We start from the raw sequence: 56,312 nt of genomic DNA on the forward strand, positions 1-56,312 counted from the left end.
AAGTGATGGTGTCACCCAGATTGATCCGCCGGGCCCGCCCGTGGCTGTTGCTCGCTCCTGCTCTGTTCGTCCTCGCCGTGTTGATGGTTTGGCCGTTGGTCCGGGTCGTTGACCTGTCTTTCCAGGAACATGGTCTGCGTGAGTTGAATCGGGGTACCACCCGCTATATCGGTTGGCGCAATTACACCGAGATCCTCGGTGACGGCTATCTGTGGCGTACCGTTCTGCCTAATACGGTTGTCTTCGCGGCGGTATGTGTCGTTCTCACTGTCGTCCTGGGCACTGTGGTGGCGCTCTTCCTGAAGTCTCTGCCGACGGGTCTGCGGTATGTCCTGTGCAGCGCGATCATGGTGGCTTGGGCGGTGCCTGCCATCACTGGGACGTATGTGTGGGTTTTCCTTTTCGATCCGGGTGACGGGTTGGCGACTCATCTGCTCGGCGGCCTGGGTCTGGTGGAGACCGGGCAGGTCAACTGGTTCCTTGATCGGACGTCTTTTTTCGCGATTGCCACTTTGAATGTCGTCCATCATGGTTTCCCGTTCGTGGCGGTGACCGTGTTGGCCGGGTTGCTCGCTGTCCCGGACGAACTGTACGAGGCGGCTCGTATCGACGGTGCCGGGTCGTGGCGGCAGTTCCGGCATGTCACTCTGCCGATGTTGCGTCCTTTGTTCGCTGTGGTGACCATCTTGTCGACCATCTGGGACTTCAAGGTGTTCACGCAGATCTTCCTCATGCCTGGTGGCGGTGGCACGAACCGGGAGGTTTTCAACCTGGGTGTGTGGAGTTACATCACCAGTTTCGGGCAGGGCCGGTACGGGATGGGCGCGGCCGTCGCGGTCCTGCTGACGTTGTTGTTGTTGGCGGTCACTCTCGTCTACTTGCGCACGTTGTTCGCCGAGGAGGAGTGGTGAGGGGTTTCGCCCGGTGGTGCGGTGTGGCCGTTTTGCTCGTTTTCGCGCTTTTTCCCGCTTATTGGATGGTGTCCACCGCTGTCGATCCGCGCGCGGCGACTCGGGGTGGGAGTCTCTTGCCTTCCGGGGTCAGTGCCGAACATTTCACCCGTGTCCTCAGTGGTGCCGGTTTCGGTCGCTACCTGGTGAATTCGGCGTTGGTCGCTGTGGTGACCGTGGCGGTCAGTTCGTTCGTCGCCCTGTTGGCCGCGGTTGCTGTCGCCCGTTTCCGTTTCCGGATGCGCACCACTGTGATGGTGATGATCCTGGTCGCGCAGATGGTGCCTTTGGAGGCTCTGGTCATCCCGCTTTTCTTGCAGGCCCGTAATCTGGCTGCGCTGAATTCTCTGCTGGGTCTGTCGATCGTCTACTTGGCGTTCTCTCTGCCGTTCGCGGTGTGGCAGTTGCGCGGGTTTGTCGCTGCTGTCCCCGTGGAGATCGAGGAGTCCGCTCAGGTCGACGGTTGTTCCTGGTGGCAGAGCTTTTGGCGGGTTCTCGTCCCGATGGTCGCGCCTGGTCTGGTCGCTACCAGCGTCTTCAGTTTCATCACCGCGTGGAATGAGTTCATCTTCGCGTTGACCTTTCTCCAGGATCAACGGAAGTACACCGTGGCGATCGGTTTGCAGAAGTTCTTCGGGGAGAACACCGCTGACTGGGGGCCGATCATGGCTGCGTCGACTCTGCTGGCCGTGCCTGTGGTCGTCTTCTTCATGATCGTGCAAAGACATCTCGTCGCCGGGGTGACTTCCGGCGCGGTGAAGGGATGACCTGATGAGCAGACTCGCCCACGGTGTACTGATGACGGGGTTCTCCGGCACCCGGGTGCCGGACTGGTTGGCGGAGGCTCTGGCCGACGGTCTTGCCGCGGTCTGCTTGTTCGCCCAGAACACTCCTGACCTGGTGACGACCCGCGCTTTGACCGCCGAGTTGCGGGCTGTTCACGACGGGGCTGCTGCGCGTGCCGGGGCGGTGGCGGGTGGTGCGGGTGGGTTGGTGATCGCTGTCGATGAGGAGGGCGGTGATGTGACCCGGTTGCAGGCTGTGCACGGGTCGTCGTTGCCGGGGGCGGCGGCGCTCGGGGCGGTCGACGATCTGGGGTTGACTCGGCGGTGTGGCCGGTTGTTGGGTGAGTTGCTCGCTGAGGTCGGGGTGGATTTGGATCTGGCGCCGTGTGTGGATGTGGCGGCTGAGCCGTTCAATCCGGTGATTGGGACGAGGTCGTTCGGGGCCGATCCGGATGTGGTTTTCCGGCATGGTGCGGCCTTCGCGGAGGGTTTGGCCGTGGCGGGGGTCGCTTCGTGTGCGAAACATTATCCGGGGCATGGGGATACCCGGGTCGACAGTCATGTGGACCTGCCGGTTCTGGAGGCCGGTGAGGATCTTCTGTGGCGTCGGGATCTGGCGCCTTTCCGGGATTTGTTGACGCCGGACGGTGCGGGGTGTGCCGGGGTGGATGCGGTGATGGTGGGTCATCTGGTGGTGCCTTCCAGGGGTGTGGAGCCGGCGTCCTTGTCGTCCTGGGCGGCGGGCAGTATCCGTGAGTTCGGTTTCACCGGGCCGATCGTCACCGATGCTTTGGGGATGTGTGCGCTCAGCGACCGGATGTCCTTGGGGGAGGCGTGTGTGCGTGCTCTGGTGGCTGGTGCTGATCTGTTGTGTCTGGATGCGCCGCAGCGTCGTGATCCGGAGGCGGCGTTCGTGGAGGCGGTCGCTGCGATCGACGAGGCCGTGGCGGGTGGGGTGTTGGATCCGGCGGTGTTGGCCGAGTCGGCTGGGCGTAATGCGACGCTTGTGCGGCGTTCTCGGGGGGTGGGGTCGTCGGGGGTGTTTTCTGCGGAGGCTGTGCGTGGTGCGGAGGAGGCTCTGCGGTCGGTGGGGGCTGTTGCGGCGCGGCAGGCTTTGCGGGTGACCGGGGAGGTGGCCTTGTCGGGGCCGCCGCTGTTGATCGATGTCCGTCGTCGGGTGGATGTTGCTGCTGATCGTCTGTCTTGTCCTTTCGCGGAGGTTTTCCGGCGGTCTTGGGTCGCGGCGGAGGTGTTGATCCCGTTGGATGCTGCTGAGGTCGCGGCTGCTTTGGATGTCGCTCCGGTCGGTCATCATGTGGTCGTGTTGACGGCTCGGGCGTGTGCTGATCCGGCGGAGGGGGAGTTGTTGAAGGCGGTGTTGGCGGCGCGTCCGGACGGGGTGGTCGTTCATACGGGGGTGGGTGAGGCGGCGCCGGCGCCGGCGCGTCTGGTGTGTGCTTTCGGGAGTGGTGCGGCCAATGCGGAGGCTGTGGTGCACGTGTTGACGGCCGGGGGGACCGGTGGGGGTGGCGCGTGAGGGTTCTGGGGGTGATGTCCGGTACGTCCTTGGATGCGATTGATCTGGCGTTGGCGCAGATTTCGGCGGTGGATCTGCCGGTTTCGGGGCGGGGTGAGTCGGGGTACGAGGTGCATCTGCTTCCGGTGGCGGATGAGGAGGTGCCGTGGCCGGCTGGGGTGCGGGCGGAGTTGGTCGCGGCGAGTACGGGTCGGGTGGTTGCGGGTCCGGATCGGTGGTGTCTGTGGCATGCGCAGGTCGGTCGGATCGTGGGGGAGGCGTGTGCGCAGGCCATCGCCAGGTGGGGGCCGGTGGATCTGATTGTCTGTCATGGGCAGACGTTGGCTCATGTCGTGGTGGACGGTCGGGTGTCGGGCAGTCTTCAGGTGGGTTCTCCGGCGCATGTGTATGCGGCTACGGGTGTTCCGGTGGTCAGTGATCTGCGGAGTGCGGATGTCGCTGCGGGCGGGCAGGGGGCGCCGTTGGCGAGCATGTTCGACGCGTTGTGGTTGGGGGATCGGCCGTCGGCGGCGGTCAATCTGGGGGGTATCGCGAATGTGACCTTGATCGATGCGGCGGGTGCGGTGGTGACGGGGGATACCGGTCCGGCGAATTGTCTGTTGGACAGTGCTGCTGCGGAGCTGGGCGAGTCCTGTGACCGGGAGGGGAGGTGGGCGGCGGCTGGGGTGGTCGACCGGGTTGCTCTGGGTCGTTTGTTGGCCGATCCGTATTACGCCCGGCCTTTTCCGAAGAGCACTGGGCGGGATCATTTCCACTGTCGTTATGTCCGTGACTTGTTGGGTGGGCAGGTTCTGTCGGGGCCGGATCTGTTCGCCACGCTCACGGAGTTGTCGGCGCGTACGGTGGCGGATGCGTTGGGTTCGGTCGATCGGGTCGTGGTGTCCGGTGGGGGTGCGGCGAATCCCACGTTGATGCGCCGGCTGCGGGAGTTAGCTGGGGCGCCGGTGACGACCAGTGATGCGCTCGGTGTGCCGTCGTCGGCGAAGGAGGCTCTGTTGATGGCGTTGTTGGGTTGGTTGTCGGTTCATGGCGTGCCTGGTGTGGCGGTGGGGCCGGGGGGTCCGGTGACTGGTGCGTGTCGTCCTGCGGTGCTGGGTTCGTCGACTCCGCCGTGTCGGATGGATCTTCCGGGGCGGTGGGCTGGTCGGCGGCCTCGACGGTTGGTCGTCGGTGTGCGTGGTGGTCGATCTGGTGGGGGGCAGCGGTGACGGGTGGTGGTCGGCCTGATCTGGGGTGGCGTACCGAGGGGCGGCATCCTGCGGCTCGGATGCTCGACGCCGGTGACACGGCTGAGGTGGTGGCGGCGGTGTTTGCTGCCGACCGGCAGGTCTTCGACGCGGTGCAGGCGGTGTCTGCGCAGGTGGTGGCGGCGGCGGAGTTGATGGTCGGGACGGTTTTCGCGGGGGGTGTCGTCCATTACGTGGGTGCGGGGACGTCGGGGCGGATGGGGGTGTTGGATGCGGTGGAGTTGTGGCCGACGTACCGGGTGGGTCCGGAGTCGGTGCGGGCTCATCTGGCCGGGGGTTTGTCGGCGATGACTTGTGCGGTGGAGGGCGCGGAGGATGATGAGGCGGCGGGGGCGGCGGTGGTCGGGGGGTGTGGTCCGGGTGATTTGGTGGTGGGGATCGCGGCGAGTGGGCGGACGCCGTTCGTGCGGGGTGCTCTGGTGGCGGCGCGGGGGCGCGGGTTGGTGACGGTGTTGATCGCGGCGGTTCCGGATGCGGCGTTGGCGGGGCTGGTGGATGTGGCGATCTTGCCGGATACGGGCCCGGAGGTTGTGACGGGTTCGACGCGGTTGAAGGCGGCGACGGCGCAGAAGTTGGTGTTGAACGCCTTGTCGACGGCGACGATGGTCCGGTTGGGGAAGACGTATGAGGGTTTGATGATCGATCTGGTGCCGACGAATGCGAAGTTGCGGGCGAGGTCGGTGCGGATGTTGGTGCAGGGCAGTGGCCGTTCGGAGCCGGAGTGTGCGCGGGCGTTGGCGGCGGCGCGGGGGCAGGTGCGTCCGGCGTTGGTGGCGTTGGCGGCGGGTCTGTCGCCGGAGGAGGCTGGTTCGGCGGGGGTGGCTGCTGCGGTGGCGGCGTGTCCGCCGGATCCGGGGCGGGTGGGTGATCCGTCGGGGGTGCGGGCGGCGGTGGCTCGGGTGCTTGCGGGGCGTTCCTGAACGGCGGGGTTTTGTTCTTCGGCCTTCGAGGTTTTGGCGTTCATTGCCGGGCTGGCGGGATTGGTTCGCTGATCAGCAAGGTGAGGAGATAATCTCCTCTTGAAGAGTGCTTTTGCATAGCAATATTTGTTGGCCAGATATCGGGGGGCATGTTCTCCTTCCCGATAATGAGGATTGCAGCCGTTTCCGACGTGCGCGATGGCCTTGTGGAAGAAAGTTGGCGAGCCGCATGCCTCAAGATAGAGTTTTTGTAAAATATTATATTAGTGCAGATAGAAAGACATGGCGGTGGTGGTGTGAGGTGGCGCAGCTGTCCGCTTTTGCTGGAGGAAATCTCCTCTTCGCTGGGGCGATCGGCTTTGTAATTTTGTCCGAGCGGACTCTGTTGTATATCCCCTTATTTTCTATGTTCTTCTCCGGGGGGCTCTTGCTCGCCATGTTCTTGGTGTATGACCTTTTCGGAGTATCTCCAGAATGTTATATTTCTATTTATCGAGGGCGAAAAGTTGTCGTCATGTCGGCGTTCCCTAGGCTGTGCCTGATACCGGCTCAGCTGACCGTTCACTCATTGGCCGCACTCATGCTTACCGTTAGTCTTGACAAAAATGATGGACATTTAATTTACGATGGTTTTTTCTGGATCATGGTTTTTCCTTTTCTGCTCATGTCCTTGGCGACAATTTCTGGGGCTTGGATGGGTTGGCCCAGGGTGATATTGCGTTCGGATGCAGTTATCATTCACTGGAAATTCTCGGAGACCGTCATTCCCTGGGAGAAGGTTGTGAGAGACGATCTTGGAGGCCGCGATTTTAGAATCAAAGTCGCGGCGCGAGTGAGGGCTGAAAGGAGATTTCGCATCCTCTTTGGGCTGAATATTCCTACGCCCCTCATTCAAGTTCCGTATTCAATCGATCTTGTTTGCCTTTATGAGGGCAAATATTTGTACAATCAATGGGAGTACGCCTCGCGTGTCGTTGATTTTTATTTAGCGAATGCGGAGGCGCGGGAGCGGCTGGGAACTCGGGAGTCTCTGCGGGAGATCAGGGATGAAGAGCTGAGAACCAGGCCTTATCTTGTTTTGCCTGATATGGATGAGAGGGTTAACTGCCCGGAGGGCTGTCAATGTTGTCCACTATCGCTTGAGTGGGATAATCGAAGCTCTGCAAGTTTGTGATGGCGTTCATTGCCGGGCTGGCGGGGCCTGGCCGTGCTCAGCGGTGATCGAGCAGCTCGACGAAGATTCGGTGGGCTTCAACGCTGAACAGGACGAAGCGGATCAGGTCGAGACGTCCGTCGGCGGCCGCAGGATGCGCGCCTGCCGTGGCGACGGCGATCCGGGCGACCTCGGCCATGTCCCAGCCGTAGATGCCGGCGCTGATCGCTGGGAAAGCGACAGTGCGTGCTCCGACGCTGACGGCGACGTCGAGACTATTGCGGAAAGCCGCAGCAAGCAGCTCCGGATCGTCCTGCCCGGCATGTCGATTAGGGCCGACCGTATGGATCACCCATGCGGCGGGCAGCCGTCCGGCAGTAGTGGCGACAGCCTGACCGACCGGCAGCCCCCGGGGCAGGTCGCCGGACCGTAGTTCTCTACAAGCGTTGAGGAGCTCGACGCCAGCGGCGCGGTGGATGGCGCCGTCGACGCCGCCGCCGCCCATCAGGGAGGAATTGGCGGCGTTCACGATCGCGTCGACCTGTTCGGTGGTGATGTCGCCGTGGACGGCGTCGATTCGGGCCGGGCTGTTCATGGGGTCTTCCTCAGGTCGGGGTGTCCCGCCATTTTCTCCGGTCAGGCTGCGTCGTGCTCGTCCAATGGGCTGAAGATCAGTTGCAGGGAGTCCTTCACGGTCACTCGTTCCACGTGGATGCCGTAGACCCGGCGTAGCGTCTCCGGGGTGAGGACCTCTTCGGGCGTCCCGGCCGCTGCCACGTGGCCGCGTTCGAGCAGGACGAGTTTCGTGCAGTACCTGGCCGCCAGGTTGAGGTCGTGCAGGACGACGACGGTGGTGACCTCGAGCTGTCCGACCATCTGTAGTAGTTCGTGCTGGTAGCGGATGTCGAGGTGGTTGGTCGGTTCGTCGAGGAGAAGATGGTCGGCTTGTTGTGCCAGTGATCGGGCGACCAACACACGTTGTTTCTCCCCTCCTGAGAGGGTGGAGAATCGGCGGTCGGCGAGCGTCCGGGCTCCGACGCGGGTCAGTGCGGCCGCGACGGCCTGGTGGTCTTCCCGGGTGAAGGCGGCGAGGGCTTTGCGGTGCGGTGACCGGCCGAGCAGCACCATGTCCGCGACGGTCACCGGGAGGTCGGACGGGGTTTCCTGGGCGACCACGGCGACCCGTCGTGCCAGGTCGTGACTGCGCAGGGCGGAGACTGGCTGTTCGTCGATGGTGATCAGGCCTGCGCGTGGGCGCAGTGCGGCGTACAGGGTGCGTAGGAAGGTGCTTTTACCGCTGCCGTTGGGGCCGATGAGTCCGACCACTTCGCGGGGCCCTGCGTGTAGTCCGACGCCTTTGAGTACGAGGACGTCGTCGTAGCCGACGGAGACGTCGTTCGCCGAGATCATGATGTGGAGCTCCTTGCGGGGTCACGCTTCACTGGTGGGTGTTGAGCTGGCGGACGAGGAGGAACAGCAGCGGGGCTCCGGTCAGGGCCGTCACGATGCCCAGGGGGAGTTCCTGGGCGGGGAGGGTGATCCGGGCCAGGACGTCCGCCCAGACCAGGAAGACGGCGCCGAGCAGGGCGGCCACCGGGAGGAGCCGTCGGTGCGCGGTGCCGACGCACAGCCGTGCGACGTGGGGGATGATCAGGCCGACGAAGCCGATGCCTCCTGAGGCGGAGACGAGGGCTCCGACGCAGAGCGCGACGATCACCATGATGGTGGCGCGCAGTCGGAGCGGGGAGATCCCGAGTGTCTGCGCGGTGTTGTCGCCGATGGCCAGCGCGTCCAGGGGTCGGGCCTTGACGGTGAGGACGGCGAGGGTGGCGAGCACCACGGCCCCGGTGATCAGGGCGGATTGTCCGGTGGCCAGTGTCAGTGAGCCCAGGGTCCAGAAGAGGACGGAGCGGCCTGCGTCGGGGTCGTCGGAGGCGAAGATCAGGAACGAGGTGAGTGCTTGCAGGACGTAGCCGACGGAGACGCCGGCGAGGACGAGCCGGGTCGAGGTCATCTGTCCGCCGACGTGGGCGAGCAGGAAGACTCCTACGCCGGCGGCGAAGGCGCCGATGAAGGCGCTGCCGGCGAGTGAGCCTGAGCCGATGCCGGTTCCGACTCCGAACAGGATGGAGGCGGCTGCCAGGGTGGAGGCGCCGGAGGTCACTCCGAGGAGGTAGGGCTCGGCGAGGATGTTGCGGGTGAGTGCTTGGAGGGCGACGCCGGCGATGGCCAGGCCGGCGCCGACGGCGGCGCCGAGGAGTACTCGGGGTGTGCGTAGCAGCCAGACGATGGAGTCTTCGGTTCTCGTCCATGTCGTTTCGGCGGGTGTGCCGAGGAGGTGGTGTCCGAGTATCCCGGCCACGGTGTCCACCGGGATGGAGACCGGTCCGAGGCCGATCGCGGTCGGCAGGGTGAGGAGCAGGGCGAGGCACAGGCCGCTGATCCACAGTCTGGTGTGTCTTTTCCGACGGTCGTGGTCGAGGTCGTCGTCCGTGACGGTCAGTTGTGTCGTCGTGTTCATGGGGTGCGGTTTTTCAGGGTCATCGCTGCGACGAGTCCGGCGACGGTCATGGCGCTGAGGGCGATGACGGCGCCTTGGTAGCCTGCGGTGCTCATGGCGGTGCCGGAGGCGGCGGCGCCGAGGAAGAGTCCCAGGCTCATTCCGGCGGAGTTCAGGCTCAGGGCTGTTCCTCGGACGTCGGTGCAGCGGCGTACCAGCAGGGTGACGACTGCCGCGGAGACGACCGCGTGGCTGGCCGAGAGGATCGCCGTGCAGATCAGGGCGAGGGGCAGGACCGGTGCGGTGTAGACGCCGATCATGGCGATCAGTGCGGTCAGCAGGCTGATGGTCATCACTCGTTGGGCTCGCCGGTCGGATTCGTCGAGGTTGACCATCCGGCCGGAGATCAGGTGGCCGAGGAAGAACGAGCCGCCGCTGAGTGACCAGACGAAGGCGAACATCGACGATGTCAGTCCGAAGCGGTCGCCGTACAGCGGTGCGAGGAAGGCCAGGTGTCCCATGAATGCGCCGGCTCGGGCGAAGGAGACGGTCAGCAGGGGTACGGCGCCTGGGACTGCGGCGAGGGTGCGGAATGCGGCGATGTAGCCGAGCCGGGGGGCGTTGTCGGCGTGTTCGTCGCGTCCGAAGCGGTAGAGGATCGGCGCGAGGAGGAAGGCGATCACGGCGATGGCCACGAGGTCGCCCTGCCATCCCCACCACAGGGTGGGGATGATCAGGAGGGGCGCTCCGAGTGTGGAGGCCAGGGTCTGCGATGTCATGACCAGGGCGGCGCCTCTGCTGGCGGCCGGGCCGGTGCCGAATCGGTCGGCTGCCGCTGAGGACAGGGCCGGGTACAGGAGCGCATTCGATACCCCGGTGAGCAGGCAGAATGCGGCGAGTGCCGGGATCCAGGCGGCTGTGCCGATGAGGGCGGCGATGCCGAGCAGGACGAGGGAGGCGGCGGCGACCCGTCCGGGGGCGATCCGTCCGATGAGGGGTGCCAGGGCGATGCCGGTCAGGACGGCGCCGATGCCGGCGAGTCCGCGCATCGAGCCTACTTCGGCGTGTCCGTCACCGACGGCTTCGGCGATGGGGACGAGATATGTCGTGAAGATCGTGAAGGGGAGGAGGCCTGCCGCTGAGGCCAGTAGGGTCGGCCAGACCGCTGCGATGATGCGTCTTTCGCTGGGCAGGGCTTCGGGGGGTGTCGTGTCGCTCATGGGTTCCTCGAGAGGCCGGTGCGGATCATGTCGAGGTCGGTGTCGAAGTCCTGGATGGTGAAGGCCGTCGACAGGGCTTCGCCTTCGCGGGTTTTCGCTGCTTGCCGTAGTTCGTCCTCGTATCGGGTCAGCAGTGCGTCGATGGTGGGGCAGTCGACGTCGAGGTGGCGGGCCACGCCTTGGATGATTTTGGTGCGGTAGTAGTCCTCTTTGGGCATTCGTGGGATGTCCCATTGGTCTGTGCTGTTGCGGAAGACCTGTGGGATCGGGATGGCGGAGAAGTCGAAGTACCTTCCGGCCCGGTCCGGGGTGGAGAAGGGGTCGATGAGGAGGGATGCGTAGCGCACGTAGACGAGGTACTCCTGGTGGATCGTGGGTAGTTGTTCGAAGGCGGCGATGTCGGCCGGGCTGATGCTTTCCGGGCGGACGGGGTAGCTGTCTTCGAGCATGAAGGCCAGCAGGTTGAGGCTGGGGCTGCCCAGTGCGGTGGTGATGGCTGTCATTTCCCGCCACATGGCGACCATGGTGTGGATCAGTGACGGGGTGATCGGGCCTTCGGGGAAGAGTTTGTAGACGTATTTCGTGGTGTCGGGGGTGCCGAATACGGCGTCGAGGGTGACCTCGTTCATGAACAGGGCGGGGTGGACGTACAGCGAGATGTTGCGGGTTTCTGCGTGGACGGGCCGGTCGAGGGGTTCGATGTCGGTGCCGGTGGTGGCGTAGAGGGTGCGGAGGAGTTCCAGGGTTTTCGAGCGGGGGGTGGTGGAGCCTGCGTAGATCCGGCGTTTGGCGCCTGCGGTCAGCACGGTGGCCGAGGGTTCGCCGTGGGGCCATCGGGTGTCGCCGAGGTAGCTGGAGAAGCTGATCACTTCGGGGTGCAGGCCTTGTTGTGCGGTGTATTCGCTGACGAGTGAGCCTGATCCGAGGGTGGGGGAGGACAGGATGATCCGGGTGGTCTGTTCGAGGACTTCCGGGGGGAGTTGTTTCAGGACGGGGAGATAGGCGTCTGCGGTGACGGTGAGGATGAGGGTGTCCCACCGGCCGGTGACGTCCGGGTAGCGGTGGAAGCGTTCTTCGATCTGGTGTCGGCCGGACAGTGCTCGGTGTCGGTCGTTCTGGACGTCGACCTGGAGGATGCCGTCGGTGGTGTTCAGCGCGTGGAGGAAGGAGTCCGAGCGTGGTGTTCCTCTGCCGGCGATGCCGACGGTGGTGCTGATCCGGGCGGCGAGTATCGCGGTCTGGACTGCGGTGGGTCCGGTTCCGGCGATGAGTACTCTTCCGAGGTTTTCCACGGGTCAGCCGGCCTTTCCGGCGTGGTCGGGTTTTGTGTAGACGGCGACGTCGAAGACTTGGTTGGGGTGGTGGACCGTGCTGATCTGTTGCCAGTGTTCGGGATTGACGTCTTGCCGGGGGTAGTTGAACAACGATTTGAGTCCGTCGCCGAATCGCATGGCGACGACGACGTCGTCGCGGGTGATCGGGTGCAGTCGTTCGAGGAGGTCGTATTTGGTTTCGACGGTGGAGCTGAAGACGATGTGGGTGGCTTCGGCGGTGAAGGGCAGTTCTTCGATCGGTCGGCATTCGAGGGTGATGTCCGGGGTGCCGGCCAGGGTTTTCACGACGCGTCGTCCGAGTTCGACGGCTTCGGGGTCGATGTCGAGTCCGGTTACGGAGGCGCCGGTGCGTTCTGCGATGGTGAGCAGGGTCATCGGGAAGGATCCTGAGCCGATGAGGAGGACCGCTGATTCCCGGGTCGGGGCGAGTGCGCCGAATTCTTGGTCGATGCACGTTTCGACGTTGGCGAAGTAGCCGTCTGTTCCGGTTTGTCCTTCTATCAGGCGCAGGGCGCGATATTTTTCCGTGACTGCGGCGCAGCGTGCTGATTGTGTGCGTAGTTCGGTGGTCAGTGTGGCGAGTTCTGCGGGTCGGCTGTGTTCGAGTTGGGCGAACAGTTCGATGTGGTGTTCGTCGGTGACGAGGATCGAGTAGTCGGCCATCAGTTCTTCGAGTTCGGCTGCTTGCCGGGTGGATCTGTCGTATCCGTCTGCGGCTGCGCGGAAGCGGTCTCGGAAGTGGCGTAGGCGGTGGTGGAGGGTGTGGGCTTCGGCGGAGGGTTCCCTGGGGGTGGGTGTCGTGTGTTCATCCATGGATGTAGGCCTTTCCTTCGGCCACGATGCGGACGTGTCCGTCGATCTGCAGGTGGTGTGTGCCGTGGGTCCGGTGGTCGACGTGGACCTGCATGGGTCCGCCGGGTAGTCGGAGGCCGAGGTGTATCGACCTGTGGTGTTGTGCGGACAGGTAGGCGCCTACGGAGGCGGTGCCTGATCCGCAGCTGCCTTCCCAGATGAGGCTGCCCAGGGCGGGCACGCTCACGAGTGGGGTGAGTTCGGCCCGGTCGGGGTCGTAGAGCAGGACGGCGATCACTGCTGCGTTTTCGTCTGCTGCGAGTTGGGCGGCGGCGTCTTCGGCGTGTTTTCGCATCGTCTGGTCGGGTTGTGAGCATTCGACCACGAGGTGGACGGCGTCGGGGTAGCGGACCAGGGCTGAGCGCAGGTGTGTTCTGCCGGGGAAGGTGTAGTTCTCCACGCCGATCGGGTCGGGGACGGTGAGTCGGCACGTGTAGTCGGCGCCGAGGCGTTCGACGTCGCAGGGGACGGAGGTGGTGGAGCCGGATGTTTCCAGGACGATTTCGGTCCGGTGGCCGTTGTCGAGTCCGTTTTCTGCGGCGGTGAGTGCTGCCAGGGCCATGCAGGCGTTGCCGCAGAATTCGTTGCCGGCCATGTGTAGGCGGGTGTGGGCTTGGGGTGTGGTCGGTGGCCGGACGAAGCCGACTTGTTCGGCGTGGACGTGGCACTCGGAGAGCAGTTGGTTGGCGATCGAGGGGTAGTCGGCGGGGTGGTGTTGGCTGGTGACCAGGACGGTCATGTTGCTGGTGGGGCTGAGTTTGACGAAGTCGACTTCGTGGGTGATCCGGGGTGTCTGCCGGGGCGGGGGTTTTCTGGTGCAGTTGTCCTGTCGGGTCATGATGCGGACAGGCGGCTGGCGATGAGTTCGATTCCGTCGACGGCGAGTGGTCCGGGGGAGGTGTAGAAGTAGTTCAGCGGGAGTACTGCGCCGTCTTTGTGGACGGTGGCCAGGCCTTTGAGTTCTGGTCGGGTGCGCAGTTGTTTCACGACGTCTTCGTCGGTTTCGGTGTTCGACGATCCGGTGGGCAGGTACATCCCGAAGACGAGGTCGGGTTCTTTGCCGATCAGTTCTTCGGTGCTGGGTTCGAAGTAGCGTTTGGGGACGTCGGCGAAGACGTTCTTCAGGCCGAGTGCGGTCATCTGTTCGGAGACCAGTGATTGTCCGCCGTAGGAGCCGATGCCGCCTTTGGCGGGCACGTAGAGGGGGGCTGCGGTCTTGCCTGTGTGGGTGGTGAGGCGTTCTTTGGCGGCGGTGACGCGGTCTTGCATGCGTTTGACGGATTCTGTGGCCTTCTGGCTGGTGCCGAAGAGGCGGCCGTAGTTGTTGACGTCTTGGTAGATCAGGTCGAAGCCGTTGGCGCCGTTGGTGCTGCGTCCGGGGATGCCTCCGCAGTATCCGCTGACGGTGAGGAGTTTCGTGCCGGCTTGTTCGAGGCGTTTGGCGAGGGCGTTGATGTCGACGCCTTTGGTGATGTCGGTGCCGATGACGACGTCGGCTTTGGAGTTCAGGATCATCTCGTAGGAGACGTTGTGTGAGTCTTCGCTGACGCGTTCGGCGCGTTCGACCAGGGCTTTGGTGTCTTGTTCGAAGGGCACTTTCAGGCTGCCGGCGTAGTGGGTGATCTTGTCTCCGGCTCCGGCGGCGACCAGGAGGGAGGGTGCTTCTGAGCCGATCGCGAGGATGCGTTTCGGGGGGGTGTCGAAGGTGACGTCGCGGCCGCAGCTGTTGATGGTGATCGCTGTCGAGCCGTTTTTTGCTGTGCCTGTGGTGCCGGCGGGGGTGCAGCCGGTGGCGGTGATCAGGAGGGCTGTTGTGAGGGCGAGTCCGGGGCGAAGTTTCCGCATGGGTCGTAGCTCTCCATATCTCACCGGTTCAGGTTTTCGGGCTGTGCCGGTCGTGGTGCGGGGGTGTGGGGGTGGTGGTGTCGGGGTTGTCGGCTGGGTGGCAGCCCGAAGGTTAATAATAATGATTATTAGAGTCAAATAATGAGGTTAGCCTAAGCTTTAGGCGGCGGTCGCGGTATGTCGCCCCTGGTGATCCGACCGGCGACAGGCCTCGTGACCTCGCCTTTCGGCCTTGCCCGTCGATCTCAGCGAATATCCTTGATCGTCATGAGCATTCGAGCTGACGCGCGCCGGGCTCGTGCGCACGTGCTCCTGGTGGTGACGGCGATGATCTGGGGTTTCGCCTTCGTCGCCCAGCGGGTCGGCGCGGAGCATGTCACGGCGTACACCTTCAATGGCACCCGTTTCCTCCTGGGTGCCGCGTCATTGGTGCCCCTGGTCTACGTCGTGGACCGTCGTCTGCGGACGGTCGACGGGGCCTCCCGGTGGCGTGCGGTGCTCTGGCCGGGGGTGGCGACCGGCGGGGTGCTCTTCACCGGGTCGGCCTTGCAACAGGCCGGGTTGGGGCACACCACGGCAGGTAATGCCGGGTTCATCACCTCGTTGTACATCGTGATCGTGCCGGTGTTGGGGGTCTTCCTGCGTCGCCGGGCGACGTGGATGACCTGGGCCGGGGTGGTGCTGGCCGTGGTGGGGCTCTACCTGTTGAGCGTCACCGAGGGCGTGTCGATCTCCTATGGCGACGGCCTGGTGCTGGTGTGTGCGCTCTTCTTCGCCGCGCACATCCTGTTGGTGGGGGCCTTCAGCGGGCGGGGGCTGGATCCGTTGCGTTTCTCGGTGGTCCAGTTCGTGACGAGCGGCGTGTTCAGCTGCGCGGTGGCCTTGGCCGTGGAGGAGGTGCCTTTTGCGGGGACTTCGCAGGCGGTGGTGCCGATCCTGTACGGGGGGCTGCTCTCGGTGGGGGTGGCGTACACCTTGCAGGTGGTGGCCCAGGCGGATGCGGAGCCGACCACGGCGGCGTTGTTGATGAGTCTGGAGGCGGTCTTCGGTCTGGTCGGCGGGATGGTCTTCCTGGGGGAGCAGATGACGGTGCGGGGGTTGACCGGGTGTGCGGTGATGTTGGCCGGGATCGTGGTCGCCCAGTTGGGTGAACCTGACCGGGCATGAAAAATGCCCTCCCCCGGGCAAGCAGCCGGCGCCTGGCCGCTGTACCGAGGAAGGGCAGATGTCTCTCAGGCGTCAGGCCTGCTTGGGTGCGCGCTGGGCTTCGACCTTGGGCGCTTCGCGGATGATCATCCCGCCGGTGTTGACCTGGTTGACGACCTCGGACGCATTCTGTCCGATGGTGATCTGGGTCTCCTTGGCGGGCAGGCGGTTGCAGAGCCACTGGTCGCCCGGGTTGTGGGTGTCGGTCTCGAAGACTCCGGTGACCTTTCCGGTCACCTCCTGGTGCCCCTTGTCGAGGCGGAAGCTCTCACCCGGCTTGGCCGTGATGGCCCGCCAGGATTCGGTGGTGCTGCCGTAGGCGAACGCCCAGGTGTTCTGGAAGGCGGCCTTCACATTGACGATGCCCTTGATGCTGGCGCTGGCCTCGACATTCCACCCGATGGTGTTCGTCTTGGTGTAGGTCTCTGCGTTTCGCAGCGTCAGGGTGAGTTCTTTCTGGGTGTTGTTGGTCTGGATGACACCCTTCTTCTCCAGGATGAACTTCGAGCTGATCGGCTCGAACTTGTACTTCTTGAAGCCGACCCCAGACTTCGGATCGCGGGTCATCTTGGCGCACATCTCGGTGATGGTGGTGTGCATTCTGTCGATAGCAATTTTTTCGTTCGGCGGAACCAAACGGAACTGGTGAGCATTCTTGCAGTGATGGTTCTTTTGGCATTCGTCCCAAGCCTGGGCGTGGTACTTGGGGTGCTTCTTCTTGAAATCTTCGCTGTAGGCTAATGCGAAGCGGGCAAATTGAACATTCCCATATTTCTCCTCGCTTGCCTTAATGATTTTTTTGACTTCTTCAAATTCGGGTGAAGATGCCTGCGCCGCAGCGGGGGCGAGGCTGAAGGCTAGCGCGCCAGTGGCGGCGATGGCGAAGAGTTTTCTGAAGGAAGACCTGCGGATCATGCTCGAAATCCTGTCTACTGTGACAAAGATGGTGAGGCTTCTGGGGTTGGGGGCCTGTCCGTGAGTGCGGCCGGCTCCTTCGTCGTCGGCCTCGTGCTGTGGAGCATTCGCAACGTAGACAGATATGCTGTGTGAAGCTTGAATATATTCTGCACTCTACATCCATAGGGCCTTGACCTGCATCAATAGGCTTTGACTATTAGGTTTCCTGAATGGCTGTGCGAAAGTTTTGTCATATCCGGCCGCCCAATTCACCGGTCTGTCCGTATTTGATCCGATAAATCCATTAATGACATTAAATGGCGTATATTAATTCGCTGTCCTCTCGCCGACAGCGGTCGGTGGAGCCCGCCCGAGGTGGCTGACGGCACCGAGCGACCCTCCCCGGCGCAGCAGATCGGCGCCCCCGAATCCTGAGATCCGGCGGCGCCGATCCGATAGTTCTCCGAGAGGAAATATGCCACCCCCGGAGACAGCGATTACCGTTTGATGCGGTTGATGCTCTCCTTGTACGCCTCGGCGGACTTCGGCATCTGCGCGGGGTTGTGCAAGGAGTTCGTCACATTCCCCTCCGCCTCCATGAAGTAGTTCTCCATGACCAGGACGTCCTTGTTCTGCTCGAAGAACTCGAACATCTTCCGGATGTAGAACGGATTGTCACCGCTGCCGTGCTTGTCAGTGGCCGAGAGCCCCCACTCGCTCACGGCAAAACCCTTCTGATGCTTCCTGGCGAAAGCCGCCACATCGGCCAACCCGGCAGCCAACGGAGGATTGATCCGCTTCTTCCACTCCCGCTCGTTACGGCCCTTGATATGCCACCAGTCGTAGTCATTGCAGCCGACGACATCGACCCGCTCATTACCCGGGTAGAGCCTTTCCAACGAGTCCATCCGGTTGAGCTGACCGGTCATCGCCCGGCCGCAGCCGATGATGAAACCGAACTTCAGCCCCGGCGTCTCCTGCTTCATCACCATGGCGATACGGTTCCAGGCATCCCGGAACTTGGGGGCGTTGAGATAGGTGGCACTCCACTTGTACCAGTCGCCATTGGCCTCCCAGCCGATGTTGACCAGCGCGTTCCCCCGACCGTTCTCCTTCAGGGCGCGCGCATTCAGTCGCCAGACCTCGTCCTGGTCGCCCTTGATGATCGAGTCGAAGGTGACGGAGTTGTCGCTGGGGATCATCGCCAGGTTGTACGACATCAACCCACCGAAACCGGAGAACGTGCTGACATTCCAGCGTGAGTCGGCCAGCGAGTCCGGGCCGGACGACGGGTGCAGCACCCGCTTGTTCGAATAGGAGGTGACGGCGTCGATCGGGTGGCCGCGCCAGTGTCCGACATTGTCGACGGCGGCCGCGGTGTGCGGGGCGCCGCGCCAGATCCCGGAGAACCAGGGCAGCCCGGACCGAGGTTTGGCACCGAGGATCCGCTCGGCCGGGGTCTTGTGCTGAGGCGCTGCCGGAGCTGCTTCCGGAGCGATGGCCGGCGCGTCGGCGGCGGCAGCAGGCGCGGCCGACGCCGACGCGCACAAGGGGGTGGCCAGGCAGAAGGCGACCAGGGCCGCCGTGCCGGCGACCGCCGTTCGTCGACGTGGTCTGAAGGCATCAATCATGTTGCTGTGCTCCCGTGTTGGGCGGTAAGGGTCCCCAGCCTAGGAGACGGTCCTACATGATGTGTCCTGTGGTTCAGGGAAACTAGCTGAGCTTGAGATCTTTTGAACCGGTAGGGGTTTCGCCAAGATGGTGGGTCCCGTGTTGAGGAGCGCCGCTCGACGGCGCGAAGGATGCCCTAGGAGGCATGGATGCGTAAAGGTATGTCCACGACGGTGGTGGCCGCGCTGGTCACAGGACTGTCACTGGGAATGACCCCAGTGGCCTCCGCTGCCGAAAAACCCGCTTCGCCGACGAAATCCAGCCAAATTCGCGGCTACTGGGTCGATGCCTTCAACCCGGGGATCTTCTCAGCCAACGAGATCCGCACGATGATCGCCGACGCCCGCGCCGCCCGCGCCAACGTCCTCTTCGTGCAGACCGTCCGCCGCTTCGACTGCTTCTGCAACAAGGGCCACCACCCCCGCACCGACGCCGCCATCGCCCCGGCCCCCTTCGACCCCCTGGCCGAGATCGTCAAACAAGCCCACGCCGCCGGACTCCAGGTGCACGCCTGGGTGAACGCCACGACGCTGTGGAATTCCACGAAAGCCCCCCGCGACACCAAACACGCCTACCACAAGCACGGCCCCAACGCCCAAGGCCGCGACCGGTGGCTCAACAAGAGAGTCGACGGAAAAGAGATCGTCGACAACAACACCTATGTCGACCCGGCACACCCCGACGTCGTGGAAGACATCGTCGCCGGCGCCGCAGCCCTCCAGAAGCAGTACGACATCGACGGCATCAACCTCGACTACATCCGCTATCCCGACAACAACTCCACGGAGAGCGCCAACGACTGGGGATACACCGACACGGCACTCGCCCGCTTCAAAGCGCACACCGGACGTACCGACCGCCCCGCCCCCACCGACGAGCAGTGGTCGGCCTGGCGACGCGGACAGGTCGACAACATCGTCCGCCGCGTCTACGCGACCCTCTACAGCCACAACCCGAAGACCCGACTGTCCGTCAACGGGATCACCTACGGCGTCGGCAGCGACCAGGTCGGCTCCTTCGAGAAGACCCGCCCCTACGGCAGCGTCCTCCAGGACTACCGCGCCTGGATGCGCGACGGATACATCGACACCGTCGCCGCCATGAACTACAAGCGGGAGAGCCGCCCCGAACAAGCCCAGGGATTCCGCAGCTGGAACAAGACCCTGCAGAAACTCGCCACCGACTCCGGACGACACGTCATCTCCGGGACCGCGCTGCACCTCAACACGATCCCCGAGTCACTGACCCAGGCCAAAGAAGTCGCCGGCCACGGACTGGGCTGGGGCGGATACTCCTACGCCTCACCGTCGTCGACAGCCGCCGGCGGCAACGCGGCCAAACGGGCCAGCGAACGCAAGGCCCTCCACGAGTCGCTGGTCAAGGAGGTCTTCACCGCACCGGCAGCCGTGCCGGAGATGCCCTGGAAACAGTCCACCGGCCTGATCTCCGGGAAAGCCCTCCAAGGTGGGAAAGCGGCCGACCAGGCCACCGTCACCCTGACCCCGGTGGGCGGCAACGGCGGACCGAAGACGGTACTCACCGACGCCTCCGGGCAGTTCGTCTTCGCCGCCTTGGCCCCCGGCCAATACAAGGCGGAGGTGAAGGTCGGCGGCCAGGGCAAGGCCGGCGCCCCGGTGACCGTCCAGGTGACGGCGGGTAAGACGGCAGGGGCGGAACTCACCGCACCCTGACCGCCTGCTCAACAGGCGCGAATCGGCCTCACAACGGTTGCAGAACAGATACATTCGTTACGATCTGATGTCATTTGCCGGGAAAGTCCGATCTGACCTGTCCCGCCCGAGAAGGCGCACGTAGCGTGCGAAATGACTGTTTTGTATACATCTGCGACGGCACGTCCGCACACCCCTTCCCGGAGTCCCGCGGACGTGCCGGACGCATCGTCAGGATCATGAGGAAGAGACGTGACGCGTCGAGGGTCGATCGCATCGTGGTCGCTCGCGGGGGTCCTGCTGCTCACCGCAGCAGCCCCGGCGGTGGCCCAGGTGCGCACCGCAGACCGTCCTTCCGAGGTCATCTCCACGGCCGCCCCCGACCCGGCGACCACCTCCCCCCTCGGAGAAACGCCCGGGACACCCCCGCACACAGGTGAGAACCCGACCGCCGGGCAGGAGGGCCGCACCGGCCGGATCTGCACCGCACAACGTCGGAAAGCGGTCGAACGCAGAACCGGACGCGCCCGGCGGGACACCTGCCCCCGATGCGACCAGGGCCCGGTCGCCTGGCGCCTGGCCAACCGGCTGATCCACCGGTGGGAAACGTCCTCCCGATCAGCCAGGAACTCGGCCTCCCCGGCCGACCGACGCGCGCACGGCCACCCGTCCCGCAGCGACGGACGGGCCGATTCGCGCTGCCGCCCGGTAGGACCCGCCCCTCATCGGGGACCGACCGCGACCGAGCACCCCGACCGCAGCCCACAGCGGCAGGCCGGCGAACTCGTCCAACGCCTGCTGTCCTCCGGTCTCAGGGCCCTGTCCTCCGGCCTCGGCGGTCGATGACGGCACGGCCGACGCCGAAGTCGTGACCGGGCGGATGGTCGGGGGGCCACCCGCCCGGTCTCTGCCACACGGCACAGCCGCCCGCCACGGTTCTGGGTTTCCTTGATGCGGGCGTCCAGCTTCTTTTCACCGCCGATATTTAGCGTCGGACCGTATGGCGACATTGTTGGTGGCTCCATCGGACGGGAAAAAGGCCTCAGGTGACGACACCCGGGGGAAAGATTTCACCTCGGCGCAGGATTGGCCCTCCTGGGACGAATACTTCGCCTCGAATGTGTCCGCCGCGCGAGAACGGGAATGGCATATCGACTGGGGAGCCGACGTGGCGCTGTCCCGCCGGGAGGAGAACCGGTGGGTGGACTCCTGGCGGGCCTTCCACACCGCCGTCTGCGTCGACGGCAGGCGGCTGCCCGCCGTGCTGGACGCCAAGGGTTACGCCTATGCGTCGGGGGTCTCCTCCTTGATCGCCGAGCGTCGTCGACATGCCCGGCTGGCCCGGATGCTGCTCGCCCGGTTCGACGCCGACGTGCTGCTGCGCCCCGGGTCGTCGCCGCTCGGCGGGGCCGGTCGGCGAGGGCTGGGCCGGCTGGGCGTGCTGGGAGTGCTCTGCCTGTGGGCGGTGGTCACCGCCGTGGCCACGGTCTATTACGGCTGGGCGCAGGCCGGGGCGCCGGACCCGGTGATCCGCGCGGTCGCGGGCTGCCTCCTGCCGGAGGTGTCCGCGCACGCCCGTTTCCTGGAGTCGGTCCTGGCCGAGTCGTTCGCCGGGGTCGGTGCCTTCCGGGCAGGAGCCTGGTCCTTCCTGTGGGCGCTCTCGGCGGTGGTGGCGGCCCTGGCGATGGGGTGGCGTCATGCGGCCGTCCTGGCCGGGAAGGGCGGTTCCCGGGTGCAGGTGGCCGTGCAGACCTGGCAGGCCGTGGACGGTGCGCGTCGGTCTGCGATGCGGCAGGCGGCGCGTCGCCGGAAGTTCCCGTTCTGACCGGACACCGGTGTGGCATTTACCACGCGTTTTCTGCGGATATCCCAGATGTCGGCAGGTTTTCGCCCAGAAGATATGTCAGGCTAAGTATTGACGGAATATCCGAAATCGGATGGTGTCGCCGTGGGTGGGGGAATGCCCGGGCGGGATGGCGGGGAAATACACCATGTCTGCCATGACGGGAGTGTGCGCCGTGCGTGAAATGTATGTGGAGACCCCGGCCGGTCGTATAGCGGTGCAGGATTACGGCGGCAGCGGGGTCGATGTCCTCTTCGTGCATTCTCTGGGTTTCTGCGGGCCGCAATGGAGACTGCTGGCGGAGGCGGTGGCCGACCGTTGCCGCCCGGTCTCCTTCGATCTGCCCGGTCACGGCCACACGTCGGTGCCCCTGCGGGAGGCGGACGATCTGTGGCGTTGTCTCGCCGAGGTGATCGAAGGCGCGGGGCTGGAACGCCCGGTGGTGGTGGCGCATGACATGGCGGTCTGGCCGGCGATGGTGACCGGGGTCGTGCACGCCGACCTGGTGCGGGCGCTGGTCCTGGTGGGTGGTTCGATGGCGCGGACGCTGGAGGGTCGGGGGTTGCTGGCCGATCCCGATCTTCGCCGGGCACTGGTGGAGCGTTTCCGGGTGGGGGCGACGGGGCGGGGCGTCGAAGCGGCCCGGGAGTTGCAGCGGGAGTTGGTGGCTCGGGTCTCCGAGGACTGGATGTTGTCCGGCCTGGAGTCGGGCTTCGGCGCGGAGATCGAGCATTCGATCGTCTTCGGGGCCGATGGCAGATGGGTCAACACGCCGACCGTGGAGACGATGGAGAATGCTTTCCGGTTCGACGGGCCGTCGTCCTTGGCGCCGTCGCCGGAGTTGTACGCCCAGTTGTGGGTGCCGACCTGGTTGGTGGGTCTGTCGGAGGGTTTCGACGGGAATCTGCTGGACGCCGGTCGTGACCTGTCGGAACGCTATCCGCAGATCTCGGTCCGGTTGTTGATGAGTGGGCAGTGGCCGCAGTACACCGCTGTGCCGGAGTTGGCCGAGGTGGTGGGCTCGGTGATCAGGCAGGTGGCGGTGGGTGAGCGGGCTTCCGGTTCTCGCTGAGCCAGTTTGTTTGAATGTGATGACAATGTATTGACAGTGCTAGAGGCGCGGCGTTGAATGGGAACCAGACACCGCGGCCACGGGAGGAACCGCCGCGAAAAAAACATCCGCGCAGCGCACCCGCGCAGCGACGGACACCAGTCGAAAGGCCCCCGGCGATGACCCCCAACCCGCGCCCCCTCAACACCATGACCGAGACTGGACCCACCGTCCTGTGGAACGACTCGGCCGACCCCCAGGAACTCGCCGAATCAATCTCCTACGGAGCCGTCGGAGCGACCTGCAACCCGGTCATCGCCGTCACCTGCGTCAAAGCCGACCTGCCCCGCTGGTCCACCCGCATCGCCCAGATCGCCGCCGACCACCCCACCAAGAGCGAATCCGAGATCGGCTGGCAGATCGTCGAAGAACTCTCCATCGACGCAGCCAAACTCCTCGAACCCGCCTTCGAGAAATACGCCGGACTCAACGGGCGACTCTCCATGCAGACCGACCCCCGCCTGCACCGCGACGCCCAAGCACTCGCCGACCAGGCCGAACACTTCCACGGCCTCGCCAAGAACATCATCGTGAAGATCCCCGCCACCTCCGTAGGCCTCGAAGCCATCGAAGAAGCCACCTACCGAGGCGTCTCCGTCAACGTCACCGTCTCCTTCACCGTCGCCCAGGCCGTCGCCGCCGGCGAAGCCATCGAACGCGGCCTGCAACGACGCGAAGCCGAAGGCCACCCGACCGAAGGCATGGGACCGGTCGTCACCATCATGGTCGGCCGCATCGACGACTGGCTGAAAGAGTGCTACGCCGCCGACGGCCTCTGCTTCGACCCCGGCCACCTCGAATGGGCCGGCGTCGCCGTCATGAAGAAGGCCTACCGCGAATTCACCGCCCGCGGCCTACGCTCCCGACTGCTCGCCGCCGCCTATCGCAACGCCCTGCAATGGACCGAATTCGTCGGCGGCGACCTCGTCCTCTCCCCGCCCTTCGCCTGGCAGAAACGCTTCCAGAACAGCGGGATCGACCCCCGACCCCGCATGGACCTCCCCGTCGACCAGGACATCGTCGACACCCTCTACGCGCAGATGCCCGAATTCCGCAAGGCCTACGACGTCGACGGCATGACCCCCGCCGAATTCGACGACTTCGGAGCCACCCGCAGGACGCTGCGCCAATTCCTCGCAGCCGACGCCGAACTCGACCAGCTCGTCGTGGACGTCATCGTCCCCGCCGTCTGAACACCCCCCCGCGACGGTACGCCGGAGGCCACCCCGGCCACTCGGCGTACCGTCTTCCCCGTGCCCTCCGCCCACACACGGCGACGGCACCCGCGCATTCCCCGCGCATGTCGAAGATGACGAAGGAGACGAAAGATGCCGTCCACCGTCCGCCTCACCGTCGGCCAAGCCGTGGTGCGCTTCCTCGCGAATCAGTGGTCCGAACGTGACGGCGTCGAACACCGCCTGTTCGCAGGCATCTTCGGCATCTTCGGGCATGGCAACGTCTGCGGGGTCGGCCAAGCCCTCCTCCAAGCCGAACTCGCCGCCGAACACGGCAGCCGAGACGCCGAACTGCCCTACTACCTGATCCGCAACGAACAAGCCGGCGTCCACGCCGCCGCGGCCTACGCCAAGACCACCGAACGACTCAGCACCCTCGCCGTGACCACCTCCATCGGCCCCGGCGCCACCAACATGGTCACCGGCGCCGCCCTGGCCACCACCAACCGGCTCCCGGTGCTGCTGCTGCCCTCCGACACCTTCGCCACCCGCTACCCCGACCCGGTGCTCCAACAGCTCGAACAGCCCCACAGCCCCGAGATCACCGTCAACGACGCCTTCCGGCCGGTCTCCCGCTACTTCGACCGGGTCACCCGCCCCGAACAACTCATCCCCGCACTCCTCGGCGCCTGCCGCGTGCTCACCGACCCCGTCGAAACCGGCGCCGCGACCGTCTGCCTCCCCCAGGACGTCCAAGCCGAAGCCTTCGACTTCCCGGAGGACTTCTTCCGCAAACGGATCTGGCACGTCGGACGCCCCGTCCCCGAACCCGCCGCACTGACCCGGGCCGTCGACGCCATCCGCGCCGCGAAGAAACCCCTACTCGTCGCCGGCGGCGGCGTCATCTACTCCGACGCCTCGGAAGCACTACGCGCCTTCGCCACCGCCACCGGAATCCCCGTAGCCGACACCCAAGCAGGCAAAGGCGCCATCAACTGGGACCACCCCTGCGCCGTCGGCGGACTCGGCTCCACCGGCAACCGGGCCGCGAACACCCTCGCCCGCGAAGCCGACCTCGTCATCGGCGTCGGCACCCGGTACAGCGACTTCACCACCGCCAGCCACACCGTCTTCGCCGACCCCGACGTCCGCTTCGTCAACCTCAACGTCGGCAGCTTCGACGCCGCCAAACACTCCGCCCAGATGCTGCTCGCCGACGCCCGCGCCGGACTCGACGCCCTCCGCGAAGCCCTCGACGGCTGGCAGAGCGACCCCGCCTGGACAGCCCACGGCCGGGAACTCCACCACGCCTGGCAACAGGTCGTCGACGAGTGCTACCACCGCGAACAGGAACCCCTGCCCGCCCAGACCGAAGTCTTCGGCGCCCTCAACGAACTCATGGGCGAATGCGACGTCGTCATCAACGCCGCCGGATCGATGCCCGGCGACCTGCAAACCCTCTGGCGGGCCCGCACCCCCGAGCAGTACCACCTCGAATACGCCTACTCCTGCATGGGATACGAGATCCCCGCAGCCATCGGCGTCCGGATGGCCCTCGACGACGCCGGGCACACCGACCGCCAGGTCGTCTCCATCGTCGGCGACGGCACCTACCAGATGCTGCCCGCCGAGATCGCGACCATGGTGCAGGAAGGACTGAACATCACCCTCGTCCTCCTGCAGAACCACGGCTTCGCCTCCATCGGCGCACTCTCCGAATCCCGGGGCAGCCAACGCTTCGGCACCCGCTACCGCCGCCGGAACACCGGATCAGGACGCCTCGACGGCGACCACATCCCCTTCGACCTCGCCGCCAATGCGGCCAGCTGGGGCGCGAAGGTACTGATCTGCGAAGGCATCGCCGACTTCCGGGAGAAGTACGCCGCCGCCGCCGAAACCGACGGCCCGGTCGTCCTGTACATCGAGACCGACCTCTACGGACCCAACCCGCCCGGATGCGCCTGGTGGGACGTCCCGGTCGCCGAGACCAGCGAACTGGACTCCACCCGGCGGGCCTACCAGGAATATCTCACCGAGAAGAAACACCAACGCCACTACCTCTGAGCCCACACCCTCACCACCCTGAACCTGAGCACCGGGCCCGGTGCTCAGGTTCAGGGTGGTGAGCAGGACTTCGTCAGCGTTCGTAGACGGTGATGTCGAAGGCGTACTGGTCGGCCCGATAGCAGTGGTCGCCGAACTCCACGGCGGCACCCGAGGAGTCGTAGGCCTTGCGGGTCATGGTCAGCAGAGGTTCACCCTTGCCCAGGTTGAGCAGGCGCTGCTCGCGGGCGTCCGGGCTGCGCGCGCCGATGGTCTGGTGGGCGACGGCGGGTCGGACGCCGCGGGCGCGGAGGAGTTCGTAGAGGCCCCGTTGGGTGAGTTCGTCGGGGTCGAGGTCGGCGAATTGTGGCGGGAGCCAGTTGCGGAGGATGCCGATGGGTTGGTCGTCGGCATAGCGGACGCGTTCGATGAGGACGAGGGGGGTGGTGTGGCTCTGGCCCAGGGCGGTGGCCGCCCGGTTGTCGTAGGCCTCGGGGTCGAAGGTGAGTACTTCGGTGCGTGGGGTGCGTCCGGCGCGGACGAGGTCGTCGTAGAGGCTGGTCAGTTCGTCGCGGCGGTGGATGACTTCGTTGGCGACGGTGGTGCCGACGCCGCGGCGGCGGACGAGGAGGCCGCGGGCGACCATCTCGGCGATGGCGCGGCGCACGGTGGGGCGGGAGAGGTTGAGGCGTTCGGCGAGGGCGATCTCGTTCTCGAAGGGGTCGCCCGGTTTGAGGACGCCGGTCTCGACGGCTGCGGTGAGTTGTTGTGCCAGCTGGTGGTACAGGGGCACCGGGCTGGTCCGGTCGATCACCACGGGCAGCTCTGCGGTCATGGCGTGATGGTAAGCGTTGTGGGGCGGGTGGGCCGGTAACTCGTCATGGTGTGTTCACGTACGGACAAGACTTTTACCTTCTGGGGTCGTTGCAGGTGGCGTGCGGGGGTGGGGTGGCGGTGTGGGTCGGACGTCCGTGTCCGCCGAGCGATCATCAGCCTATGACCTATTGACAGCACAAAGAGGGGGTGGGCTAGCGTGAAGGCGCGGACAGCACACCGCGCACGTACGAAGGAGTACCCGTGGTCAAGATCCTGCTCGACCCGAGCATGTACCACCCTCACCTGTCTGTCGCCGACGAATGTCGCAAAGCCGCCGAACTCGGATATTCATACCTCGAACTCAGCCCGCGCTTCGACTTCCACGAATGGCACCACTACCCGAAGGTCGACCGCAGCGAAGCCGCCAAGGTCAAGAAGGCGATGACCGAGACCGGGGTACGGATCTGGACCTTCAACCCCGTCTTCAACTGGTCCAGCCCCGACGAACAGGAACGCCAGGCCCAAGTCCGCAACTTCCGACGCCTCCTGCAGATCGCCGACGACCTCGAAGTGCCGCTGATCGCCACCGAACTCTCCGGCGACCCGAACGAACCCCTGAAATCCGAGCACCAGTTCTTCAAGAGCATCGAGGAACTCGCACCCGACTTCGAGAAATACGGCATCGGCTGCACCGTCGAGGCCCACCCGTACGACTTCGTCGAGACCAACGAGCGCGCCGTCGGAATCGTCCGCGGCGTCGACCGCGACTGGTTCAACTACGAATTCTGCTGCCCGCACATGTTCCACCTGGGCCAGGGATCGACAGACGTCCGCCGGATGATGGCCTACGCCGGAGAACGCCTGCGCCACGTCCACGTCGCCGACGTCTACAACCACCTCGCCAACGTCGGCAACCGATACATCGTCAACCCGCCCGGCGTCGACGCCCGCATCCACCAGCACAACGAGATCGGCAACGGCGAGGTCCCCTGGGACGACGTCTTCGGCTACCTGCGCGAAACCGGGTACGACGGGCCGCTCAGCGTCTGCGTCTTCGGCTGGGAGGAACGCGCCGACCAGATCCACGTCGCCATGCGCGAGCGCATCGAGAAAGAACTCTGCTCCGGCTGATCGACGTCGGCGGGAGCAGGGGGAGTGCACCGACTCAGGTGCTCTCCCGGACCACGAGGTGCGGGGTCAACACCCGGTGGTCGAGCGGTGCCCCGGGGGTCCGTGTGCCTTCCCCCGGGGCACCTCGGTCTTCGATGCGACGCAGCAGCGCCTCCGCCGCCTGGTGCCCCTCCGCCTGACAGGGCTGGTGGACGCTGGTCAGGCCGACCGGGCCGATCGCGGCCAGTCGGGTGTCGTCGTAGCCGACCACGGCGACATCACCGGGGATGGACAGACCCGCCGAGCGCAGGACCCTTTCCACGCCGATGGCGCACAGGTCGTCGTGGGCGAAGACGGCGGTGGCGCGGCCGCCGTCCGGCCCGGAGGCCCGACCGCCGACGCCGAGCAGCTCGGCTGCCGACGGCGGAGAACATTCGTCGACTTCGGCCACGACGCGCGCCCCGGCGGACAGACCGGCGTCGGCCATGGCCGACAGGAAACCGGCCCGGCGTTCCCGACTGCTCCAGCCCTGCGCGTGCGGTGCCGCGTCGACATAGGTGACGGCGCGATGCCCCCGTTCGATGAGATGGTCGGTGGCCAACCGTCCCCCGTGGTGTTCGTCGACCTCGACGGAGTCGATCCCCCAGGCCGAGGTGTCCCGTCCGATCACGACCAGGGGGAGCTGCCGGGCCAGCCGGGCGAGGTCGTCGTCGGGGGAGAGGGGGGCGATCAGGGCCAGCCCGGCGATCCGGAGACCGAGGAGGGATTCGCAGGCGGAGCGTTCCTGGGTGGGGTCATTGCAGGAGGACTCGACCAGGGTGCGATATCCGCGGGTGAGGGCGGCGGCCTGGAGGGCTTGCAGGACTTCGCCGTAGAACGGGTTGACCAGGCTCCGGGCGACGACGCCGATCACCCGGGGTTGTCTGCTGGCCAGGAGTTGTCCGGCGGCATTGGCCCGGTACCCGAGTTCGGCGATGGCTCGGGTGACGGCCCGGTGTTTGTCCTCGCTGACCGGCCCGACTCCGCGGATCACCATCGACACCAGGGCGCGGGACACACCTGCGTGGCGGGCGACATCGCGTTGGGTGGGGGCTCGCCCGGGGGGTGGTGTCGTCATGAGTTTCCCTTCGGCAGGGGCCGGTGCTCCCGGGTCCATTCTCCTGTATTGACCCTTTCCCTTCCGATGTTTAATGTCAGGACATTGAGTTAGCGCGCGCTAACTCGTGCGTCATCCCACCCCTGGAACAAAGGAGTTCCCTTGAGAGACAAGATTTCCGTAGCCGTCATCGGGGCCGGGATGGCCGGGCGCACCCACGCCCAGGCCTACCGACTGGCCACCACCGTGCACCACCTCGACCTGCCACCCGTCCAGCTCACCGCCGTCGCCGACATCCACGAACCCTTCGCCGCCGACTGCGCCCGACGCTACGGCTACGCACGGCACGAGACCGACTGGCGGACCATCGCCGAAGACCCGGACATCGACGCCGTCAGCATCGTCGTCGGCAACGCCCTGCACCGCGAGATCGCCGAAGCGATGATCGCCGCCGGCAAACACGTCCTCTGCGAGAAACCCCTGGCCGGCAACCTCGAGGACGCCGTCGCCCTGGCCGAACTCGAGAAACAGGCCGCACGCAGCGGACTGGTCACCTCAGTGGGCTACTGCTACCGCCGGTCACCGGCCGTCGCCGCCGTCGCCGACCTGGTGCACACCGGAGAACTCGGCGAGATCAGCCACTTCAACGGCCGCTACTGGTGCGACTACGCCGCAGACCCCACCGGGCCGATCAGCTGGCGATACCGCGGCGGCCCCGGCAGCGGCGCACTCGGCGACATCGGCAGCCACCTCGTCGACACCGCCGAGACCGTCTGCGGACCCCTCGTCGAGGTCGGCGGAGCCGTCCTGGCCACCACGATCCCCCACCGCCCGGTCGACGCCGGCGCGGCCCACGGACACCGGCGCGGCAGCGACCAACCCGGCAGCGCCACCGCCGACGTGGAGAACGAGGACGTGGCCACCTTCACCGGCCGCTTCGCCTCCGGGGCGGTAGGCACCTTCTCGACCTCCAGAGTCGCCTTCGGCTATCCCAACGGGCAGGCCTTCGACGTCTTCGGATCGACCGGACGAGCCTCCTTCGACCTGCTGCGACCCGGCGAATTCACCGTGGACGACGCCCGGCCCGGCAGCTACTCCCGCGGACCACGCACCGTGCTGGTGCACAACGAACACCCCTACTTCGACGGCGGCCAACCGATGGACTACGTCGGCGTCGGATACACCCAGGTCGACCTGTTCACCTACCAGGCCAAAGCCTTCCTCCAGGAGATCGCCGGGATCGAGGACGGCCTACCACGCTGCGCCACCTTCGCCGACGGCCTGCACAGCATGCAGGTCATCGCCGCCGTCGCCCGCTCCGCCGCCGAGGGCGGCACCACCGTCACCCTCTGACCCCGTAGCCGATCGACGAAGGACCGACCATGAAACTCGGCGCGTACACCGCCTGCCTGCACGACAAGACCCTCACCGAAACCCTCGACATCCTGCGCGGACTCGGCCTGACCTCGGTGGAGGTCAACGCCGGTGGCTTCATCCCCTCCCCGCACTGCCCGGTCGACGCCCTGCTCTCCTCCGCCGGGGCACGAGCCGCCTACCTTGAAGAGATCTCTTCCAGCGGAATGGAACTCACGGCGCTGAACTGCAACGGAAATCCGCTCTCCCCCTTACCGGCCGAAGGACCCAAACACGCCGACGACCTCCGGCGGGCCATCGAACTCGCCGGGAAACTGGGCGTACGCCACGTCATCACCATGTCCGGCCTGCCCGGCACCGACCCCACGGCCAAATACCCCACCTGGGTGGTCAACCCGTGGAACGGCATCGACCTGGAGATCCTCGACCACCAGTGGTCGGTGGCCGTCCCCTTCTGGAAGGAGATCGACGAACTCGCCCGCCGACACGACGTCCGGGTCGCCCTGGAACTGCATCCGCGCAATCTCGTGTTCAATACGACGACCTTCCAACGGCTGGCCGAAGAGACCGGGGCGACCAACCTGGGCGTCGAAATGGATACCTCCCATCTGATGTGGCAGGGCATGGATGTCCCCACCGTCATCCGGGCGTTGGGCGACCGGGTGTACTTCGCGGCCGCCAAAGACGTCGCGATCCTCGACGGAGTGAAAACCAAAGGCGTATTGGATGTCGACTTCCGAAGAGTTCCCGCCGAAGCCGAAGGCAAGACGCCGGTCGCCTACGGATATTGGTGCACCGAATGGCCGCAGGACCCGGCCTGGCGTTTCGTGGCCGTCGGCCTGGGCCATGACCAGGCCTGGTGGGTCGAGGTCCTGACCGCATTGGCCGAGGTCGACCCCGGGATGACGATCAACATCGAACACGAGGATTCGGCCTTGGGACAGCTGGACGGATTACGTCAGGCGGCGTCCACATTGCTCGCCGCAGAAGCGGAGCGCGCCTCACGATGAATGACTTCCGGACACCTTCGGACGGAAGAGTCCGAGGGTGTCCGCAGCGCGATATCAGGCATTGTCTATGCTGAATATCCCGAACTGACAGCGGGCTTGCGCGATGTCGAAGATGTGGGCCGCGGCCTCCAGGTCGTGCAGATGCAGTTCGACGTCATGAATGACATCTGCATCCGGGTTTTTCATGCGGTGGAAGTTCTCCCGGAGATATCACCGGCATGAGGGTTCTCCCCGTGGCACCGGCACGAGGAGAACCGGCGAACGATACGTAGAGACACCCGGTTCGCGGCGTCGTCCATTCCACCGCGCTGCCCTGCCCGCAGGGAGTGTCGAGGCGCCCCGTACGAGACGGGCGCACCGGAGCATCCGTCCGGCTGCTTTTCGGGACAAGAGATGGTCCGCTCGACACGCCCCCAGGTGCGAAGTCGGACGGCGGCATCTCTCGCGCTGAAGGATTCATGGAGGTATCAGGATGATTCGTTTCTCGGCCTTACGTGGCCGTAGCCGCAGGATCGCAGGGGTGGCCACCGCGGCTGTCGTGGGATTGGCCGTCGTCTTCGCGGCGATCGGCGCCGGTGATCTCTCCCGGGCCTTGGGGTGGTCGGCCGGAGTGGCCTTCATCAACACGCTTTTCCTGCTCGCCGTGGTGGCGTGCAGCGCCTCGCTGGCCTATGTCGCCCATGCCGAGGGCCGGGACAACCGGATGAACCTGCTCACCACCTGGGTCTCGGTGGTGGTCGTGGGGGTGCTCTCCGCCTTGCACGAGATCGTCGGCCCGCAGGGGTGGCGTCTGGCTCCGGCGTCGGTGTCCGCCTTCGTCATCTGGGCGTCGGTGCCGCTGGCGGCATGTTGGCTCTGGTACCGGGCGATGACCGAGGGGGTCCTGGCCGATCTGGTGGGTGACACCGCGGCGGAGTCCGTGACGGCCGAGGGCGAGATCGCGCAGGAGTGCGTGCAGCCCGAGACGGCTCAGGTGATGCCCCTGTCGACGCCGGCGGTGTCGGTGGCGGCGAGTTCGTCGCCGGTGGCGATGACGACGGTCGCGGTGGACGATCAGGGGACCGACATGGTGGCGCTCACCGAGACGGTGCGCGCGGTGCAGGTCCCGGTGATGGAGCCGATGCAGGTGGTGCGGGTGACCCGTCCGGCTTCGCGGGTGCGACGTCGGCCGCGGTTGGAGGTGGCCCGCGAGGTGGTCGACCGGATGGGGGACGAGGCGACGGGTCCGTTGATGTGCGATGCCTTTGCGGCAGCGGGATATCCGCGTCCGTCGGTGCGTACTGCGCAGCGTTGGTTGGCCAAGGCCCGGGTGGCGCGGACGAGTCCGGCCTGACGGGAGGGCATCGAGTTGGCAATATCCCCCTATGGGTAAATGTCATTACAAATCTTGACAGCTGATCGCCGGTCCGGCAGGGTGTGAGAAGTCACCACGGCCGACCACGACGCTGCGGAGACCACCGGCGACCACCGGCGACAAGACTCCGCAACAACGGCGATCGGAGGCGGACATGGGCCACGAGCGACAGCCGCACGACCTGGTCACCATCGGCCGCGTCGGCGTCGACGTCTACCCGATGCAGACCGGAGTCGGCCTCGAAGACGTCCACACCTTCGGAAAATTCCTCGGCGGAAGCGCCGGAAATGTCGCCGTCGCCGCCGCCCGCTACGGACACCACACCGCACTCATCAGCAAAACCGGCAAAGACCCCTTCGGCCGTTTCGTCCGCCGCGAACTACGCACCCTCGGCGTCGACGACCACCACATCGAAGACGTCGAGCGCTTCCCCACCCCCGTCACCTTCTGCGAGATCTTCCCGCCCGACGACTTCCCCCTCTACTTCTACCGGTACCCCATCGCCCCCGACCTGATGATCCGGCCCGAGGACATCCCCGCCGACACCGTCCACGACGCCACCATCTTCTGGGCCACCGCCACCGGCCTCTCCCGCGAACCCAGCCGCGCAGCCCACCGCCACGCCTGGCAACTCCGAGAACGACGCACCCACACCATCCTCGACCTCGACTACCGCCCCCAGTTCTGGGACGACGAAGCCAACGCCTCCGGCCAGATGCAATCCGCACTCGGCTGGTGCACCGCCGCCGTCGGCAACCTCGAAGAATGCCGCGTCGCCATCGGAGAAACCGACCCCGACCGAGCCGCCGACGCCCTGCTCGACCGCGGACTCGAACTCGCCGTCGTCAAGATGGGCCCCCGCGGAGTCCTCGGAGCGACCCGCGACGAACGCATCGTCGTCCCCCCGATCCCCGTCCGGACCGTGAACGGACTCGGCGCCGGAGACGCCTTCGGCGGCGCCCTCTGCCACGGCCTCCTCGAAGGATGGGAACTCCGCAGAACCCTCGAATTCGCGAACACGGCAGGAGCACTCGTCGCCTCACGACTGGAGTGCGCGACCGCGATGCCCACCGCACCCGAGGTCGAACGCTCCATGCAAGAACGACGACCGGGCAACACCGCCCACGCCACACATCACGAAGGAGAGCGATGAGCGACTGGTTCGTCCCCGCCGGAAGTGCCACCGGCGACGGCTACGAGACCCGGATCAGCCCCGGACGAGAAGGATGGTCGTACACCGGGCTGTGGACCGCCCGCCTCGACGCCGGAGAAAGCCGCACCATCCCCTGCGGCGACTGCGAATGGATCGCCCTGCCCCTCTCCGGCTCCTACCGGGTCGACGCCGTCGTCAACGGCCAGGAACACCACGTCGAACTCACCGGACGCGACCACGTCCTCGCCGGACCCACCGACCTCGCCTTCATCCCCCGCGACAGCGAATTCACCGTCACCGCCACCACCGCCGGCACCATCGCCCTACCCCACGCCAAAGCCCGCACCGCATACCCCTTCGCCTACCTGGCCGCCACGGACGTCCCCGTCGAACTCCGCGGCGCAGGACAAGCCTCCCGCCAGGTGCAGAACTTCGGCACCCCGGGCGTCCTCGAAGCAGACTCCCTGATCGCCTGCGAGGTCATCACCCCCGCCGGCAACTGGTCCAGCTACCCGCCGCACAAACACGACACCGAACGCGACGGCATCGAAAGCGAACTCGAAGAGATCTACTACTTCGAGATGCGCGTCGAGGACACCCCCACCGGACGCGACGCCGCACACTTCGCCAAACCCTTCGGCTACCAACGGGTCTACGGAACCGACGACCAACCCATCGACGTCCTCGAAGAGGTCCGCTCCGGAGACATCGTCCTCGTCCCCCACGGCTGGCACGGCCCGGCCATGGCCCCCACCGGATACGACATGTACTACCTCAACGTCATGGCCGGCCCCGGCGAGAAACGCGCCTGGCTGATCTGCGACGACCCCGCCCACGCGTGGGTGCGCGGCACCTGGGACGACCAACAGGTCGACGGGCGCCTCCCCCTGCACGACCACTGACCACCCGCCGAACACCCCGGCGCCTGCGCCGGAAGCCGACGTCCCTGCGCCGCGGAGCAGAACCGACGTGACGGCCCCACCACCTCGGACATCCCGGAAGGACACAGACCTGTGAGCACACCCACGCGCATCACCCACCTGATCGGACACCGCCCCTGGGAAGGCACCGCCGAGCGCACCGGCGACGTCTACAACCCCGCCACCGGCGAGATCATCGGCACCGTCGACTTCGCGGACAAGGCCCTCGTCGACGAGATCGTCGCCCACGCCGACCGGGCCGCCCGCTCCTGGGGGACGATCTCCCTGGCCAAACGCACCCAGGTGCTCTTCCGCTTCCGGGAACTGCTCAGCCAGCGTCGCGAAGAGATCGCGAAACTCATCGTGGCCGAACACGGCAAGACCTTCCCCGACGCCGTCGGCGAGATCAACCGCGGCCTCGAGGTCGCCGACTTCGCCTGCGGGATCTCCCACCTGCTCAAGGGCGGGTTCAGCGAGAACGTCTCCACCGACGTCGACGCCTACTCGATCATGCAGCCCCTCGGCGTGGTCGGCGTCATCTCCCCGTTCAACTTCCCCGCGATGGTGCCCCTGTGGTTCGTCCCGGTCGCCGTGGCCTGCGGCAACGCCGTCGTCATCAAACCCAGTGAGAAGGACCCCAGCTCGACCCTGGCCATCGCCGACCTGTGGCGTGAGGCCGGACTGCCCGACGGGGTCATGAACGTCGTCCACGGCGACAAGGAAGCCGTCGACGCCCTGCTCGACAATCCCACCGTGAAGTCGATCTCCTTCGTGGGATCCACCGCCATCGCCAAATACGTCTACGAGCGGGGAGTCGCCGCCGGAAAACGCGTGCAGGCACTCGGCGGGGCGAAGAACCACATGCTGGTGCTCCCCGACGCCGACCTCGACCTGGCCGCCGACGCCGCCGTCAACGCCGGATTCGGTGCCGCCGGTGAACGCTGCATGGCGATCTCCGTGCTGCTGGCCGTCGACTCGATCGCCGACGACCTCATCGCCCGGATCACCGACCGCATGGCCACGCTGAAGACCGGCGAAGGCATGGGCGAGGGCGTGGACATGGGCCCGCTGGTCACCGCGGCCCACCGGGACAAGGTGCGCGGCTACATCGACGCCGGCGAGGCCGAAGGCGCGAAACTCGTCGTCGACGGACGACAGGGCGAATGGGTCGGCGGATCCCCGGAGGGCTTCTTCGTCCTGCCCACCCTGTTCGACGCCGTCACCCCGGAGATGTCGATCTACACCGACGAGATCTTCGGCCCGGTGCTCTGCGTGGTCCGCGTCTCCTCCTACGAGGAGGGCCTGCAGCTCATCAACGACAACGCCTTCGGCAATGGCACCGCGATCTTCACGAACGACGGCGGCGCGGCCCGGCGTTTCCAGCACGAGGTGCAGGTTGGCATGGTCGGCGTCAACGTGCCGATCCCCACGCCGATGGCCTACTACAGCTTCGGCGGTTGGAAGGCCTCCCTCTTCGGGGACACCCACGCCCACGGCATGGAAGGCGTCCACTTCTTCACCCGCACCAAAGCGGTGACGGCCCGCTGGCTCGACCCGAGCCACGGCGGCCTCAACCTGGGCTTCCCGCAGAACAACTGATGCGGGGTCCGGCTGCGATACGGCCGGGGTCGGTGCTCGTCGTGCAGAGACGAGTGCAGGTGGCGGCGTCCGTCCTCGACTGCGAGGGCGGACGCCGCCGTCCGTTCGGGAGGGGCCGGCGTCCTGGTCCCGGTCGGCAGCGGAGATCATCGGCGAGGCGGGGTGAGGCGAGTCGAGTTGAGGCGCTGCGGCGAAGATCTCACCGGTCCCCGGACCAGCCCGGACCAGCCGCCGCCGGACCTGTGCACGGCTCCTTCGGCGTCGGGCAGGCCCGCGGAACGGGCGGAAAGGGACGGAAGCCGCAGGCGTGACGAATATCGCGTTCCGCTTAGGGACTTCGACAGGCCACAGATCACGCACGATGGGGACAGCGCCGCCGGTCGGCGGGTGACCTGGGACGAACAGAGGAGACTCTCGTGGCCAAGTACGACATCAACACCACCAAACTCGGCGAACTGTTGGACGACCCGCAGGTGGTGGCGATCTTCGACAAGCACGCTCCCGGGCTGACCAACAACCCGATGCTGGGCATGGCCAAGGGCATGACCGCAGGCCAGGCGATGAGCATGGCGGGCGGCATGGTCGGTCAGGAGAAGCTCGCCGCGATCAAGGCCGAGGTGGAAGCACTCTGAGTCCGGGCGGCAGACCGCGGGTCGGGGCCTAGGCGCCCCGACCCGTCCTCATCGGGCGACCGGCACCACGGCGGGTGCGCCGCCGACGTCCTGCACATGAGCGGCCAGGCCGAAGACGTCCTTCAACAGCTCGGAGGTCAGTACTTCTCCGGGGGCGCCCTGCGCGGCGATCCCGCCGTCCTGCATGACGACCAGGTGGTGGGCGTAACGCGCGGCCAGGGTCAGGTCGTGCTGGACGAGGACGACGGTGGTTCCGGACAACGCGGCCTGGCGAGCCACGTCCATCACGTCCATCGCATGGGCCAGGTCGAGGAAGGTCGTCGGCTCGTCGAGCAGCAGGTAGGGGGTCTGCTGGGCGAGGACCAGGGCGATCCAGGCTCGTTGCCGTTGCCCGCCGGACAGGGCCTCGACCGGGCGTTCGGCGAGGGGGTGCAGGTCGACGGCGCTCAAGGCCTGGTCGACGGCGGCGGCGTCGGTGGCCGACCAGCGGCGGAGCATCCCCCGGTGGGGGTGGCGTCCGCGGGCGACGAGTTCGGCGACGGTGAGTCCTTCGGGGACGACCGGGGCCTGCGGGAGCAGCCCGATGGTCCGGGCGCGTTCGGTCGGGGTGAGTTCGCTGAGCGGGCGGTCGTCGACGGCGCAGTGTCCGGCGGTCGGGGGGAGCTGTCCGGCGAGTCCGCGCAGCAGGGTCGACTTGCCGCAGCCGTTCGGGCCGATGAACACGGTCAGTCGGCCGAGGGGCAGGGCCAGGTCGAGGCCGGTGACGACGGGCCGACCTTCGTATCCGAGGTGGACGTCATGGGCGGCGAGGGTCATGCGGTGATCCTCCGGGAGGTGAGCAGGGAGACGAGGTAGATCCCGCCGACCGCGGCGGTGACGATGCCGACGGGGAGTTCGATCACTCCGATGCCGGCCCAGGTGAACAGGTTTCGGGCGAGCAGGTCGGAGAGGGAGACCAGTGCGGCGCCGCAGGCCGCAGATCCGAGCGCCGGGGGGCGGGGCGTTTCCCAGAGGCGTGCGGCCAGACGGGGGGCGACGAGACCGACGAAGGCGATCGGCCCGGCTGCGGCGACGGCGGCTGCGGCGAGGACGGCTGCGGTGAGCAGCGCGGTCCAGCGGACCCGGGTGACGGCGACGCCCAGGCCGGCGGCGAGATCGTCACCGAGGGGGATGACGGCCAGGTCGCGGTCGATCGAGCCGACCACCGGCACGGCGAGCAGCAGGACGACCAGGACGGGGAGGAGCAGCGTCCAGCCGCTGCCGCCGAGGCTTCCGGTGAGCCAGGTCGTCGCCCGGGCGGCGTCCTGCGCATTTCCCCAGGTGAGCATCCAGGCGACGAGGGATTGTGCGGCGACGGTCATGCCGACGCCGACCAGGACGACCCGTTCGGGGGTTCGGGCGACGGTGATGACGGTGAAGGTCGCGGTGACCGCTCCGATGGCGGCCGCGGTGGGCATGCCGAGGGCGGCCCAGGGGCCGGAGACTCCGCCTGCGCTGCCGACGGCCATGGCCACGGCGACGGCGCCGACGCTGGCGCCGGAGGTGACGCCGATGATGCCGGGGCTGGCCAGTGGGTTGCGGGTGACGGTCTGGGTGAGTGCTCCGGCGAGTCCGAGGGCGGCACCGACGGCGAGGCCGACGAGGACTCGGGGGAGGCGTAGGACGGCGACGACGAGGGTGGTCTGGGGGTCGGCGAAACCGAGGAGGGCGGCGACGACCTGGTCGGGTGGGACGGTGACCGCGCCGATGCCGAGGGTGGTCAGGGCGGCGGTGGTGGCGATGAGTACGGCGGCGGCGAGATTGCGGCGGTGTCGTGCCCGGTGGGTTCGGGAGGTGTATCCGTCGGTGGTGCGGACGGTGCTCATCGGTGGACCTTCCGGGCGACGAGGACGGCGAACAGGGGGCCGCCGATCAGGCCGAGGACGACTCCGGTGGCGAGTTCGTGGTGTCCGGCGATCAAGCGGCCCAGGACGTCGGCGGTGAGGACGGCGCAGGCGCCCAGGGGTGCGGACAGGGGGAGGAGCAGGCTGTGTCGGGGGCCGACGAGGGCACGTCCGGTGTGGGCGACGAGCAGGCCGACGAAGGCGAGGGGGCCGCAGGCGGCGACGGCGGTGCCGGTGAGGAGCGCGATGGCGGTGACGGTGAGCATCCGGAGGCGGCGTAGGTCGACGCCGAGCCCGCTGGCGAGGTCGTCGCCGAGGGCGATGGCGTCGAGTCCGCGTCCGGCGAGGGCGGCCAGCAGGGTGCCGAGTCCGATGAGGGGGAGGGCGACTGTCCAGGTGTCGGGGGTGCGTCCGGCGAGGGCGCCGACGGACCAGAACCGGTAGGCGTCGAGGGATCGGGCGTCGAGGAGGACGATGGCGGAGGTGGCGGCGCCGAGGGCGGCGGAGGTGGCGATGCCGATGACGGGCAGGGTGGCGTCGGAGGCTCCGGCCTGGCGGCGGCGGTCGGCGACGGTGGTGGCGCCGAAGACGAGGGCGGTGGCGCCGAGTGCGCCGGCGAAGGCCCACAGGGCGGTGCCGTGGAAGCCGCCGGTGAGGAGTCCGGTGGTGGTGGCGAGGACGACGGCGAGGGCGGCTCCGGAGCTGACGCCGAGGAGTCCGGGGTCGGCGAGGTTGTTGCGGGTGAGGGATTGGGCGAGGACGCCGGCGATGCCGAGGGCGGCGCCGACGACGAGGCCGAGGAGGGTTCGTGGCAGGCGGAGGTCGTGGACGATGACGGCGGCGTGTGAGCCGTCGTGGACGGTGACGGCTTGCCAGAGTTCGCCGGGGGTGAGGGTGTGGTTGCCCAGGGCGATGCTGGCGACGGTGGCGGTGAGGAGGGTGGTGAGGACGGCGGCGAGGGCGGCGGTGCGGCGGGCTGCCTGTGGGTGTTTTGCGGACTCCGTGACATTCATAGGTAAGGTCAGCCTAACCTGATTTGTGAAGGAGTCCCTGTGCGCCCCTCGAATGTCATCCCCGGAGGTCACCCCCGGTCTCGTCGTGCCCTGGCAGCCCTCTCCGCGTTGACGGCAGCGGTCGTCTTGTCCGGTTGCGGTGCCGTCCAAGCTCATCGGAGCCCGTCCGACGCCGGAGGCGAGCGGCGCACCATCACCCACGCCATGGGGGAGTCCACGGTGACCGGTCGACCGCAACGGGTCGCGGCCCTGGACCAGAGCTATGTCGAGGCTGTCGCATTGTTGCGCACGCCGGTGGTCGCCATCACCACGTACCACTCGGTGACCGGTGGCGCGCTGCCGCACATGGGGGAGGGCGGTCGCCAGTATGTCGGCGGGGCCTCAGTCCTGGGCACTCTCCAGGAGCCGAGCCTGGAGAAACTGACCACGGCCAAACCCGATCTGATCCTGTCGGCGAAGGTGCGTCACGAGAAGCTGTACGACCAGCTCTCCGCCATCGCACCAACGGTGATGAGCCAGTCCACCGGCCCGACCTGGAAGGAGAACATCCTGTTGGCCGGGAAGACCCTCGGGAAGGAAGACCTGGCCAAGGAGCGGATCGCCGAGTACGAGAAGCAGGCCAGGAAGGTCGGGGACGCGGTCAAGGAGAAGGCCGGGCGTAACCCGAAGATCTCGGTGGTGCGTTTCATGGAGGGCAAGACCCGCCTTTATCAGGCGAAGTCCTTCTCGGGGATCGTCCTGAAGGATGCGGGCCTGGACCGCCCGGAGTCGCAGGCCGCGGAGGATTTCGCCACGGAGATCAGCGAGGAGAAGATCCCGATGGCCGACGGGGACAAGATCTTCGTCACGGTCGCCGACCCGGAGAAGGGGAAGAGCACCGAGCTGAAGGCGGCTTTCGAGGCGAACCCGCTGTGGGCGGATCTGGCGTCGAGGACCACGCCGGTCGACGACCTGTCGTGGATGTCCTCGGTGAGTGTGCAGGGGGCGTACAAGATCCTGGAGGACCTGGCGAAAGCGTACGAGGTGCCCGGGCCTGACCCGTTGGCGCCCTGATGCCGGGCGGGTCCGATTCCGGGAGGTCGACGCCGGGAGGCCGCGTGGCGCGGCGTTGAGCCACGCGGTCAGGGGTCAGGACCCGGTGTTCTCCGAGCGGGCCGGGAGGATGCCGGCGGCGCGGGCCGGTTCCATCGCGGTCTGCAGGCTGGCGACGCTGGCGTCGAAGGCGATCTGTTCCGATTCGTCCAGGTCGAGTTCGACGATCTGACGGATGCCGCGTCGTCCGATGCTGGTGGGGACGCCGATGTAGAGGTCTTCGTGCCCGTATTCGCCTTGGAGGAGCGCGGATACGGGCAGGGTGACCTTTTCGTTGCGCATGATGGCGCGGGTGATGCGGGCCAGGGCCATGCCGACGCCGTAGCTGGTGGACCCCTTGGCGTCGATGATGTCGTAGGCCGCGTCGCGGGTCATCGCGAAGATGCGGTCGAGCTCGTCGTGCAGTTCGGGGTGTTGGGCGAGCCGGCGGGTGATGGAGCGTCCGGCGATGGAGGCGGCGCTCCAGGCCGGCAGTTCGGAGTCGCCGTGTTCGCCGATGATGGTGGCGTGGACGTTGGTGGTGGCGACCTCGAAGTGCTGGGCGAGGTTGAAGCGCAGCCGGGCGGTGTCGAGCGTGGTGCCCGAGCCGATGACCTGCGCCGAGGGGAGTCCGGAGAACCGCCAGGTGGCGTAGGTGAGGATGTCCACCGGGTTGGTGGCGACCAGGAAGATCCCGTCGAAGCCGGTGTCCATGACCCGTCCGACGATGTCTTTGAAGATGGCCAGGTTGGTTTCGAGGAGTTCGAGGCGGGTCTGTCCGGGTTTCTGGGGGACGCCTGCGCAGATCACGACCATGGCGGCGTCGCGGCAGTCGCTGTAGTCACCGAAGGAGACGCTCACCGGGTGGGGGGCCCAGGCTTCTCCGTGGTTGAGGTCGAGCACATCTGCGCGTGATTTGCGTTCGTTGAGGTCGATGAGGACCAGCTCGTCGGCGAGCCCTTGGTTGACGACGGCGAAGGCGTAGGCCATGCCTACGGCGCCGGTTCCGATGAGGACGACTTTGTTGTCGACGTACTTCATGGGGTCAAGACTGTCAGGCCGTTCTGTCGGTGCGTGCAGCTGTCCGCCGGGGAGTGGGCCGTCCGATCAGGTACGAAAGTTGATGCTAAAGAGAATTATATCCCTTTTGTGGGGAATGAAGAAACGAAGCTGTATGGAATTCCTGAGCATCCTGAGAATGTCCTGATAATAACATTTCGCCATCTCTGGTGAAGGATCTTTCCTTGAGTGTTTATTCGGCTTTATCTGCCGCGTAGGGTGAGAGAAATCCCCCTCAGCAAGGAGAATTCATGTCTTTGACGGTCCTGTCACGACGTCGGCGTCTTGCGCTGGCTGCCGCGCTGACCGCCGGGTCCCTGTGCGCTTTCCCTCTGGGGGCGTCTGCTGCGACGGTGTCGGGTGCACCGTCGTCCTTTTCTGCGGAGGCGAGCCGTGAAGGCACGCCCGAAGCGGTCAAGGGTGGCGAGAAAAAGAGCGACAAGAAGAGTGATGACAAGGGTCAGCGTGTTCGCCTGACCTCCGAGACGAAGACGGTTCTTCCGAATGTCGATGATGACTCCGGTCGATGTGTCATTCCGGCGAAGAACATCGCAGAGTTCAAGAAGGTCAGTATCTGTCACGACGGCGCCGACAACGTGGTCAACGGCGCGGAGGATGCCAAGGACCTGACCTTGGTGACACTGCCCGCGATCAAGGATGTTGACGGGAAAGCCACCGCGACCCTGTCTGTTCCGGACAAGGCCAAGGGCAAGGTTCGTGTCTTCGTGAAGGAAGGCGACAAGTGGTCGGCCGGGTTGACCTTGCCGGCGAAACTCACCTCCGCGCAGTTGAAGGCCGGGGTGACTTTCGGCGTCGAGGCCACCGACGTCATCCGGGATGCGAAGGTCTTCGACGGGAAGTTCAGCCTCGATCTGAAGGTCGACGAGGGCGGCAAATCGTCGAAGGCGTCCCTGGAGCTGCAGGTCGCCAAGTTGACGCCCTTCTCCACCCAGAAGGTGGAACAGGTCGTGACACTGAGCAGCAGCGACAGCTCGGACAAGGATCGGGTCTGGCCCCGTGAGGAGATGAAGCAGTCGGGGTCGAAGGTTCCGCTCAAGACCCGTACGGTCAACGCCGGTATCGACACCTGGAATCAGGACCATTTCGAGGGCATGTACGCCTCGATGACCCAGGGCGGTCAGCAGCAGAACATTCGCGTGCTCGCGCTGGCGCATTACAACATCGCCGGGAAGAACGAGTGGTACGGCTTCCGGGGTAAGGACGTCGGCGTCATCGCCTTGACCGGCAGCAATGGCGACACCTCGTTGGAGGGGATGGGGAACGTCGAGGGGATCGGCGCCTACACCAAGGACGGGAAGAAGCACCCGGCCGGCCGGTTGATCATGGGCCACACCGAGAAGCACAACCACGGGCAGATGTCCCAGGTGCAGCGGTCCTTCTTCGAGTCGAATGCGGCGCAGAAGCCGATCTACCTGGACACTTCTTTTCTCACCGTGGGGCACGTGGACGAGTTCATCCAGGTCATCCCGGCGAAGAACGAGCGCGGGTGGATGTTCGCGGTGGCCCACCCCAAGGCCGGCGTGGAGCTGTTGAAGAAAGTCGATGGCGCGGGCAAGGGTGATCAGACTCTGATCACGGTCTCCGGCGAGCACCGTGACAAACCGAAGTCCTCCGCGAAGGTGAAGGATGCGTTGAAGGATGCGGACTTCCTGAAGGCCAACGAGATCGGCCAGCAGCGGATCGACGCGAATGTGGAGATCCTGAAGAAGGAGCTGGGTTTCAACGACAGCGACTTCATGAAGCTCCCGATCGTGATGAAGCGGGCCGACAAAGAAGCCGAACTGGACCGGTCGAAGAGCAAGGGCACCGTCGAAGGGCCGAAGAGTGACGCCGAACCCTTCAAGGACGAGGGTCCCGGCGGCGACGATCTCGACGGGCGGGGCGGCAAGGGCAAGCCCGGCAGCGGACGGGACAAGTCCGGTCAAGCGGTCTTGGGGACCCGGAACCTGGACTTCGCCATGCCGGACGCGGTGAATGCGTTGAACTTGGGCGATGGGCGGATCCTGGTTCCGCAGCAGTTCGGTCCGAAGCTGGACGGTAAGGATGTCTTCGCCGAGGCGGTCAAAGCCGAGCATGCCAAGCACGGCGGCAAGGTGACCTTCGTGGACACCCTGCACCTGCACACCGCGGGCGGAGAGATCCACTGCGGGACGAACGTCTTCCGGAAGATCCCGGTAGAGGCTCCCGCGCAGAAGAAGTGACCGGTCACTTCTGAACTGTGAAGTGTGGCCCCGGCGTCGGAGACGCCGGGGCCACACTCATGTCCTGCGCTGATGCCGTGCTCACTCGGACCTCGAGGTGCGTCCGAGCTGCCGCTGCCATCGGTCGAGGATGTCCAGGGCCTCGCGTCGGCCTCGATCCGTTGTCTGCTCCTTGATGAGGAGGCCTTTCTCCTGCCCCTGGATTTCACGCAGGGAGATCGTCCATCGGTGAAGATATCGGCCCGGACGAAGAAGGCCTAATGTTGCTGAGGACAGCAATTCCGTCCTCAGCATCTCAGGGTTTTCCAGGAGTGTGCGAAATGCGTTCTGCGCGCTGAGTTCGTAGACTTTTCCGTCCTCGGCATGGATCGTTCGGTGAAGTCCGGCTCTTTTTGTCGGCACGCCAATGTATTTTACTGCCGATATCTCTCGGGGTAAACAACCGGTTTTCCGGACATTGTTTTATGGATATCGCACCCTGGGTGGGGTGTTTCCTGCCGGACCCGGTCGTGGCCAGAGCGTTGCGGCCGGGGGGCCGCCTGGACGCTCCGCCGGAGTCGTCGTCGAGAAACGGACGTGTCGCGTCGACCGGCCAGGCCTCCATCGTGGCCGACGTGGGAGAGGGAAAACCGGAAGAGGCTATTTTGTATAGTGATCATCCCGGAAATCCCTCGACCCATTAAGGGATATTCCCGTCAATTCGGTCGATTCCCTTGCTGTTATTTTTAGGATCCCTCAAAAGTTTCCCTGTGGGCTTTCTGCCTCCGGCAAGGAGAAGATTCATGTCTGTGACGGTTCCGGTGAGACGATCTCGCCTGGCTCTGCTGGCTGCACTGTCCGCAGGTTCCCTGGGGGTGCTCTCCCTGAGCGCCTGCAACGGAGTACTCCCCCTGGGAAAAGGCTCCGTCCCCATCGAACTGAGAGTGGACGCAAACCGTGACGGCAAGGTCGACCTGACCGGGGAGAGCGACAAGAACGGCCAAGAAGCCACCGTCGAACGCGGCGCCGTCTTCCTGGCCAATGTCGACGACGACGCCGGCCGCTGCGAACCCGCCCAGGACGGCGTCATCCGCCCCCTGAACGACCTGGCCGACTGCCACGACGGCACCGACGACATCGTCAACGGACCCGAGGACGAGAAGGACCTCGCCCCGATACGCACCGTGCCCCGCGACGTCCCCGAGGACGCCACCGCCCAGGTCAAGGTCGACGGCGCCGCCGCCGAACGCACCCGCCTGTTCCTCAAACGCGACGACCAGTGGAAGATGATCACCGAGAAGGACCAGATCACCGCGGCAGAACTGAAGAAAGGCCTCGTCCTGGGCCTGGAAGGCCGTGACGTCCTGCGTGACGCCGACACCTGGGACGGAGTCGCCGAGGTGCACATCTCCGTGACCTCCGGCGGACGGAAGAACGAGTCGACGGTCAAACTCCGCCAAGCCCCCCTGCTCGCCCAGCACGCCGCGCAGAAAGCGGTCACGGTGTTCATCGGCCCCGAGGAGAGCGGACACGCAGACGCCCCCGGCTTCAAGGACGGCCTGAAGAAACTCGTCGAGGCCGAAGGCGCCACCCTGAACCAGCTGACCGACAGCGACGACCTGTGGGCCCGAGGCCTCTTCGAGCCGATGTACCAACAACTGCCGACCGAAACGGGAGAGATGCACTCCATGCGGGTGCTGGCCCTGTCCGACCAGGCACGAGACGCCAACAGGTCGGTCTACCGCCTGCGAGGACAGGACGTCGGCGTCATCCGTACGGGAACAGCCGAATCCGAGGAAACCCTCAACTCGATGGGCAACCACGAGAACCTGCCGCCCCACCGCGTCGGCGACCGCAACTTCCCCCTGGGCCGCCCCCTGGTCGGCCACCGGCTGAGCGTCCCCACGGACTACCCCCGAGGCGACGAGAAACCGAAAGCACCGGAGAAACCCGCAGAGGACGGCGGCGGCAACCCCGGCACCGAAGAACCGGTGATCACCCCGGTACTGCACCGACAGGCACCCACCGAGGACAAGAAACCCGAGGAGAAAACACCCCGGACACCCTCCGAGGCGACGACGAAATTCTTCCGGGCACAGTCGAACGCCGAACCCCTGATCCTCGACGTCGGTTTCCTGCGCACCGGGCACGTCGGAGAGATCGTCCAGGTCGTCCCCGCCGACACCGAACGCGGCTGGCGCATCGCGGTCGCCGACCCGAAGGCCGGCAGCGAACTGGTCGACCGGCTCCTCAAGGACGGCCGCGGCGGGCAACCCTACGCCCGCAACGAAGCAGAGAGCCTGGAACAGACCTGGAACCCGGCGACCAGAAGACACAACGCCAATGCGGCCGAGATCATGACGAAGAATGTCGACCGACTCCGCCAGGCCCTCGACCTCAAGGACGACGAGATCATCCGGGTCCCCGTCCTGTTCCGCACCGCCGAGAAGATCTACGACGACGAGAACGGGTCACAGCCACGGTCCGACGACCCGAATGACAACGGCTACGTGACCTCCCTCCTACCGAATGCCGTCGACGGCCTGGTCCTGCGGAAGGGGAAGATCGTCCTCCCCGAAGAACACGGACCGCAGGACGGACAGGGCAAGGACGTCCTCCAGGAAGCGGTGAAGGAGGCCTACACCAAGGCTGGACTCGAGGTCGCCTTCCTCGACGACCGCCGTCCGCTGCACATCGACGAAGCCGATATCCACCAGGGCACGAATGTCTTCCGGGAGATGACCTCGGACGCGGTGAAGAAACCCTGATCGCACCCGGCCGTCCCGCTCGCGCACGACCGGGCGGGACGGCGGCGGGTGGTTCCTCGGAAGACCACACCGAGCCCACCCGCCCGTCGTGCCGTGCGATCAGCTGTCGGCCAACAGGTGCGGATAGTTCCGGTTCTCCTTGGGGATCCACTCCTGGTCGGCCGGGCCGGTGTAGATCTGGCGCGGACGGTAGATGCGACCCTTCGGGTCGTCGTGGATCTCCTTCCAGTTCGCGATCCACCCCGGCATCCGCCCGATGGCGAACATGACGGTGAACATGTTCACCGGGATGCCGATGGAACGCAGGATGATGCCCGAGTAGAAGTCCACATTCGGGTAGAGCTTCCGCTCGATGAAGTAGTCGTCGGCGAGGGCCGCGTCGGCGAGTTCCTGGCCCAGCTCGAGCAGCGGGTCGGAGATCTTCATCTCGCGCAGCAATTCTTCGGAGGCATCGCGGAGAAGTTTCGAACGCGGGTCGAAGTTCCGGTAGACGCGGTGACCGAAACCCATCAGTTTCACCCCGTCCTCCTTCTTCTTCACCTTCTCCACGTATTTCTTGACGTCCATCCCGGAGTCGCGGATCTCCTCGAGCATCTCGATGACCGCGACATTGGCTCCGCCGTGCAACGGACCCCACAATGCGCAGACCCCGGCCGAACAGGACGCGAACATATTCGCCTGCGCCGAGGCGACCATACGCACCGTCGAGGTGGAGCAGTTCTGCTCGTGGTCGGCATGCAGCAGAAGGAAAAGATTCAACGCCTTGGTGACGGTGTCGGTGGGCTCGTAGTTGCGATAGGGCACCGAGAACATCATGTGCAGGAAGTTCTCGACATATTTGAGGTCGTAGCGTGGGTAGACGATGGGTTCGCCGATGCTGGACTTGTACGCGGCCGCAGCGATGGTCCGCACCTTGCTCATCAGGACGGCGGCGGCCCGTTCGATGGAGGCGTCGTCGTGGGCCTCCCAGACCTCCTGGTTGTGCGCCGAGAGCGTGTTGATCATCGCGGAGAGGATGGCCATCGGCGGCGCATAGGTGGGGAAACCGTCGAAGTGTTTCTTCATGTTCTCGTCGAGCATGGAGTTCTCGGTGAGAAGATCGGCGAAACGTTCCCGGTCCTCGATGGTGGGGAGCTTGCCGAAGATGATGAGCCAGGCCACTTCCACGAAGGAACTCTTCCCGGCGAGATCTTCGATAGGGATACCCCGGTAGTGGAGAATTCCCTGGTCGCCGTCGATATAGGTGATCGCGGAGCGACACGACCCGGTATTCCCATATCCGTCGTCAAGGGTGATGTAACCTGTCTGACTGCGGAGTTTGCTGATGTCGACGGCTTTTTCGTGTTCACTGCCCTCGACGATCGGAAGCTCGTAGCTCTTCCCGTCCAGCTCGATCCGCGCCGATTCGCTCATGCCGTCTCTCCTTCGTGACAGTGTTTCGCTGGGTGCAGCTTAACGATGTGCCAGGGCCATAAGTCCGTATACGTTTGATGATCACGATCGCATCTGCGGATACCGCTGGTGACGCGGTCCGGTATTTCGGGCAAAGCGCCGGACGGCCGGTCGACGACCCGCCGGAACAGGGCGGATATCGCCGACGGCCGGCGAGGAAGCCGGCCTATCCCCTCAGAGATGTGACGCCAGGAAACGCACCGCCGTCCGGGCCTGCCCGGCCCAGAATTCGTCATTGTGCCCGCCCGGGCGGAAATCGGTGACGACCGGGGAGAGGCGCTCGGCCAACGCCCGGTTTCCCGAGACGAACGGATCGGAGGTGCCGACGCTCATCCACACCGGGATGCCACGCAGTCGCCCCGCATGCCCGATGACATCGTGCTCGGCGAAATCGGCCGGCCCGTCGAAGGCCCCGGGATCGGCGCCGGCCAGGTCCCGGTAGATCGCCGCGGAGAGGGTGGCCACCGCCGCACAACGTTCCGGGCCGTGCCGCTGAGCCAGACTCAGGGCCCCGAAACCACCCATCGACAGGCCGAGCAGGCCCATCCGCCTGGTGTCGATGCCATGACGGGCGATGAGGGGCAGGAGCTCGTCGAAGACCAGCGCACCGCTGTCGGTGCCCGGTTCCTTACCGCCGGAGCGGGCGTGCCACCAGGTGTCTCCGCCGTCGATCGCCGCGACGGCCAGGCAGTTCTCCCCGGCCGCGGCCACGATGTCATGCCTGAGCACCCAGTCCCACGACTGCCCGCCCTTGCCGTGCAGGGCCACGACCAGACCGCGCGGCTGCTTGGGCCGGACCAGGAGCCACGCGCTGTCGTACCGGCGTCGGTACCGGGAACGCAGCACCCCCCGTTCGATGCGGACACTGTTCCAGGCGGTGATGTCCTTCTGGTAGGCCGCCGCGTCCGGGGCGATCTTGCCCAGTGCCGCCCCGCCCATGCCGAGAGCGCCGAGGACGACCATGGACGTGAGCGCCACGCGGCGGGATGGGCCAGACATGCCGTAAGCCTAGGTGTACGGTCGGCCACCGTGGTCGGCCCTTCCGACCGGTGGGTTCCCTACCGGGTGAGAAGAGTTGGCGTACGAGCCGCGCACTCGGGAGGGGGCCGGCCCTCAGACGAAGATGATCTGCGCGCCTTCGCTGATCTCGATGAAGTCGGTGGCGCTGATGATGCCCTCGACGCCGTCGTAGAGATCGCCCTCGGTGAGCTTCATCATGTCGGCCGACAACTGGCATCCCCACAGGTGACCACCAGCTGCGGTGATCTGATCGAGCATCTCCGGCACCGTGGGGATCTGCAGGTCGTCGAGCTGCTTGTGCATCATCTTCGTGGCGATGCCCGTCATCCCGGGCAGGACGCCCAGCAGCTGCGGCATCGACATCGCGCCGAGACCGGGACGGAGCTTCTCCAGGTCGGCCATGTGCATCGCGGTGTTGCCGGCGAAGGTGAACTTGAGGTTGGACATCGTCGCCTTGTTGATGATGTCGAATCCCCAGAAGGTGAAGAAGAGGTGCACCTCGCATCCTTCGCCCAGAGCGGCATTGCCCATGATCAGGGCCGGATAGGCCATGTCCAGGTTGCCCTTGCTGCAGATGAAACACATCTTCCGCGTGGGGGCGCTGTCGTCGTCGCCGAAGTTCGGCACGAACGGGGTCTCACTCATGACTTACTCCTGGGTGAAGGGGGCGGATCGCTCCGGAGGGATCGGACCTGGCAGATCAGACGCAGCCCTTGGGCTTGGGCAGCCCGGCGACATAGGACATCTTCTTGGCGGGCTTCTTCGGGAAGAGGTCGAAGAGTTCCTTGGTGGGGAAACCACCTTCGCTGGAGACCCGGCGCAGGGTCGGGGTCTCCCCGCGGGCGGCGTGATCACGTCGCAGGAAACGGACGACCTCCCAGTGCCGCTCGGTCATCTCGACACCGATCAGCGTGGCCAGTTCGGTGCCGAGGGCCTCGTCCCACTGGGCGGGGTCGGTGAGGAAACCTTCGTCGTTGACCTCGATGTCGCGGCCGGCGATGGTGGTGGTGGGCATGGCATCTCTCCTTGATCGTCGTGCCCTGGGCGCAAAAGGGCTGGTCCGGTGGCGGTCGTAGCGGTGGGGGCTCCGGGGCTCAGAAGTCCGGCACGATCGGGGCCTTCTCCGCCGCGCCGGGGGCGGGATGTGATCCGCCGGGGACCGGCGGCGCCGCCGGCACGACGACCGCGGAGGTGTCCTTGCCGCGCATCGACATGGCGTGCCCGATCGGCAGGGGGCGTCCCGGCAGCAGGATGTTCCAGTAGATGTGCCGGAAGGCGAGTTTGCCCAGGTGGTTGGCCCGGGTCTCCTTCAACAGCTTCATCGGCCCGACCTTCGGCATCGGGAAGGTGCCCGGCAGCGGCTCGGTGTCATAGTTGAAGTCGATGAGCAGCGCTTTGCCGTAACCGGATTCGATGAAGCAGTTGGCGTGGCCGTCGAATCGGGAGATCAACGGTCGACCGGCCAGCGCGTCGAGGAAGTTGCGTTCGAAGGTGTCCACGGCGAAATGGGCCACCGAACCGGCCTTCGAGGTGGGGATGTCCGAGGCGTCGCCGAGCACCCAGATGTCCGGGTGCTCCCGGGAGCGCAGGGTGTGCTTGTCGGTGGGCACATAGGCCATGTCGTCGCCCAGGCCGGACCGGGTGACCCATTCCTGGCCGGTGTTGATCGGGACGGTGACCAGGAGGTCGAAGGGCACCCGACGGTCGTCGTAGGAGACGACGGCGCCGCCGTCACCGTCCTGGTCGACCCGCTCGGTGAAGAAGTCGGTCTCCAGGGTGATCCCGCGTTCCTCCAGCAGATATCCCAGGGCCTTGGAGCAGGTGGCCTTGGTGAAGGCGCCGTCGAGGGGGGTGATGTAGACGATCTCGCTGCGTTCCCGCAGGCCTCGTTTGGTGAGATATTCGTCGGCCAGGAAGGCGAACTCCAGGGGTGCGACCGGGCATTTCACGGGGAGCTCGTTGAGATGGACCACGAGGCGGCCGCCGGTGAACCGGGAGAGGGCTTCGTGCAGGGCGAGCGCGCCGGGCAGGGTGTAGAACTCGTGGACCTTGCCGTGGTCGCTCTCGTCCTGGAGCGCTTCGGCCAGTCCGGGGGTCAGCTCGGGGCGGGGGGTGCATCCGGTGGCGATGACGAGCTGGTCGTAGGGCAGTTCGCGTCCGTCGGCGAGGTGGACCGCGCGGGTCTGGGGGTCGACGCGGTCGATCGGGGCGAGGACGAGGTTGATGCCGTCGTTGATGAAGGCGTGCCGGGAGCGGACGACGTGCTGTCGGGTGTAGGTGCCGAAGGGGACGAAGAGGTATCCGGGTTGGTAATGGTGTTGGTCGTCGCGGTCGACGACGGTGATGGACCATTCGGAGCGGAGGAGCTTGCGGCGGAGTTTGTTGGCGGCCATGGTGCCGGCGGTTCCACCGCCGAGGATGACGAGGTGGCGCATGGGCGAGTCTCCTCTCGTAGGGTGCCGACGGGCTGCGCGGGCACCTTTCCCGCGGAAACGATACCCCTAGGGGTATGTGTCCGTAAGGACTTCGGTCCTTGTCCGGGTGTAGGGGAGGGCGCCCCGGAGTTACGCCTACAAAATATGCGATATTGAAACAATGTCCTTTTTCTCAGGACTTCCGACCCTCCCCGAAACCCACGATGAACAGCAAGAACATCCTTCACGCCCCTAGCTGACCAGGCAACCCCGCCACGCCGGACACAGGTCACATCTCCATAAGGCGCCTTGTCAGAGGCCACCCCAGCAAGGCAACCTGGACAAGTGCCCATCAGCACACCACCGAGGAGGCCGCACGTGAAAAGACCGACGAGGCGCATCATCGCCATCGGCGGCGCGATCGTGGCCACCGCCGCACTCCTCACCGCAACCCCCGCACCGAAAACGGTCGCCCCCCTGCGCAGCGCCCCCGTCGCAGCCATCACCCACCACGACCTCACCCCGGCCCAGGACACCCCCCTCGTCAGCGGACTCGTCGCCGACCGCGCCGAGACACCCACCCGGACGAAACGCCTCAGCCAACGCGAACTCCTCGCCACACTCGCCGACGAACTCCAGGTCGACCAGAAAACGCTGAGAAAAGCCATCGCCCGCACCCGCGCCGACCTGAAGAAAAAACGCGCCCCCCACACCAGACGCACCGTCACCGACCGGGCCACCCTCACCGCGACCCTGGCCCACCACCTCGGCCTCCCCCCGGAAAAAGTCGGACGCAGCCTCGACACCGTCAGCGCCGAACAACGGGCCCGCCGACGGGCAGCACTCGAGAAGCGCCTCGACACGGCCAAACGCGCCAAGAAGATCACCCCCGGCCAACGCGACAAGATCCTCCGCGCCCACGACGAAGGCACCCTCGGCAAACACCCCGGCACCGCGATCCGCCTCGAACACCTCGTCCGCGGCGGCTCCGAAAGCCGCGTCCGGCCCTGAACCCCCGCCGACGACACCAACCCCGCCGCCAGGTCACGCCCCGAAAACCCCGGCGCCCGCTGGCCCACCCCTGCACGAAAACAGCACCGACCCGAAGAAGACCAGTGTGAGAAGACCCAGCAAATTCGTCACCGCAATCACCGGCACCATCGCCGCCGGACTGGTCACCGTCACCGGGGCAACCATGATCGACGACACCGCCCCCCTCACCCCCCTCGCCACGAAAAGCAGCGCACCCGCCAGCGACAACCCCGAATACCGCTGCCCCACGGGCGGCCAGGCCCGAACCCACGCCCTGGCGATCCGACGACCCCCCGGATGCAGCTCCGTCTACGACGAGATGGCCGACGAACTCAAGATCGAACGCCGACACCTCCGCCAAGCCATCGCCCACGCCCGACACCACAGCAGCGCAGACACCAAACCACGCAGCGAACCCCTGCCCAGCGAACGCATCGTCATCGCCGCCGCCGCCCTCGGACTACCCCCCGAACAGGTCAAAGAGGCCTACGACAACGCCCGAAACCGGATGCGGGCCCGCCGCCGCGCCGCACTGGAAAAACACCTCGACGAAGCCGTCCGCAGCGGAAAAATCGAAGAGAGCGACAAATTCGCCCTGCTACGCCGCTATGACAGCGGCACCCTCGGCCGCACCTGGGGAGCCATCAAAAAAGCCGTGGAACGGGCCCTCAGCCGCTGACCCCACCCGCCGCCGACGGAACCACCAGAGCCACCGTCAACGCCGTCACCGTCGCCGGATCGTCCAAGGACTCCCCGTACAACTCACGCAGCTGACCCATCCGATAACGCACCGTCTGCGGATGGACGAACAGATCAGCCGCCATCGCCTCCCGCCGCCCCTGCCGCGACAGCCACACCCGCAAAGTCTCCTCCAACCGGGAACGCACCGCCGGACGTAAACCCGCCAAAGGGGCCAACACCTGCGCGCGCAGATCGGCCAAGGCCTCCTGATCCGCCGAGACCACCAGCTCCACCAGATGCTGCTCGGTGTCATAAGGGGCCGTGCCCTCCCGTGGACCGGCCCGTCGCGCCCGGGCCAAGGACGCCGCCGCCGACACCCACGGCCGGGTCGGACCGATCACCGCACCCCGCCCCGACAGGCGGCGGCGGAGCGCCACCCGATCCGCCGAACCCACCTCGGGGATGAACAACACCGTCGTGTCGTCGTCCACGCCGGGGATCTCGCCGGTGACCGACAAGGTCCGTGGATCCTGGCCCGTCCGGACCATCGCCGCCTCCTCCGCCGGAAGCAGCACGGCGGTCAAGGTCAACGGCGGCTCCCACCCGGCGCGATCCGCCCGGCGACGCAGCTCGTCCTCCGGCTCGCCCGCCGCCAACGCCCGGGCCATCCGTTCCAACAGCCGCTCCCGGGCGCGTCCTCGCGTCTCCAGTTCGTCGGTGTGGCCGGTGACACTCGCCGCCGACAGATCGTCGATATACGTGAAGACACGTTCGGCGAACTGACCCACCTGGGCCGCCGGCATCCCCGAGGCGATCGCTTCCCGGGAGAGGAAACGCCAGGCCACGCCCGCGCCGATCCGATATGCGGCCAGCAGGGCATCCATCGGCCGGCCGGCGCGGGCCTCGCCACGCCCCAGGTCGTAGGCGCGCACGGTGATCCGGGAACTCTCCACCTCGGCGCGCTCGACGTCCTCGGCCCGCAGGCTGACCGTCAGGAAGACGTCCAGGGCGAGGCGCACGGCCTCCCGGATGCGCTGCCCGCGCGGACCGGTGAACGGTCCGGCATAACTGGGGACCTCGTCGATGATCGTGGCGACCGCCGCGTCGGCGACCTCGGCGAGCGCGCCGCGCATCCGGTCGTAGCTGACCCGGTCGAGTTGCCAGTCGACTCGCTCACCCTCCCCATTTTTCATCCAAAAATGATAAAACTCTGCGCTTCCTTCACGCCAACCGGGCAGGAAAATAGTACCCAAACGGATAAATACTGAGGTCATGAGCAGCCCCCTTCACACCAGGGCATCCACGCGCGGGACCCTCACCCGGCTCGGGGAGAACCTGGCGAGCCTCGCCAGAATGGCCACCACCCCCCTGCTCCCGCACGACTACCTCGAACTCGTCGACCCCCTGCGACTGTCCACCCGGCTGCGCGGACGCATCGTCGAACGACGCGCCGAGACACCCGACGCCGCGACCCTCGTCATCCGGCCCGGACGCGGCTGGCACGCCCACCTCCCCGGCCAGTACGTCCGCCTCGGCGTCGACATCGACGGCGTACGACACTGGCGCGCCTACTCCCTGACCAGCCCCGTCGCCGCGCCCGACGGGTGCATCGCCGTCACCGTCACCCGGGCCGGACTCGTCTCGTCCCACCTGGTCGACCGGATCACCACCGGCGCACTGATCCACCTCGACCAGGCCACCGGCGACTTCGTCATGCCCGCCGCCGTGCCCGACAAGATCCTCTTCCTCACCGCAGGCAGCGGACTCACCCCCATCATCGGCATGCTCCGCAACGACGGCACCGCCCTCGCCGACGTCACCCTCGTGCACTGCGCCCCCGACGCACGACGCACCCTCTTCCGTGACGAACTGCGCGCCCTGGCCACCGTCGGCGAGATCAGCTACCACGAATGGTTCACCGGCGAGCGCGGACGGCTCGACCTGAACACCCCCGACGCCCTCGACCGGCTCGTCCCCGACTGGCGCGACCGACACACCTGGGCCTGCGGGCCCGGCCCCATGCTCGACGCCTGCGAAGAACTCTGGACAGGCCAACACCTCCTCGACCGGCTGCACACCGAACGATTCCGCACCCCGATCGTCGCCGTCGGCGAAGGAGGAACCGTGCACTTCGACCGGACCGGCAGATCCGCCACCACGGACGGGGCGACCACGCTGCTCGACCTCGCCGACAGCCAGGACGTCCTGGCCCCCTCCGGATGCCGGATGGGCATCTGCTTCGGATGCATCGCGCCTCTCCTCGCCGGCAGCGTCCGCGACCTGCGCGACGGCCGGATCACCACCGCGCTGCCCGACGACGGCCCCGTCGACATCCAGACCTGCATCCACGCCCCCGCCGGGGACTGCACCCTCGACCTCTGAAGAAACCCCGGACCGTCGCACCTCCCGGCGTATCCGCGAACAGGAGCCAGCCGATGACCCCCACCCAGAACCCCACCCGGACGCCCCCGCGGACCGGGACGAACACCCGGATCGGCAACGGGACCACCCGGCGGCACTGGACCCCCAAACCCTCCGGCGGAGCAGACCCCGCCGCCCATCTCACCCCGGAACGGATCGACGAACTCGCCCGGGAACTCGACGCCATCCGGGAGAAGGTCCTCGCCGACCGCGGCGCCACCGACGCGGCGTACATCCGACGGCTCGTCGACGGGCAGCGACGGCTGGAGGCCGG

Annotated in this window: 52 protein-coding genes (2 of these 52 running past the window's edge); 29 read left to right on the forward strand and 23 right to left on the reverse strand. The window is 66.3% G+C overall.

Annotation, left to right across the window (positions count from 1 at the left end):
- From AUCHE_RS14285 to AUCHE_RS14315, 7 genes are all read left to right on the forward strand, one after another.
- Positions 1-6, forward strand: partial view of a sugar ABC transporter substrate-binding protein gene (locus AUCHE_RS14285; protein ID WP_006504037.1) — the final stretch only. It extends 1,275 nt beyond the left edge of the window; 6 of the gene's 1,281 nt are visible here — the last part of the coding sequence; its start codon lies off the left edge, out of view; the stop codon is at positions 4-6.
- Positions 6-911 carry a carbohydrate ABC transporter permease gene (locus AUCHE_RS14290; RefSeq protein WP_040322731.1) on the forward strand — a complete coding sequence of 302 codons (906 nt, stop codon included), beginning with the start codon at positions 6-8 and terminating at the stop codon, positions 909-911. The genes AUCHE_RS14285 and AUCHE_RS14290 overlap by 1 nt, the downstream gene beginning before the upstream one ends.
- Positions 912-976: 65 nt before the next feature.
- Positions 977-1,717, forward strand: coding sequence for a carbohydrate ABC transporter permease (locus AUCHE_RS14295; RefSeq protein ID WP_081578261.1), 741 nt, complete (start codon positions 977-979; stop codon positions 1,715-1,717).
- Between the two features lie 4 nt (positions 1,718-1,721).
- Positions 1,722-3,272: a glycoside hydrolase family 3 N-terminal domain-containing protein gene (locus AUCHE_RS14300; RefSeq protein WP_006504040.1), complete on the forward strand. Its 1,551-nt coding sequence runs from the start codon at positions 1,722-1,724 to the stop codon at positions 3,270-3,272.
- Positions 3,273-3,283: 11 nt separating this feature from the next.
- The gene (locus AUCHE_RS14305) at positions 3,284-4,480 is read left to right on the forward strand and encodes an anhydro-N-acetylmuramic acid kinase (RefSeq protein ID WP_217994395.1); all 1,197 of its coding nucleotides are present in this window, start codon (positions 3,284-3,286) and stop codon (positions 4,478-4,480) included.
- Entirely contained in the window at positions 4,477-5,439 is a 963-nt protein-coding gene (locus AUCHE_RS14310; protein WP_006504042.1) for an N-acetylmuramic acid 6-phosphate etherase, read from the forward strand. The genes AUCHE_RS14305 and AUCHE_RS14310 overlap by 4 nt, the downstream gene beginning before the upstream one ends.
- A gap of 301 nt (positions 5,440-5,740) precedes the next feature.
- A complete protein-coding gene (locus AUCHE_RS14315) occupies positions 5,741-6,613 on the forward strand; it encodes a hypothetical protein (RefSeq protein WP_040322735.1) in 873 nt (290 codons plus the stop codon).
- A gap of 37 nt (positions 6,614-6,650) precedes the next feature.
- Here the strand turns inward: AUCHE_RS14315 and AUCHE_RS14320 are convergent, their stop codons facing one another.
- From AUCHE_RS14320 to AUCHE_RS14355, 8 genes are read right to left on the reverse strand one after another with little or no spacing between them, the layout of a single operon-like run.
- Positions 6,651-7,187, reverse strand: a complete 537-nt coding sequence (locus tag AUCHE_RS14320) for an O-acetyl-ADP-ribose deacetylase (RefSeq protein ID WP_006504043.1) — start codon at positions 7,185-7,187, stop codon at positions 6,651-6,653.
- Positions 7,188-7,228: 41 nt separating this feature from the next.
- Positions 7,229-8,002, reverse strand: coding sequence for an ABC transporter ATP-binding protein (locus AUCHE_RS14325; RefSeq protein ID WP_006504044.1), 774 nt, complete (start codon positions 8,000-8,002; stop codon positions 7,229-7,231).
- A 28-nt stretch (positions 8,003-8,030) separates the two neighbouring features.
- Complete coding sequence (locus AUCHE_RS14330) at positions 8,031-9,113, reverse strand: FecCD family ABC transporter permease (RefSeq protein WP_006504045.1); 1,083 nt, start codon at positions 9,111-9,113, stop codon at positions 8,031-8,033.
- Positions 9,110-10,312 (reverse strand): MFS transporter, encoded by a 1,203-nt coding sequence (locus AUCHE_RS14335; RefSeq protein WP_006504046.1) that lies wholly within the window; start codon positions 10,310-10,312, stop codon positions 9,110-9,112. The genes AUCHE_RS14330 and AUCHE_RS14335 overlap by 4 nt, the downstream gene beginning before the upstream one ends.
- On the reverse strand, positions 10,309-11,604 hold the full coding sequence (locus AUCHE_RS14340; protein WP_006504047.1) for an opine metallophore biosynthesis dehydrogenase: 1,296 nt from the start codon (positions 11,602-11,604) through the stop codon (positions 10,309-10,311). Before AUCHE_RS14340 ends, AUCHE_RS14335 begins: the two co-directional genes overlap by 4 nt.
- Before the next feature lie 3 nt (positions 11,605-11,607).
- The gene (locus AUCHE_RS14345; protein ID WP_006504048.1) at positions 11,608-12,459 is read right to left on the reverse strand and encodes a class I SAM-dependent methyltransferase; all 852 of its coding nucleotides are present in this window, start codon (positions 12,457-12,459) and stop codon (positions 11,608-11,610) included.
- Positions 12,452-13,336: a hypothetical protein gene (locus AUCHE_RS14350; protein WP_006504049.1), complete on the reverse strand. Its 885-nt coding sequence runs from the start codon at positions 13,334-13,336 to the stop codon at positions 12,452-12,454. The genes AUCHE_RS14345 and AUCHE_RS14350 overlap by 8 nt, the downstream gene beginning before the upstream one ends.
- Positions 13,333-14,367: an ABC transporter substrate-binding protein gene (locus AUCHE_RS14355; protein ID WP_245706943.1), complete on the reverse strand. Its 1,035-nt coding sequence runs from the start codon at positions 14,365-14,367 to the stop codon at positions 13,333-13,335. Before AUCHE_RS14355 ends, AUCHE_RS14350 begins: the two co-directional genes overlap by 4 nt.
- A gap of 243 nt (positions 14,368-14,610) precedes the next feature.
- Here AUCHE_RS14355 and AUCHE_RS14360 point away from each other — a divergent pair, with 243 nt between their 5' ends.
- Positions 14,611-15,510, forward strand: coding sequence for a DMT family transporter (locus AUCHE_RS14360; RefSeq protein WP_006504051.1), 900 nt, complete (start codon positions 14,611-14,613; stop codon positions 15,508-15,510).
- A 72-nt stretch (positions 15,511-15,582) separates the two neighbouring features.
- Here AUCHE_RS14360 and AUCHE_RS16830 read toward each other — a convergent pair whose 3' ends face one another.
- The gene (locus tag AUCHE_RS16830; RefSeq protein ID WP_006504052.1) at positions 15,583-16,464 is read right to left on the reverse strand and encodes a hypothetical protein; all 882 of its coding nucleotides are present in this window, start codon (positions 16,462-16,464) and stop codon (positions 15,583-15,585) included.
- Between the two features lie 479 nt (positions 16,465-16,943).
- Positions 16,944-18,077 carry a glycoside hydrolase family 26 protein gene (locus tag AUCHE_RS14370; RefSeq protein WP_006504053.1) on the reverse strand — a complete coding sequence of 378 codons (1,134 nt, stop codon included), beginning with the start codon at positions 18,075-18,077 and terminating at the stop codon, positions 16,944-16,946.
- Positions 18,078-18,266: 189 nt separating this feature from the next.
- Between AUCHE_RS14370 and AUCHE_RS14375 the strand changes: the two genes are divergently transcribed.
- The 6 genes from AUCHE_RS14375 to iolD all read left to right on the forward strand — a co-directional run bounded on the left by AUCHE_RS14375 (position 18,267) and on the right by iolD (position 25,980).
- Positions 18,267-19,808, forward strand: a complete 1,542-nt coding sequence (locus AUCHE_RS14375; RefSeq protein ID WP_006504054.1) for a family 10 glycosylhydrolase — start codon at positions 18,267-18,269, stop codon at positions 19,806-19,808.
- Positions 19,809-20,039: 231 nt separating this feature from the next.
- Positions 20,040-20,633: a hypothetical protein gene (locus tag AUCHE_RS14380; protein ID WP_006504055.1), complete on the forward strand. Its 594-nt coding sequence runs from the start codon at positions 20,040-20,042 to the stop codon at positions 20,631-20,633.
- Between the two features lie 154 nt (positions 20,634-20,787).
- Positions 20,788-21,612: a hypothetical protein gene (locus tag AUCHE_RS14385; RefSeq protein WP_006504056.1), complete on the forward strand. Its 825-nt coding sequence runs from the start codon at positions 20,788-20,790 to the stop codon at positions 21,610-21,612.
- A 166-nt stretch (positions 21,613-21,778) separates the two neighbouring features.
- Positions 21,779-22,702, forward strand: a complete 924-nt coding sequence (locus AUCHE_RS14390) for an alpha/beta fold hydrolase (RefSeq protein ID WP_162137264.1) — start codon at positions 21,779-21,781, stop codon at positions 22,700-22,702.
- A 158-nt stretch (positions 22,703-22,860) separates the two neighbouring features.
- Complete coding sequence (locus tag AUCHE_RS14395; protein WP_006504058.1) at positions 22,861-23,934, forward strand: transaldolase family protein; 1,074 nt, start codon at positions 22,861-22,863, stop codon at positions 23,932-23,934.
- Positions 23,935-24,069: 135 nt separating this feature from the next.
- Positions 24,070-25,980, forward strand: coding sequence for a 3D-(3,5/4)-trihydroxycyclohexane-1,2-dione acylhydrolase (decyclizing) (iolD, locus tag AUCHE_RS14400; protein ID WP_006504059.1), 1,911 nt, complete (start codon positions 24,070-24,072; stop codon positions 25,978-25,980).
- Positions 25,981-26,053: 73 nt separating this feature from the next.
- Here iolD and AUCHE_RS14405 read toward each other — a convergent pair whose 3' ends face one another.
- Complete coding sequence (locus AUCHE_RS14405; RefSeq protein WP_006504060.1) at positions 26,054-26,794, reverse strand: GntR family transcriptional regulator; 741 nt, start codon at positions 26,792-26,794, stop codon at positions 26,054-26,056.
- Between the two features lie 242 nt (positions 26,795-27,036).
- Between AUCHE_RS14405 and AUCHE_RS14410 the strand changes: the two genes are divergently transcribed.
- Positions 27,037-27,906, forward strand: a complete 870-nt coding sequence (locus AUCHE_RS14410; protein ID WP_006504061.1) for a sugar phosphate isomerase/epimerase family protein — start codon at positions 27,037-27,039, stop codon at positions 27,904-27,906.
- A 34-nt stretch (positions 27,907-27,940) separates the two neighbouring features.
- Here AUCHE_RS14410 and AUCHE_RS14415 read toward each other — a convergent pair whose 3' ends face one another.
- Positions 27,941-29,002, reverse strand: coding sequence for a LacI family DNA-binding transcriptional regulator (locus AUCHE_RS14415; RefSeq protein WP_040322795.1), 1,062 nt, complete (start codon positions 29,000-29,002; stop codon positions 27,941-27,943).
- Between the two features lie 141 nt (positions 29,003-29,143).
- On the opposite strand from AUCHE_RS14415, the gene AUCHE_RS14420 reads away from it, so the two are divergent.
- Positions 29,144-30,334, forward strand: coding sequence for a Gfo/Idh/MocA family protein (locus AUCHE_RS14420; RefSeq protein WP_006504063.1), 1,191 nt, complete (start codon positions 29,144-29,146; stop codon positions 30,332-30,334).
- Between the two features lie 29 nt (positions 30,335-30,363).
- On the forward strand, positions 30,364-31,365 hold the full coding sequence (locus AUCHE_RS14425) for a sugar phosphate isomerase/epimerase family protein (RefSeq protein ID WP_006504064.1): 1,002 nt from the start codon (positions 30,364-30,366) through the stop codon (positions 31,363-31,365).
- Between the two features lie 54 nt (positions 31,366-31,419).
- On the opposite strand, the gene AUCHE_RS17815 is transcribed toward AUCHE_RS14425, so the two are convergent.
- Complete coding sequence (locus AUCHE_RS17815) at positions 31,420-31,551, reverse strand: hypothetical protein (protein WP_281242661.1); 132 nt, start codon at positions 31,549-31,551, stop codon at positions 31,420-31,422.
- 286 nt (positions 31,552-31,837) lie between these two features.
- Here AUCHE_RS17815 and AUCHE_RS14435 point away from each other — a divergent pair, with 286 nt between their 5' ends.
- From AUCHE_RS14435 to AUCHE_RS14455, 5 genes are all read left to right on the forward strand, one after another.
- Positions 31,838-32,698, forward strand: coding sequence for a hypothetical protein (locus tag AUCHE_RS14435; protein WP_006504065.1), 861 nt, complete (start codon positions 31,838-31,840; stop codon positions 32,696-32,698).
- A gap of 175 nt (positions 32,699-32,873) precedes the next feature.
- Positions 32,874-33,872 (forward strand): 5-dehydro-2-deoxygluconokinase, encoded by a 999-nt coding sequence (iolC, locus tag AUCHE_RS14440; protein ID WP_006504066.1) that lies wholly within the window; start codon positions 32,874-32,876, stop codon positions 33,870-33,872.
- The gene (gene iolB, locus AUCHE_RS14445) at positions 33,869-34,774 is read left to right on the forward strand and encodes a 5-deoxy-glucuronate isomerase (protein ID WP_006504067.1); all 906 of its coding nucleotides are present in this window, start codon (positions 33,869-33,871) and stop codon (positions 34,772-34,774) included. Before iolC ends, iolB begins: the two co-directional genes overlap by 4 nt.
- Before the next feature lie 111 nt (positions 34,775-34,885).
- Entirely contained in the window at positions 34,886-36,391 is a 1,506-nt protein-coding gene (locus AUCHE_RS14450) for a CoA-acylating methylmalonate-semialdehyde dehydrogenase (protein ID WP_006504068.1), read from the forward strand.
- 416 nt (positions 36,392-36,807) lie between these two features.
- On the forward strand, positions 36,808-37,023 hold the full coding sequence (locus AUCHE_RS14455) for a hypothetical protein (RefSeq protein WP_006504069.1): 216 nt from the start codon (positions 36,808-36,810) through the stop codon (positions 37,021-37,023).
- Positions 37,024-37,071: 48 nt separating this feature from the next.
- Here the strand turns inward: AUCHE_RS14455 and AUCHE_RS14460 are convergent, their stop codons facing one another.
- From AUCHE_RS14460 to AUCHE_RS14470, 3 genes are read right to left on the reverse strand one after another with little or no spacing between them, the layout of a single operon-like run.
- The gene (locus AUCHE_RS14460; protein ID WP_006504070.1) at positions 37,072-37,839 is read right to left on the reverse strand and encodes an ABC transporter ATP-binding protein; all 768 of its coding nucleotides are present in this window, start codon (positions 37,837-37,839) and stop codon (positions 37,072-37,074) included.
- Complete coding sequence (locus AUCHE_RS14465; RefSeq protein WP_006504071.1) at positions 37,836-38,888, reverse strand: FecCD family ABC transporter permease; 1,053 nt, start codon at positions 38,886-38,888, stop codon at positions 37,836-37,838. The genes AUCHE_RS14460 and AUCHE_RS14465 overlap by 4 nt, the downstream gene beginning before the upstream one ends.
- Positions 38,885-39,919 (reverse strand): FecCD family ABC transporter permease, encoded by a 1,035-nt coding sequence (locus AUCHE_RS14470; RefSeq protein ID WP_040322748.1) that lies wholly within the window; start codon positions 39,917-39,919, stop codon positions 38,885-38,887. Before AUCHE_RS14470 ends, AUCHE_RS14465 begins: the two co-directional genes overlap by 4 nt.
- Before the next feature lie 39 nt (positions 39,920-39,958).
- Between AUCHE_RS14470 and AUCHE_RS14475 the strand changes: the two genes are divergently transcribed.
- Positions 39,959-40,972 (forward strand): ABC transporter substrate-binding protein, encoded by a 1,014-nt coding sequence (locus AUCHE_RS14475; RefSeq protein ID WP_006504073.1) that lies wholly within the window; start codon positions 39,959-39,961, stop codon positions 40,970-40,972.
- Positions 40,973-41,047: 75 nt separating this feature from the next.
- On the opposite strand, the gene AUCHE_RS14480 is transcribed toward AUCHE_RS14475, so the two are convergent.
- Positions 41,048-42,031, reverse strand: coding sequence for an L-lactate dehydrogenase (locus AUCHE_RS14480; RefSeq protein WP_006504074.1), 984 nt, complete (start codon positions 42,029-42,031; stop codon positions 41,048-41,050).
- Between the two features lie 269 nt (positions 42,032-42,300).
- On the opposite strand from AUCHE_RS14480, the gene AUCHE_RS14485 reads away from it, so the two are divergent.
- Together AUCHE_RS14485 and AUCHE_RS15935 are read left to right on the forward strand one after the other, a co-directional pair.
- On the forward strand, positions 42,301-44,271 hold the full coding sequence (locus tag AUCHE_RS14485; RefSeq protein ID WP_006504075.1) for a protein-arginine deiminase family protein: 1,971 nt from the start codon (positions 42,301-42,303) through the stop codon (positions 44,269-44,271).
- Between the two features lie 782 nt (positions 44,272-45,053).
- A complete protein-coding gene (locus AUCHE_RS15935) occupies positions 45,054-47,018 on the forward strand; it encodes a protein-arginine deiminase family protein (RefSeq protein WP_006504077.1) in 1,965 nt (654 codons plus the stop codon).
- Between the two features lie 99 nt (positions 47,019-47,117).
- On the opposite strand, the gene AUCHE_RS14500 is transcribed toward AUCHE_RS15935, so the two are convergent.
- The 5 genes from AUCHE_RS14500 to sqr all read right to left on the reverse strand — a co-directional run bounded on the left by AUCHE_RS14500 (position 47,118) and on the right by sqr (position 51,925).
- Complete coding sequence (locus tag AUCHE_RS14500) at positions 47,118-48,431, reverse strand: citrate synthase (RefSeq protein ID WP_006504078.1); 1,314 nt, start codon at positions 48,429-48,431, stop codon at positions 47,118-47,120.
- Between the two features lie 213 nt (positions 48,432-48,644).
- On the reverse strand, positions 48,645-49,469 hold the full coding sequence (locus tag AUCHE_RS14505; protein WP_081578259.1) for an alpha/beta hydrolase: 825 nt from the start codon (positions 49,467-49,469) through the stop codon (positions 48,645-48,647).
- 114 nt (positions 49,470-49,583) lie between these two features.
- A complete protein-coding gene (locus AUCHE_RS14510; RefSeq protein WP_006504080.1) occupies positions 49,584-50,135 on the reverse strand; it encodes a DsrE/DsrF/DrsH-like family protein in 552 nt (183 codons plus the stop codon).
- Positions 50,136-50,190: 55 nt separating this feature from the next.
- Positions 50,191-50,505, reverse strand: coding sequence for a TusE/DsrC/DsvC family sulfur relay protein (locus AUCHE_RS14515; protein ID WP_006504081.1), 315 nt, complete (start codon positions 50,503-50,505; stop codon positions 50,191-50,193).
- Positions 50,506-50,584: 79 nt separating this feature from the next.
- Positions 50,585-51,925: a type III sulfide quinone reductase, selenoprotein subtype gene (gene sqr / locus AUCHE_RS14520; RefSeq protein WP_006504082.1), complete on the reverse strand. Its 1,341-nt coding sequence runs from the start codon at positions 51,923-51,925 to the stop codon at positions 50,585-50,587.
- A 357-nt stretch (positions 51,926-52,282) separates the two neighbouring features.
- On the opposite strand from sqr, the gene AUCHE_RS14525 reads away from it, so the two are divergent.
- Positions 52,283-52,915 carry a hypothetical protein gene (locus tag AUCHE_RS14525; RefSeq protein WP_006504083.1) on the forward strand — a complete coding sequence of 211 codons (633 nt, stop codon included), beginning with the start codon at positions 52,283-52,285 and terminating at the stop codon, positions 52,913-52,915.
- 106 nt (positions 52,916-53,021) lie between these two features.
- A complete protein-coding gene (locus AUCHE_RS14530; protein ID WP_006504084.1) occupies positions 53,022-53,615 on the forward strand; it encodes a hypothetical protein in 594 nt (197 codons plus the stop codon).
- Here AUCHE_RS14530 and AUCHE_RS14535 read toward each other — a convergent pair.
- Positions 53,605-54,810, reverse strand: coding sequence for a helix-turn-helix domain-containing protein (locus AUCHE_RS14535; RefSeq protein ID WP_006504085.1), 1,206 nt, complete (start codon positions 54,808-54,810; stop codon positions 53,605-53,607). The two genes, AUCHE_RS14530 and AUCHE_RS14535, sit on opposite strands and share 11 nt — an antisense overlap.
- A gap of 79 nt (positions 54,811-54,889) precedes the next feature.
- Here AUCHE_RS14535 and AUCHE_RS14540 point away from each other — a divergent pair, with 79 nt between their 5' ends.
- Both AUCHE_RS14540 and AUCHE_RS14545 read left to right on the forward strand, forming a co-directional pair.
- Positions 54,890-55,999 carry a ferredoxin reductase gene (locus tag AUCHE_RS14540; protein ID WP_006504086.1) on the forward strand — a complete coding sequence of 370 codons (1,110 nt, stop codon included), beginning with the start codon at positions 54,890-54,892 and terminating at the stop codon, positions 55,997-55,999.
- Positions 56,000-56,052: 53 nt separating this feature from the next.
- Positions 56,053-56,312 carry the beginning of a fatty acid desaturase family protein gene (locus AUCHE_RS14545; RefSeq protein ID WP_006504087.1) on the forward strand. The gene runs 982 nt beyond the window's last position, so the window shows 260 of its 1,242 coding nt (coding positions 1-260); its start codon is at positions 56,053-56,055; its stop codon lies beyond the right edge, outside the window.

It is taken from the genome of Austwickia chelonae NBRC 105200, from assembly GCF_000298175.1.
Taxonomy (GTDB): domain Bacteria; phylum Actinomycetota; class Actinomycetes; order Actinomycetales; family Dermatophilaceae; genus Austwickia; species Austwickia chelonae.

What these genes read in the sequence shown, in the direction of transcription:
- AUCHE_RS14290 (WP_040322731.1), top strand. Translation starts at nt 6, where the DNA reads ATGGTGTCACCCAGATTGATCCGCCGGGCCCGCCCGTGGCTGTTGCTC.
- AUCHE_RS14295 (WP_081578261.1), top strand. Translation starts at nt 977, where the DNA reads ATGGTGTCCACCGCTGTCGATCCGCGCGCGGCGACTCGGGGTGGGAGT.
- AUCHE_RS14300 (WP_006504040.1), top strand. Translation starts at nt 1,722, where the DNA reads ATGAGCAGACTCGCCCACGGTGTACTGATGACGGGGTTCTCCGGCACC.
- AUCHE_RS14320 (WP_006504043.1), bottom strand. Translation starts at nt 7,187, where the DNA reads ATGAACAGCCCGGCCCGAATCGACGCCGTCCACGGCGACATCACCACC.
- AUCHE_RS14325 (WP_006504044.1), bottom strand. Translation starts at nt 8,002, where the DNA reads ATGATCTCGGCGAACGACGTCTCCGTCGGCTACGACGACGTCCTCGTA.
- AUCHE_RS14330 (WP_006504045.1), bottom strand. Translation starts at nt 9,113, where the DNA reads ATGAACACGACGACACAACTGACCGTCACGGACGACGACCTCGACCAC.
- AUCHE_RS14335 (WP_006504046.1), bottom strand. Translation starts at nt 10,312, where the DNA reads ATGAGCGACACGACACCCCCCGAAGCCCTGCCCAGCGAAAGACGCATC.
- AUCHE_RS14345 (WP_006504048.1), bottom strand. Translation starts at nt 12,459, where the DNA reads ATGGATGAACACACGACACCCACCCCCAGGGAACCCTCCGCCGAAGCC.
- AUCHE_RS14350 (WP_006504049.1), bottom strand. Translation starts at nt 13,336, where the DNA reads ATGACCCGACAGGACAACTGCACCAGAAAACCCCCGCCCCGGCAGACA.
- AUCHE_RS14360 (WP_006504051.1), top strand. Translation starts at nt 14,611, where the DNA reads ATGAGCATTCGAGCTGACGCGCGCCGGGCTCGTGCGCACGTGCTCCTG.
- AUCHE_RS16830 (WP_006504052.1), bottom strand. Translation starts at nt 16,464, where the DNA reads ATGATCCGCAGGTCTTCCTTCAGAAAACTCTTCGCCATCGCCGCCACT.
- AUCHE_RS14370 (WP_006504053.1), bottom strand. Translation starts at nt 18,077, where the DNA reads ATGATTGATGCCTTCAGACCACGTCGACGAACGGCGGTCGCCGGCACG.
- AUCHE_RS14375 (WP_006504054.1), top strand. Translation starts at nt 18,267, where the DNA reads ATGCGTAAAGGTATGTCCACGACGGTGGTGGCCGCGCTGGTCACAGGA.
- AUCHE_RS14385 (WP_006504056.1), top strand. Translation starts at nt 20,788, where the DNA reads ATGGCGACATTGTTGGTGGCTCCATCGGACGGGAAAAAGGCCTCAGGT.
- AUCHE_RS14390 (WP_162137264.1), top strand. Translation starts at nt 21,779, where the DNA reads ATGTCTGCCATGACGGGAGTGTGCGCCGTGCGTGAAATGTATGTGGAG.
- AUCHE_RS14395 (WP_006504058.1), top strand. Translation starts at nt 22,861, where the DNA reads ATGACCCCCAACCCGCGCCCCCTCAACACCATGACCGAGACTGGACCC.
- iolD (WP_006504059.1), top strand. Translation starts at nt 24,070, where the DNA reads ATGCCGTCCACCGTCCGCCTCACCGTCGGCCAAGCCGTGGTGCGCTTC.
- AUCHE_RS14405 (WP_006504060.1), bottom strand. Translation starts at nt 26,794, where the DNA reads ATGACCGCAGAGCTGCCCGTGGTGATCGACCGGACCAGCCCGGTGCCC.
- AUCHE_RS14415 (WP_040322795.1), bottom strand. Translation starts at nt 29,002, where the DNA reads ATGACGACACCACCCCCCGGGCGAGCCCCCACCCAACGCGATGTCGCC.
- AUCHE_RS14425 (WP_006504064.1), top strand. Translation starts at nt 30,364, where the DNA reads ATGAAACTCGGCGCGTACACCGCCTGCCTGCACGACAAGACCCTCACC.
- AUCHE_RS17815 (WP_281242661.1), bottom strand. Translation starts at nt 31,551, where the DNA reads ATGAAAAACCCGGATGCAGATGTCATTCATGACGTCGAACTGCATCTG.
- AUCHE_RS14435 (WP_006504065.1), top strand. Translation starts at nt 31,838, where the DNA reads ATGATTCGTTTCTCGGCCTTACGTGGCCGTAGCCGCAGGATCGCAGGG.
- iolC (WP_006504066.1), top strand. Translation starts at nt 32,874, where the DNA reads ATGGGCCACGAGCGACAGCCGCACGACCTGGTCACCATCGGCCGCGTC.
- iolB (WP_006504067.1), top strand. Translation starts at nt 33,869, where the DNA reads ATGAGCGACTGGTTCGTCCCCGCCGGAAGTGCCACCGGCGACGGCTAC.
- AUCHE_RS14460 (WP_006504070.1), bottom strand. Translation starts at nt 37,839, where the DNA reads ATGACCCTCGCCGCCCATGACGTCCACCTCGGATACGAAGGTCGGCCC.
- AUCHE_RS14465 (WP_006504071.1), bottom strand. Translation starts at nt 38,888, where the DNA reads ATGAGCACCGTCCGCACCACCGACGGATACACCTCCCGAACCCACCGG.
- AUCHE_RS14470 (WP_040322748.1), bottom strand. Translation starts at nt 39,919, where the DNA reads ATGAATGTCACGGAGTCCGCAAAACACCCACAGGCAGCCCGCCGCACC.
- AUCHE_RS14480 (WP_006504074.1), bottom strand. Translation starts at nt 42,031, where the DNA reads ATGAAGTACGTCGACAACAAAGTCGTCCTCATCGGAACCGGCGCCGTA.
- AUCHE_RS14485 (WP_006504075.1), top strand. Translation starts at nt 42,301, where the DNA reads ATGTCTTTGACGGTCCTGTCACGACGTCGGCGTCTTGCGCTGGCTGCC.
- AUCHE_RS15935 (WP_006504077.1), top strand. Translation starts at nt 45,054, where the DNA reads ATGTCTGTGACGGTTCCGGTGAGACGATCTCGCCTGGCTCTGCTGGCT.
- AUCHE_RS14500 (WP_006504078.1), bottom strand. Translation starts at nt 48,431, where the DNA reads ATGAGCGAATCGGCGCGGATCGAGCTGGACGGGAAGAGCTACGAGCTT.
- AUCHE_RS14505 (WP_081578259.1), bottom strand. Translation starts at nt 49,469, where the DNA reads ATGTCTGGCCCATCCCGCCGCGTGGCGCTCACGTCCATGGTCGTCCTC.
- AUCHE_RS14510 (WP_006504080.1), bottom strand. Translation starts at nt 50,135, where the DNA reads ATGAGTGAGACCCCGTTCGTGCCGAACTTCGGCGACGACGACAGCGCC.
- AUCHE_RS14515 (WP_006504081.1), bottom strand. Translation starts at nt 50,505, where the DNA reads ATGCCCACCACCACCATCGCCGGCCGCGACATCGAGGTCAACGACGAA.
- sqr (WP_006504082.1), bottom strand. Translation starts at nt 51,925, where the DNA reads ATGCGCCACCTCGTCATCCTCGGCGGTGGAACCGCCGGCACCATGGCC.
- AUCHE_RS14535 (WP_006504085.1), bottom strand. Translation starts at nt 54,810, where the DNA reads ATGAAAAATGGGGAGGGTGAGCGAGTCGACTGGCAACTCGACCGGGTC.
- AUCHE_RS14540 (WP_006504086.1), top strand. Translation starts at nt 54,890, where the DNA reads ATGAGCAGCCCCCTTCACACCAGGGCATCCACGCGCGGGACCCTCACC.